At 45.2% G+C, this 57,671-nt stretch carries 50 protein-coding genes and 2 pseudogenes (1 of these 52 running past the window's edge); 36 read left to right on the top strand and 16 right to left on the bottom strand.

Annotated features, from left to right (window positions below; all coding sequences use genetic code 11):
• The 6 genes from KHN78_RS04140 to tadA all read left to right on the top strand — a co-directional run.
• A protein-coding gene (locus KHN78_RS04140; RefSeq protein WP_211919897.1) for a GspH/FimT family pseudopilin crosses the window boundary here: on the top strand, positions 1 to 375 show its 3' portion. 141 nt of this gene lie to the left of the window's left edge; the window shows 375 of its 516 coding nt (coding positions 142-516); its start codon lies beyond the left edge, outside the window; the stop codon is at positions 373 to 375.
• A gap of 9 nt (positions 376 to 384) precedes the next feature.
• The gene (locus KHN78_RS04135) at positions 385 to 1,014 is read left to right on the top strand and encodes a PilW family protein (RefSeq protein ID WP_211919896.1); all 630 of its coding nucleotides are present in this window, start codon (positions 385 to 387) and stop codon (positions 1,012 to 1,014) included.
• Positions 1,011 to 2,252, top strand: a complete 1,242-nt coding sequence (locus KHN78_RS04130; protein WP_211919895.1) for a hypothetical protein — start codon at positions 1,011 to 1,013, stop codon at positions 2,250 to 2,252. Before KHN78_RS04135 ends, KHN78_RS04130 begins: the two co-directional genes overlap by 4 nt.
• Positions 2,242 to 2,652: a prepilin-type N-terminal cleavage/methylation domain-containing protein gene (locus KHN78_RS04125; protein ID WP_211919894.1), complete on the top strand. Its 411-nt coding sequence runs from the start codon at positions 2,242 to 2,244 to the stop codon at positions 2,650 to 2,652. The genes KHN78_RS04130 and KHN78_RS04125 overlap by 11 nt, the downstream gene beginning before the upstream one ends.
• A 302-nt stretch (positions 2,653 to 2,954) precedes the next feature.
• Positions 2,955 to 4,514: an AbgT family transporter gene (locus KHN78_RS04120; protein WP_211919893.1), complete on the top strand. Its 1,560-nt coding sequence runs from the start codon at positions 2,955 to 2,957 to the stop codon at positions 4,512 to 4,514.
• A gap of 182 nt (positions 4,515 to 4,696) precedes the next feature.
• On the top strand, positions 4,697 to 5,263 hold the full coding sequence (tadA, locus tag KHN78_RS04115) for a tRNA adenosine(34) deaminase TadA (protein ID WP_211919892.1): 567 nt from the start codon (positions 4,697 to 4,699) through the stop codon (positions 5,261 to 5,263).
• A gap of 80 nt (positions 5,264 to 5,343) precedes the next feature.
• Here tadA and KHN78_RS21790 read toward each other — a convergent pair whose 3' ends face one another.
• Both KHN78_RS21790 and mltF read right to left on the bottom strand, forming a co-directional pair.
• Positions 5,344 to 5,478, bottom strand: coding sequence for a hypothetical protein (locus KHN78_RS21790; protein ID WP_128811490.1), 135 nt, complete (start codon positions 5,476 to 5,478; stop codon positions 5,344 to 5,346).
• A gap of 287 nt (positions 5,479 to 5,765) precedes the next feature.
• Positions 5,766 to 7,346: a membrane-bound lytic murein transglycosylase MltF gene (gene mltF, locus KHN78_RS04110; protein ID WP_211919891.1), complete on the bottom strand. Its 1,581-nt coding sequence runs from the start codon at positions 7,344 to 7,346 to the stop codon at positions 5,766 to 5,768.
• 323 nt (positions 7,347 to 7,669) lie between these two features.
• Between mltF and purL the strand changes: the two genes are divergently transcribed.
• Together purL and KHN78_RS04100 are read left to right on the top strand one after the other, a co-directional pair.
• Entirely contained in the window at positions 7,670 to 11,593 is a 3,924-nt protein-coding gene (gene purL / locus KHN78_RS04105) for a phosphoribosylformylglycinamidine synthase (RefSeq protein WP_211919890.1), read from the top strand.
• A 217-nt stretch (positions 11,594 to 11,810) separates the two neighbouring features.
• On the top strand, positions 11,811 to 12,116 hold the full coding sequence (locus KHN78_RS04100) for a DUF3622 domain-containing protein (RefSeq protein ID WP_211919889.1): 306 nt from the start codon (positions 11,811 to 11,813) through the stop codon (positions 12,114 to 12,116).
• 65 nt (positions 12,117 to 12,181) lie between these two features.
• Here KHN78_RS04100 and KHN78_RS04095 read toward each other — a convergent pair whose 3' ends face one another.
• Positions 12,182 to 13,255: a succinylglutamate desuccinylase/aspartoacylase family protein gene (locus KHN78_RS04095; protein WP_128811486.1), complete on the bottom strand. Its 1,074-nt coding sequence runs from the start codon at positions 13,253 to 13,255 to the stop codon at positions 12,182 to 12,184.
• A 334-nt stretch (positions 13,256 to 13,589) separates the two neighbouring features.
• On the opposite strand from KHN78_RS04095, the gene KHN78_RS04090 reads away from it, so the two are divergent.
• Positions 13,590 to 14,129, top strand: a complete 540-nt coding sequence (locus tag KHN78_RS04090; protein ID WP_128811485.1) for a DUF3332 domain-containing protein — start codon at positions 13,590 to 13,592, stop codon at positions 14,127 to 14,129.
• An 84-nt stretch (positions 14,130 to 14,213) separates the two neighbouring features.
• Here KHN78_RS04090 and KHN78_RS04085 read toward each other — a convergent pair whose 3' ends face one another.
• The gene (locus KHN78_RS04085) at positions 14,214 to 15,686 is read right to left on the bottom strand and encodes an aminoacyl-histidine dipeptidase (protein WP_211919888.1); all 1,473 of its coding nucleotides are present in this window, start codon (positions 15,684 to 15,686) and stop codon (positions 14,214 to 14,216) included.
• A 1,072-nt stretch (positions 15,687 to 16,758) separates the two neighbouring features.
• On the opposite strand from KHN78_RS04085, the gene KHN78_RS04080 reads away from it, so the two are divergent.
• From KHN78_RS04080 to pgpA, 14 genes and pseudogenes are all read left to right on the top strand, one after another.
• Positions 16,759 to 18,048 (top strand): NCS2 family permease, encoded by a 1,290-nt coding sequence (locus tag KHN78_RS04080; RefSeq protein ID WP_128811482.1) that lies wholly within the window; start codon positions 16,759 to 16,761, stop codon positions 18,046 to 18,048.
• Between the two features lie 296 nt (positions 18,049 to 18,344).
• A pseudogene (gene tet(34) / locus KHN78_RS04075) lies at positions 18,345 to 18,808 on the top strand (oxytetracycline resistance phosphoribosyltransferase domain-containing protein Tet(34)).
• A 90-nt stretch (positions 18,809 to 18,898) separates the two neighbouring features.
• Complete coding sequence (frsA, locus tag KHN78_RS04070) at positions 18,899 to 20,146, top strand: esterase FrsA (RefSeq protein WP_211919887.1); 1,248 nt, start codon at positions 18,899 to 18,901, stop codon at positions 20,144 to 20,146.
• Positions 20,147 to 20,260: 114 nt separating this feature from the next.
• Positions 20,261 to 20,650: a sigma factor-binding protein Crl gene (crl, locus tag KHN78_RS04065; protein WP_128811479.1), complete on the top strand. Its 390-nt coding sequence runs from the start codon at positions 20,261 to 20,263 to the stop codon at positions 20,648 to 20,650.
• A 122-nt stretch (positions 20,651 to 20,772) separates the two neighbouring features.
• A complete protein-coding gene (gene proB / locus KHN78_RS04060; protein WP_128811478.1) occupies positions 20,773 to 21,912 on the top strand; it encodes a glutamate 5-kinase in 1,140 nt (379 codons plus the stop codon).
• 17 nt (positions 21,913 to 21,929) lie between these two features.
• Complete coding sequence (locus KHN78_RS04055; RefSeq protein ID WP_211919886.1) at positions 21,930 to 23,180, top strand: glutamate-5-semialdehyde dehydrogenase; 1,251 nt, start codon at positions 21,930 to 21,932, stop codon at positions 23,178 to 23,180.
• A gap of 126 nt (positions 23,181 to 23,306) precedes the next feature.
• Positions 23,307 to 23,756 carry a transcriptional regulator NrdR gene (gene nrdR, locus KHN78_RS04050; RefSeq protein WP_128811476.1) on the top strand — a complete coding sequence of 150 codons (450 nt, stop codon included), beginning with the start codon at positions 23,307 to 23,309 and terminating at the stop codon, positions 23,754 to 23,756.
• Between the two features lie 4 nt (positions 23,757 to 23,760).
• A complete protein-coding gene (ribD, locus tag KHN78_RS04045) occupies positions 23,761 to 24,888 on the top strand; it encodes a bifunctional diaminohydroxyphosphoribosylaminopyrimidine deaminase/5-amino-6-(5-phosphoribosylamino)uracil reductase RibD (RefSeq protein WP_211919885.1) in 1,128 nt (375 codons plus the stop codon).
• An 11-nt stretch (positions 24,889 to 24,899) separates the two neighbouring features.
• Positions 24,900 to 25,553: a riboflavin synthase gene (locus KHN78_RS04040; RefSeq protein WP_211919884.1), complete on the top strand. Its 654-nt coding sequence runs from the start codon at positions 24,900 to 24,902 to the stop codon at positions 25,551 to 25,553.
• 158 nt (positions 25,554 to 25,711) lie between these two features.
• The gene (gene ribBA, locus KHN78_RS04035; RefSeq protein ID WP_211919883.1) at positions 25,712 to 26,821 is read left to right on the top strand and encodes a bifunctional 3,4-dihydroxy-2-butanone-4-phosphate synthase/GTP cyclohydrolase II; all 1,110 of its coding nucleotides are present in this window, start codon (positions 25,712 to 25,714) and stop codon (positions 26,819 to 26,821) included.
• A gap of 169 nt (positions 26,822 to 26,990) precedes the next feature.
• The gene (gene ribE, locus KHN78_RS04030; protein WP_099080888.1) at positions 26,991 to 27,461 is read left to right on the top strand and encodes a 6,7-dimethyl-8-ribityllumazine synthase; all 471 of its coding nucleotides are present in this window, start codon (positions 26,991 to 26,993) and stop codon (positions 27,459 to 27,461) included.
• Positions 27,461 to 27,928, top strand: coding sequence for a transcription antitermination factor NusB (gene nusB, locus KHN78_RS04025; protein WP_128811472.1), 468 nt, complete (start codon positions 27,461 to 27,463; stop codon positions 27,926 to 27,928). The genes ribE and nusB overlap by 1 nt, the downstream gene beginning before the upstream one ends.
• 62 nt (positions 27,929 to 27,990) lie before the next feature.
• The gene (thiL, locus tag KHN78_RS04020; protein WP_128811471.1) at positions 27,991 to 28,956 is read left to right on the top strand and encodes a thiamine-phosphate kinase; all 966 of its coding nucleotides are present in this window, start codon (positions 27,991 to 27,993) and stop codon (positions 28,954 to 28,956) included.
• Between the two features lie 77 nt (positions 28,957 to 29,033).
• Entirely contained in the window at positions 29,034 to 29,543 is a 510-nt protein-coding gene (pgpA, locus tag KHN78_RS04015) for a phosphatidylglycerophosphatase A (RefSeq protein ID WP_211919882.1), read from the top strand.
• A 116-nt stretch (positions 29,544 to 29,659) separates the two neighbouring features.
• On the opposite strand, the gene dxs is transcribed toward pgpA, so the two are convergent.
• Genes dxs through xseB form a run of 3 tightly spaced genes read right to left on the bottom strand, consistent with a single transcriptional unit; the run spans position 29,660 to position 32,694 of the window.
• On the bottom strand, positions 29,660 to 31,525 hold the full coding sequence (gene dxs, locus KHN78_RS04010; RefSeq protein ID WP_211919881.1) for a 1-deoxy-D-xylulose-5-phosphate synthase: 1,866 nt from the start codon (positions 31,523 to 31,525) through the stop codon (positions 29,660 to 29,662).
• A 20-nt stretch (positions 31,526 to 31,545) separates the two neighbouring features.
• Positions 31,546 to 32,430: a (2E,6E)-farnesyl diphosphate synthase gene (ispA, locus tag KHN78_RS04005; RefSeq protein WP_211919880.1), complete on the bottom strand. Its 885-nt coding sequence runs from the start codon at positions 32,428 to 32,430 to the stop codon at positions 31,546 to 31,548.
• A gap of 21 nt (positions 32,431 to 32,451) precedes the next feature.
• Positions 32,452 to 32,694, bottom strand: a complete 243-nt coding sequence (gene xseB, locus KHN78_RS04000) for an exodeoxyribonuclease VII small subunit (RefSeq protein WP_211919879.1) — start codon at positions 32,692 to 32,694, stop codon at positions 32,452 to 32,454.
• A gap of 265 nt (positions 32,695 to 32,959) precedes the next feature.
• Here xseB and pomA point away from each other — a divergent pair, with 265 nt between their 5' ends.
• From pomA to rlmM, 7 genes are all read left to right on the top strand, one after another.
• Positions 32,960 to 33,721 (top strand): flagellar motor protein PomA, encoded by a 762-nt coding sequence (gene pomA / locus KHN78_RS03995; protein ID WP_211919878.1) that lies wholly within the window; start codon positions 32,960 to 32,962, stop codon positions 33,719 to 33,721.
• Between the two features lie 14 nt (positions 33,722 to 33,735).
• On the top strand, positions 33,736 to 34,680 hold the full coding sequence (locus tag KHN78_RS03990; RefSeq protein WP_164837213.1) for a flagellar motor protein MotB: 945 nt from the start codon (positions 33,736 to 33,738) through the stop codon (positions 34,678 to 34,680).
• A gap of 294 nt (positions 34,681 to 34,974) precedes the next feature.
• The gene (gene thiI / locus KHN78_RS03985; protein WP_211919877.1) at positions 34,975 to 36,423 is read left to right on the top strand and encodes a tRNA uracil 4-sulfurtransferase ThiI; all 1,449 of its coding nucleotides are present in this window, start codon (positions 34,975 to 34,977) and stop codon (positions 36,421 to 36,423) included.
• 517 nt (positions 36,424 to 36,940) lie between these two features.
• The gene (locus KHN78_RS03980) at positions 36,941 to 37,861 is read left to right on the top strand and encodes a transcriptional regulator GcvA (protein WP_211919876.1); all 921 of its coding nucleotides are present in this window, start codon (positions 36,941 to 36,943) and stop codon (positions 37,859 to 37,861) included.
• Positions 37,842 to 38,465 carry an alpha/beta fold hydrolase gene (locus KHN78_RS03975; RefSeq protein WP_211919875.1) on the top strand — a complete coding sequence of 208 codons (624 nt, stop codon included), beginning with the start codon at positions 37,842 to 37,844 and terminating at the stop codon, positions 38,463 to 38,465. The genes KHN78_RS03980 and KHN78_RS03975 overlap by 20 nt, the downstream gene beginning before the upstream one ends.
• Positions 38,455 to 38,853, top strand: a complete 399-nt coding sequence (locus KHN78_RS03970) for a DUF423 domain-containing protein (protein WP_211919874.1) — start codon at positions 38,455 to 38,457, stop codon at positions 38,851 to 38,853. The genes KHN78_RS03975 and KHN78_RS03970 overlap by 11 nt, the downstream gene beginning before the upstream one ends.
• Positions 38,850 to 39,941: a 23S rRNA (cytidine(2498)-2'-O)-methyltransferase RlmM gene (rlmM, locus tag KHN78_RS03965; RefSeq protein WP_211919873.1), complete on the top strand. Its 1,092-nt coding sequence runs from the start codon at positions 38,850 to 38,852 to the stop codon at positions 39,939 to 39,941. Before KHN78_RS03970 ends, rlmM begins: the two co-directional genes overlap by 4 nt.
• Positions 39,942 to 40,057: 116 nt before the next feature.
• On the opposite strand, the gene xni is transcribed toward rlmM, so the two are convergent.
• The 5 genes and pseudogenes from xni to queF all read right to left on the bottom strand — a co-directional run bounded on the left by xni (position 40,058) and on the right by queF (position 47,417).
• On the bottom strand, positions 40,058 to 40,840 hold the full coding sequence (xni, locus tag KHN78_RS03960) for a flap endonuclease Xni (protein ID WP_211919872.1): 783 nt from the start codon (positions 40,838 to 40,840) through the stop codon (positions 40,058 to 40,060).
• A gap of 58 nt (positions 40,841 to 40,898) precedes the next feature.
• Positions 40,899 to 42,275, bottom strand: coding sequence for a nucleotide 5'-monophosphate nucleosidase PpnN (gene ppnN / locus KHN78_RS03955; protein ID WP_128811459.1), 1,377 nt, complete (start codon positions 42,273 to 42,275; stop codon positions 40,899 to 40,901).
• Positions 42,276 to 42,528: 253 nt separating this feature from the next.
• Positions 42,529 to 44,094, bottom strand: a complete 1,566-nt coding sequence (locus tag KHN78_RS03950; RefSeq protein WP_211919871.1) for a GGDEF domain-containing protein — start codon at positions 44,092 to 44,094, stop codon at positions 42,529 to 42,531.
• A gap of 99 nt (positions 44,095 to 44,193) precedes the next feature.
• Positions 44,194 to 46,478: pseudogene (locus tag KHN78_RS03945) on the bottom strand (tetratricopeptide repeat protein).
• A 93-nt stretch (positions 46,479 to 46,571) separates the two neighbouring features.
• Positions 46,572 to 47,417 (bottom strand): NADPH-dependent 7-cyano-7-deazaguanine reductase QueF, encoded by an 846-nt coding sequence (gene queF / locus KHN78_RS03940; RefSeq protein ID WP_211919870.1) that lies wholly within the window; start codon positions 47,415 to 47,417, stop codon positions 46,572 to 46,574.
• A 108-nt stretch (positions 47,418 to 47,525) separates the two neighbouring features.
• Here queF and syd point away from each other — a divergent pair, with 108 nt between their 5' ends.
• Together syd and KHN78_RS03930 are read left to right on the top strand one after the other, a co-directional pair.
• The gene (gene syd / locus KHN78_RS03935; RefSeq protein WP_211919869.1) at positions 47,526 to 48,071 is read left to right on the top strand and encodes a SecY-interacting protein; all 546 of its coding nucleotides are present in this window, start codon (positions 47,526 to 47,528) and stop codon (positions 48,069 to 48,071) included.
• A 2-nt stretch (positions 48,072 to 48,073) separates the two neighbouring features.
• Complete coding sequence (locus KHN78_RS03930; protein WP_128811454.1) at positions 48,074 to 48,850, top strand: Zn-ribbon-containing protein; 777 nt, start codon at positions 48,074 to 48,076, stop codon at positions 48,848 to 48,850.
• Positions 48,851 to 48,961: 111 nt separating this feature from the next.
• On the opposite strand, the gene KHN78_RS03925 is transcribed toward KHN78_RS03930, so the two are convergent.
• Genes KHN78_RS03925 through metN form a run of 3 tightly spaced genes read right to left on the bottom strand, consistent with a single transcriptional unit; the run spans position 48,962 to position 51,505 of the window.
• Positions 48,962 to 49,771 (bottom strand): MetQ/NlpA family lipoprotein, encoded by an 810-nt coding sequence (locus KHN78_RS03925; protein WP_211919868.1) that lies wholly within the window; start codon positions 49,769 to 49,771, stop codon positions 48,962 to 48,964.
• Between the two features lie 32 nt (positions 49,772 to 49,803).
• Positions 49,804 to 50,481, bottom strand: a complete 678-nt coding sequence (locus KHN78_RS03920) for a methionine ABC transporter permease (protein WP_128811452.1) — start codon at positions 50,479 to 50,481, stop codon at positions 49,804 to 49,806.
• The gene (gene metN, locus KHN78_RS03915; protein ID WP_211919867.1) at positions 50,471 to 51,505 is read right to left on the bottom strand and encodes a methionine ABC transporter ATP-binding protein MetN; all 1,035 of its coding nucleotides are present in this window, start codon (positions 51,503 to 51,505) and stop codon (positions 50,471 to 50,473) included. The genes KHN78_RS03920 and metN overlap by 11 nt, the downstream gene beginning before the upstream one ends.
• Before the next feature lie 334 nt (positions 51,506 to 51,839).
• Between metN and gmhB the strand changes: the two genes are divergently transcribed.
• From gmhB to treC, 4 genes are all read left to right on the top strand, one after another.
• Positions 51,840 to 52,397 carry a D-glycero-beta-D-manno-heptose 1,7-bisphosphate 7-phosphatase gene (gene gmhB / locus KHN78_RS03910; protein ID WP_211919978.1) on the top strand — a complete coding sequence of 186 codons (558 nt, stop codon included), beginning with the start codon at positions 51,840 to 51,842 and terminating at the stop codon, positions 52,395 to 52,397.
• A gap of 74 nt (positions 52,398 to 52,471) precedes the next feature.
• Positions 52,472 to 53,419, top strand: a complete 948-nt coding sequence (gene treR, locus KHN78_RS03905) for a trehalose operon repressor TreR (RefSeq protein WP_128811449.1) — start codon at positions 52,472 to 52,474, stop codon at positions 53,417 to 53,419.
• A 175-nt stretch (positions 53,420 to 53,594) separates the two neighbouring features.
• Positions 53,595 to 55,019: a PTS trehalose transporter subunit IIBC gene (treB, locus tag KHN78_RS03900; RefSeq protein WP_211919866.1), complete on the top strand. Its 1,425-nt coding sequence runs from the start codon at positions 53,595 to 53,597 to the stop codon at positions 55,017 to 55,019.
• A gap of 94 nt (positions 55,020 to 55,113) precedes the next feature.
• Positions 55,114 to 56,799, top strand: coding sequence for an alpha,alpha-phosphotrehalase (treC, locus tag KHN78_RS03895; RefSeq protein WP_211919865.1), 1,686 nt, complete (start codon positions 55,114 to 55,116; stop codon positions 56,797 to 56,799).
• Positions 56,800 to 56,878: 79 nt separating this feature from the next.
• On the opposite strand, the gene KHN78_RS03890 is transcribed toward treC, so the two are convergent.
• Positions 56,879 to 57,481: a YitT family protein gene (locus tag KHN78_RS03890; RefSeq protein WP_211919864.1), complete on the bottom strand. Its 603-nt coding sequence runs from the start codon at positions 57,479 to 57,481 to the stop codon at positions 56,879 to 56,881.
• Positions 57,482 to 57,671 lie beyond the last annotated feature (190 nt).

The following is a 57,671-nucleotide window of genomic DNA, read 5'->3' as shown; positions in this document are numbered from 1 at the left end:
GTTATCCAAAGTAAGTCGGAGGCGGTCTTGCGTCGTCAGCGACTATGGGCGCATATCATTATTGCTGAAAGTGATTCGAGTGATGGAAATTGGCGAATAGAACTTACCAATCGCTCAGCACCCGGTCTTGGGACGGTAATACACGCTTTTTCTGGTCAGCCATTTCAAGGCATTTCACTGACAGCAAGCTACGCCTCTGATCAGATCAGCTTTGATGGGGTACATGGCCGTCCATCTTCTGGCAACATCCGTTTTCATCCTAGTGGAGAATCATCGAAAGCACTTAAGTTGGTTTCGCATACATTGTCGGCTCGTGTTCGAATATGCAGTGATGATCGGCACAAAGAGCACTATGGTTATTCAACGTGTTCATAAAGGTGCAAGGTGATTAAGCAAGAAGGCACAAGTCTTATTGAATTTCTTTTGGCCTCTAGTCTTGGTGTGATTGCACTTGGCGCCGTCGGTTCTCTGTACATCAGTGGTCAAAAGTTGACGTTGGAGCGCACGCAAGAGTTGTTGTTATTGCAAAATACAGCCAGTGTTTTGCAAATGATGAAAAACGACATCCAGCGCGCGGGGTTTGATGGAGGTGGTGGCCGTTCAATAAAAATCTCGGGAGCAGAAAATACGGTATTTACCTTGAGCGGCCCTGACTTTGGATTGGTTGCTTACGCCTATCTTATTAGTGCGTCCGGCGCTTCTACGGTTTATAAAAATGTGGTGTATGAGCAAAGGGACGATTCACCTAATGCTCTGTTTATATGTGAAAAGAAACAACCTTCAGTCATGAGTACGCTCGAAGTGACCAATATGGCCGCAACACGGTCTTGTAATAGATTGTTTGATAACAAAGTGATTGGTGTCAGTAAGTTTGAACTGAGCGAAGAAACGGTTGCAAGTGAGCATGCCAAAAGTGCAGTGGTGGAAGTCGCCTTAGGTACCTATTTAATCGGCGCATTGAGCATCAATACTGAGCAGTCTTTTATTGTAAAACAAAGGAACTGGCAGGAGTGAAGACGCAGCAAGGAGCAGTGGTTTTATTGGTAGCTAGTGTGTTGTTAGTTGGGGCATTAATGATATCGATGGCGAGTTATAAACCGCTTTTTTATCAAATTAAAAGATCAAATAACGAGGTTGAGTCCCGACAGGAATATTGGCTAGCAGAGGGCGGTTTAGAGTGTGCGCTTGCCATTAATAAAGCCAATGCGTCACTCCTACCAACAGCACAAGATTATTCACGTTGTGAGCCGAGCCAAGTGGCTGCAACTCGGTCGCTTACCAATGCTTCTCATTTTGAAGTGACATCGAATGTGAATGGCCGAGTGGCATTAAAAAAACATATGAGAGTGATAGGGCGCCCTATTGGTGCTATTCAAGCTCGTTCAGATTTGATGTTGATTGGCTCATACCAAGTAGTGCCTGAATTTATCGCCCCTAATGTGTGTGTTTCTATCCGTTTTCAACGCTCGCTGATATTACGAGGTGGTTTTGTTACGTTAAATCCCACCGGGCATCGTTGTGCAAGCGATTCTATGACGAATACTCAAAAATATGGTCTTTGTCCTTTAGGCGCAGAACATTGTGATGATACGAGGGCACCTAATGACTATCGCGTAGCACTATCAAGTCATGATCCTAACTATATTGGCGATGGCAAAGTATTTGAGCATGATGTTGTTTACGACTCAGAGTTTGATCCATTTGAAGCCGTCTTTGGTGCGCCACGCAGCCAATTAACCGAAATAAAACGCGGATTTGAAGTGGTTTCTGGGACGGTATCCAGCAGTGGTGACGGGCATTTATCGTGCGCAGATAAGGTCGAGCGAGCTTTTACTTATAGTGACAAAGTTTGGGTTGATGGTGATTGTGATTTAGAAGCGGGCTTGGGCGTTGCTTTTAATGCGCAGCCTAAATTGCTAGTGATTGAAAATGGCCTTTTGTCTGTCGCAGGGGCAGATACGTTTCCCGGCACTATCTATCACTTATACACTTCAGCGGTGGGCAATATGACTGCGAAGTGGACGCCTGATGTGTCTAATGCATCCAATTTAGGTTCGCTTTCTGCCTCAGAAAAGGAAAAGCTGACATTTTTTGCTTCAGGCTCATTTCGAACATTGGGCGGTTATATTTTTGATACTGAAGGTGGGTTAAGTGTCTTTTCATCATCAATGGACCTAACGTTTGATTCTGCGGCAGTTCCCAATAGTTATGAGCGCATTGACTGGTTAAAAGGGTCATGGCATGACCTCTAAACAGCAAGGTATTAGTTTAATTGAAGTGCTCATGACCTTTCTGCTCATTGGGGTTGGGGCGTTAGGCCTCATTAAATGGCAGGCTTATATGGAGCGAGAAGCGGATTACGCCATAAATAGCATTAATGCGTTGCGAGCGGCAGAAAATCAACTGGAGTGGTTTCACACTCGCGGTGCATCTGGTGCGCTTTCCACGATTCCTGTTGTTCATTTTGATTCAATTGCGACAGGATCTAATTCTATTGGACCGTATCATGTGCAATGGAATGTTTCATCCCCAACGGGTTCTGCTTCACTAAAGACGATCGTGATTACGTCCAGTTGGCAAGATCGGATGGGTCGGACGAAATCCATAAAATTAGAGACAAAAATCACGCGATATAGCGAGTTTGATGAGTAGGGTGAAGCTTAGCCCATTTTAGCTGCATTCACTGATGTGTATTTGTCGAAAACATTCGTAAAATCTATAGCAAAAGGCACTGGTTAATAAACTGTTTTTTTACTGTTAGTGCAAATGATGTGCTACTGTGTTTTTTATGTTTCATTGGTATGGTGTTTTTGCAAAATATGTCTCCAATTATGGAAAAAATCGCAGAACCTTGTGCTTTCTTTATGACTATTGAATAAAATGCTTGGCTGAAAATAGGCCGTTATAATTATTCAAATAGGCCATGGCACCAACATCATTCATATGGAGTTACCATGAGTAACCAAGCTGTTAATAAAGCGCCATCACCGAAGCCGAGCGGGATGGACCGTTTTCTGAACTTTATCGAGCGAGTAGGTAACAAAATTCCTGATCCTGCGATCTTGTTCTTCTGGGCACTAATCATTACTTGGGCTGCGTCTGCACTTTTGTCGAATGTTTCTTTCGACCTTCTAAACCCTCGAACTGGCGAAGCTCTAACCATTACTAACCTTCTAACGGGTGAAGCACTAGCAAGTTTCCTTGCTAACATGGTGACAACGTTCACAGGCTTTGCTCCTCTTGGTATCGTACTTGTTGCGATGCTAGGTGTTGGTGTTGCTGATTCATCTGGCTTCATCACGACTGGTCTTAAGAAGATGCTGAACTTCACGCCAGCAAAACTTCTTACTCCAATGCTAATTCTTGTAGCAATCGTATCGCACACTGCGGCGGATGCGGGCTACGTTCTGGTTATTCCTCTTGGTGGTATCATCTTCCACGCAGCAGGTCGTCACCCTCTAGCGGGTATCGCGGCAGCGTTCGCAGGTGTATCAGGTGGTTTCTCTGCAAACTTCATCCCATCAGGTATTGACCCGCTACTTGCTGGCTTTACACAAACAGCGGCACAGGTTCTAGACCCTGAGTACATTGTTAACCCACTAGCAAACATCTTCTTTACTGGTCTATCTTCAGTAATCATTGTTGCTATCGGTTGGTACGTAACAGAAAAAATCATCGAACCTCGTCTAGCGAATACACCAATTGACGAAGACGCAGAGAAAGCACCAGATCTAGGTACTTTCACTGAGCTTGAGTCTAAAGCGTTCCGTTACGCTGGTTGGGCTATGATGGCAGGTATCGCACTTCTTGTTGTCGCGCTTATCCCAGAAAACTCAGCGCTTCGTTCGCCTGAAGGTGAAATTACTGCGTTCTCTGCGCCAATCATGAAGTCTATCGTTCCACTGATCTTCATTTTGTTCATCATTCCAGGCTACGTTTATGGCCGAGTTTCTGGCACGTTCAAGACAAGTAACGACATCATCAAAGCGATGGCAGACACGATGTCTACAATGGGCGCGTACATCGTAATGTCGTTCTTCTGTGCACAGTTCCTATCTGCGTTTGCTCAATCAAACATTGGTACGATGCTGGCGCTATACGGTGCGGAAGGCCTGAAAGCGATGAACCTACCAGGTGAAGCAACGATCATCGGTATGATTCTTCTAACGGCTTCTGTAAACCTTCTAATCGGTTCTGCATCTGCGAAATGGGCACTAATCGGTCCAATCCTTGTGCCAATGCTAATGGCAGTAGGTATCTCTCCAGAGCTATCTCAAGCGGCTTACCGTGTAGGTGATTCTGTATCGAACATCATCTCACCTCTGATGGTATTCTTCCCTCTAGTGGTGGTTTACTGTCAACGTTACGTGAAGTCGACAGGTATCGGTACGCTAGCATCACTAATGATGCCATTCTCGATCGCAATGCTGATCGGCTGGTCTCTATTCCTAGTGGTTTACTGGATGCTAGGCATTCCTCTAGGTATCCAAGCACCTTACACTTACACGATGTAATTACTGTTGATTACTATCCAAAGATAGAAAAGACTATCCAAAAATTGAAAAGCGCAGGTCGAGAGGCCTGCGTTTTTTTTGTTTTCATCTTTCAAAAAATGGCGATGGCTTCTTCTGTAGCGATACAAAAGTTAGTGATACTATTCATTGTTTAATGAATCGCTATTTTCTCTGGAGTTCCTTTGTCTGACCTTTCTTTTACCTCTCAAGACGAATTGTTTATGCGCCGAGCGATGGAGCTTGCTGAGCAAGCTGAAGCGGAGGGTGAAGTTCCTGTTGGGGCTGTTTTAGTTAAGGATGGTGAGATCATAGCGGAGGGGTGGAATCGCTCTATTTGTGCCCACGATGCAACCGCTCATGCAGAAATTCAAACCTTACGTAAAGCAGGGGAAGCGCTACAAAATTACCGCTTACTGGATACCACGTTGTACGTAACGTTAGAGCCATGTCCAATGTGCGCAGGCGCGTTACTTCATAGCCGAGTAAAACGTGTCGTGTATGGTGCTCCCGACTTAAAAGCTGGTGCCGCAGGAACGGTATTAAACTTGTTTGAAAGCCAAGCAGCGTATCATTACGCAACCGTAGAAAGGGGTCTATTAGAAGCGGAGTGTCGCACTCAGTTACAGGCGTTTTTTAAGCGTCGTCGTAAAGAAATAAAAGCTCAGAAACAAGCGCAGAAAGCATTGGAAGAGGGGCAAGGAGTAAAAGAAAAAGAACAAAATGAAAAAAAAGAAGATAAAGGCGAGTAGGCCGTGCGTTTATTCTTGGATAATACAGGGATTGGTTTTTAGCAAACACCTACTTTGCAGTAGATGTTTGCTTCAAGTTATCAGTGGTTCACTAGGTGAACAAAAACACGGTTACGTGCACTGACTTTCTTTTTAATGCCGGTAAGCGTGCGCTTACGGCGGTTAGCAGCCACTGTCTTATTCAAACGTTTTGACTGCACTCTGCGTTTTCTCATAACCAGAACCTCTTGCAGACAACGAACACGCTCTCCGACACTTATACGAGTAAGCGCCTGATACATTATCAATAGTTGGCATTCTTGAGATGCATACTTATGGATGATGGTGACATCAGATCGAGGAGAGGTGACACAAAGGACTCATTGTTTCTGTTTCTTTGACTTTGGCTAGAAAGCGAAGTGTTGGGAGTTAGAAACAAGTCCGAAAGACGCGATTCTAGTTAACTTTTTCTGTTGACTCAATAAAAAAATAGCGAGCAATTTGCTCGCTATTTTCGAAAGGTTTATTCCACCGTTGTTGGCGTTTGTTGCTCGGTTCCCGGAACGCTTTCTACCGCTCCCGAAATTTGGTCTGTCAACGTTTCAACGGCGCCAGAAACCAAGATATTCGGGTCTAATGGCGGGATGACTTGAAGCTCACTGGTGTCTTCTTCAACCGCAGGTTTCTGACTCACGTGTCCAATGATGGATTGGTAATAACGACGAATATTTTCTACGTAGTTACGGGCCTCATCACCACGCGCATAACCATAACGTGTTTGGCTATAAAAGCGCTTCTGGCGTAGTAGTGGTAGTCGTTCTTTTACATCGGACCAAGCATCAGGATCGCCGCCTTGTGCTTTGGTGAGACGTCGCGCATCCATCATGTGGCCGTAGCCAACGTTGTAAGATGCAAGAGCAAACCAAATTTTTTCATGATCGTTGATGGAATCCGGAACACGGGCAACGATACGACGTAGATACTCCACACCACCACGAACCGATTGTTCTGGATCTAGACGATCAGTCACACCCACGCTCTTCGCCGTTGGTAGGGTTAACATCATCATGCCGCGTACCCCTGTTGGTGATTTCGCTTTTGGTTTCCAGTGAGATTCTTGGTAAGCCAGTGCAGCAATCAATCGCCAATCGAATTCCTCACTGTATTTTTGGAACAATGGTGCCCACTTCGGCAGTGTGTTGTCTAAGGCTCGGATAAAGGCGCGAGTATCCACATAGTCGAATGCTTCGATATGGCCAATGTATTTTTCTTCTAATGTCGCTAATTCACCGGACTGTTTGATGTTGCCAAAAAACTCAATCAGCATTGCGTATAAGCTTTCATCTTCCGATCGGCGGGTAAACCATGATACTGGTTGATCTTCGGTTAGCTCGAATGCCAAGGTTAAGTCTGGATATAAGCGTTGTGCCAATGAGAGCTCAACAGAGTCGGTGACGGTAAAGCGTAACTCACCAGTAGATACCTGTCTTAGGAGATCGCGAGTGTCGGCGTTTCCAACAATCTCAAACTGAAGCTCTGGGTGCGCTTTTTGTAAATCCGTTAACGTAGGCACAAATTGTGACTGTTCGACGATCTGTAGCGTTTCGGCTCCCGCACTCAACTCACCATCTTCGGCATTTTTGTCTTTTGCTTTTTGGTAGCCAATGAGCTGCTTGAGATCGCGTGGACGAAGTTGGCCTTTCTTATAAACCACTTGTTGGCTTACATAGTAATAGGCAGGAGCTGGACGAAAACGTTGTACGGCTTGAGAAGTTTGAGTCAAGCCCGTAGCAATGATGTCGATGTCACCTTTTTTAAGGGCTGGGAACAGTTCTGCTTGGCGAAAAGCTGGTTTGATCTCCAGCTTTACGCCCAGTTGTTCGGCAAATTTACGCGCCAGTTCATAATCCAGACCTGCCGGGCCATCGGGACCAATGTAATAAGAGAGTTGGTTATTTAGCGTGCCAACACGTAGAACCCCACGTTCTTGGATTTGCTCGAATTCACTTTTAGGTTCTGACTCAATCTGACAGGCAGAAAGTAAAAGCACAGTCGCGAAAAGTAAGGCGCTGCGCTTGAGTCTATTGAACTGACTTATTTGCATTAATTGGGTACGTCTCAATAAATTTCTAGTTGCCTTTATATCAAAGCGTGTCGATGGGGCAAAGTGAATCAAGCAGATAGAGTGCGACATTGTGTGATTTATCGACATTTAAGTCGTAAATCAAATTTGACGAAAAAAATGACGCAAACGGTTGCTTTTGATGTTACATCACAAAAACAATTGCTATATAATGCGCTCGCAACGAAGAGGTGGAATCGGCATAGGTTTGAAAAACCTTCGGGAATAGCTTCGAAGAAAACAGTATAACCCACTGAATTTATTCCAATATCACCTTAATCACTTGCAACAAGAGACCTAAGCACATGAGAATTTTGCGTGGCTCCCCAGCTCTTTCTGAGTTTCGTGTTAATAAACTACTGGAACTTTGTCGTGAACAAGATCTGCCTGTCACTGGCATTTACGCAGAGTTCATGCACTTTGCGGATCTAAAGTCTGACCTTGATGATCAAGAGTTGGAAAAACTGGAAAAATTGCTGACTTACGGTCCAACGATCGAAGAGCATGATCCAGAAGGTCTTTTACTTCTTGTTACCCCTCGTCCGGGCACCATTTCGCCTTGGTCTTCTAAATCTACTGATATCGCCATCAATTGCGGCCTAGACAAAGTAAAACGTCTTGAGCGCGGCACGGCATACTACGTAGAAACATCGACGCCTCTTAACGACGCACAAATTGCAGACGTAAAAGCGCTTATCCATGATCGTATGATGGAAGTGACGTTTACTGATTTCGATGCGGCAAATGCGTTATTCCAAGCGGCAGAGCCAGCACCTGTGGCAGACGTAGATCTATTAAACGGTGGTCGTACTGCGCTTGAAAACGCAAACGTTACCCTAGGTCTTGCACTTGCAGATGATGAGATCGAATACCTTTACGATGCATTCGTAAATAAACTAGAACGTAACCCGACTGACATTGAACTTATGATGTTTGCACAGGCGAACTCAGAGCACTGTCGCCACAAGATCTTCAACGCAGACTGGACTATCGACGGCGTTAAGCAAGAGAAGTCTCTGTTCAAGATGATCAAGAACACATTCGAAACCACGCCTGATAATGTACTGTCTGCATACAAAGATAACGCAGCAGTAATGGTAGGTTCGGATGTTGGTCGTTTCTTCCCGAACCCAGAAACTCGCCAGTACGGTTACAACCAAGAGAAAGCGCACATCCTAATGAAGGTGGAAACGCACAACCACCCAACGGCTATCTCTCCTTGGCCGGGCGCTTCTACAGGTTCTGGTGGTGAAATCCGTGACGAAGGTGCTACCGGTATCGGTGGTAAGCCAAAAGCGGGTCTAGTTGGTTTCACAACCTCTAACCTACGTATTCCTGGTTTTGAACAGCCATGGGAAACAGATTTCGGTAAGCCGGGTCGTATCGTTAACGCCCTAGACATCATGCTAGAAGGCCCACTTGGTGGCGCGGCGTTCAACAACGAATTTGGTCGTCCAAACCTACTTGGTTACTTCCGTACTTACGAAGAGAAAGTTAACTCTCACGCAGGTGAAGAGGTTCGTGGTTACCACAAGCCAATCATGATTGCTGGTGGTATGGGTAACATCCGTGACGAGCACGTGCAGAAGAAAGAGATCCCAGTCGGTGCAAGCCTAATCGTACTGGGTGGTCCTGCAATGAACATCGGTCTTGGCGGTGGTGCTGCTTCTTCAATGGCATCTGGTCAGTCAGCAGAAGATCTAGATTTCGCATCAGTACAGCGTGAAAACCCAGAGATGGAGCGTCGTTGTCAGGAAGTGATCGACCGTTGTTGGCAACTTGGTGATGCTAACCCAATCGCGTTCATCCACGATGTTGGCGCGGGTGGTATCTCTAACGCACTACCAGAGCTTGTTGATGATGGTGAGCGCGGCGGTATCTTCCAACTGCGTGACGTACCAAACGATGAGCCTGGCATGAGCCCACTTGAGATCTGGTGTAACGAGTCTCAAGAGCGTTACGTAATGGCAGTTGCGCCAGAGAACATGGCAGTATTTGATGCTATCTGTAAGCGTGAGCGAGCACCATACGCAGTAGTAGGTATCGCAACAGAAGAGCGTGAGCTGAAACTTGAAGATTCACACTTCGACAATACGCCAATCGACATGCCAATGGATGTGCTTCTAGGTAAGACGCCTAAGATGCACCGTGATGCGAAAACGCTAAAAGCGAACAACCCAGCGGTTAACCGTGACGGTATCGAGCTAAACGAAGCGGTAGATCGCGTTCTACGTCTTCCAACGGTTGCAGAAAAAACATTCTTAATCACTATCGGTGACCGCACGGTGACAGGTCTAGTTGCTCGTGACCAAATGGTTGGTCCGTGGCAAGTTCCAGTTGCCAACTGTGCGGTAACAGCAGCAAGCTACGACACGTACCACGGTGAAGCAATGTCGATGGGTGAGCGTACACCAGTTGCTCTATTAGACTTCGGAGCATCGGCTCGTCTAGCGGTTGGTGAAGCAATCACAAACATCGCAGCGACAAACATCGGTGATATCAAACACATTAAACTGTCTGCAAACTGGATGTCGCCAGCAGGTCACCCAGGTGAAGATGCAGGTCTTTACGAAGCGGTGAAAGCGGTGGGTGAAGAGCTATGTCCAGCACTTGGTTTGACTATCCCTGTGGGTAAAGACTCCATGTCGATGAAGACCAAGTGGGAAGAGAACGGTGAGCAGAAAGAAGTAACTTCTCCGCTATCTCTAATTATCACTGCGTTTGCTCGTGTTGAAGATGTTCGTAAGACAATCACGCCTCAGCTTCGCACTGACAAAGGTGATACCTCGCTAGTTCTTATCGACTTAGGTAACGGTCAAAACCGTCTAGGTGCAACAGCACTAGCACAGGTTTACAAGCAGCTTGGTGATAAGCCAGCAGACGTAGACAACGCAGCACAGCTAAAAGGTTTCTACGAGGGTGTTCAAACTCTTGTAGCGAACGGCCAAGTAGTGGCTTACCACGATAAAGGCGATGGCGGTCTGTTTGTAACGCTTGCTGAGATGGCATTTGCTGGTCACTGTGGTGTGAAAGCAGACATCGCAGACCTTGGCGAAGACACGTTAGCAGCATTATTCAACGAAGAGTTGGGTGCGGTGCTACAAGTTAAAAACGATGACCTAGACGCGGTACTTTCAACGCTAGCAGCGAATGGCCTAGAAGCATGTTCACACGTTATCGGCTCTGTAGTTGGTGGTGGGGCAGCATCTGATGAGCTAGTGATTACTTCTGGTGACAAGGTAGTCCTTGAGCGCAACCGCACTGAACTACGCACTATCTGGGCAGAGACCACGCACAAGATGCAAGGTCTACGTGATAACCCAGCATGTGCTGACCAAGAGCATGAGGCGAAGAAAGACAACTCTGACCCAGGTTTGAACGTTAAGCTAAGCTTCGATGTAAATGAAGACATCGCAGCACCGTACATCGCGGGTTCTATGGTAAATACTGGCGCTAAGCCTAAGATGGCAATCTTGCGTGAGCAAGGCGTTAACTCTCACGTTGAGATGGCAGCAGCCTTTGACCGTGCTGGCTTTGAAGCAACGGATATCCACATGAGCGACATCCTAACAGGTCAAGCTGTGCTAGAAGAGTACCAAGGCCTAGTCGCTTGTGGTGGCTTCTCTTACGGTGACGTACTTGGTGCGGGTGAAGGTTGGGCGAAGTCTATCTTGTTCAATGAGCAAGCTCGCAACCAGTTCGAGGGCTTCTTCCAGCGTGAAGATACGTTCTCTCTAGGTGTGTGTAATGGCTGTCAGATGCTATCGAACCTGAAAGAGCTAATCCCAGGTGCAGACCTATGGCCACGCTTTGTTCGTAATGAATCTGAGCGTTTCGAAGCGCGTTTCAGCCTAGTTGAAGTACAGAAGTCTGACTCTGTATTCTTCGACGGCATGGCTGGTTCTCGTATGCCGATCGCAGTGTCTCACGGGGAAGGGCGCGTAGAAGTACGTGATGCTGACCACCTAGCGGCGATTGAAGCATCAGGTACGGTTGCAGTTCGTTACGTGGACAACCACGGTAACCCAACGCAGCAATACCCGAACAACCCGAATGGTTCACCAAACGCAATCACAGGTCTAACGACTCAAGATGGTCGTGTAACTATTATGATGCCGCACCCAGAGCGTGTATTCCGCACAGTAGCGAACTCATGGTCTCCAGAAGGTTGGGGCGAGAACGGTGCTTGGATGCGCATGTTCCAGAACGCACGTAAGAACATCGGTTAATACTGTTTATCTTTGTAAAATGAAAAGCGCAGATCAAAAGGTCTGCGCTTTTGTTTTTCACAATGAAAAATTCTTAGATAGACTTAAAAAAATCGCGCAAAGCAGAATCAATTATGCTCTAATACCGCGCTTACCAAGGGATGGTGTTAAACAGCTCAGCTTAGATGGAGTTATCAAGTTGACCGAATCCCTGATTAATCCCTTAGGAATTGAAAAAATGTCTAAAAATCCAAAATTTGCTATTCGCGTAACTGAAAAACGTAACGGTTGGAGCGCGGAAATCACTCGCCAAGTTACTTCTCGCAAAGTGGTTGTATCAAAACGTGAAACTGGTTTTGACAGCGAAGAGAAAGCACAAGCTTGGGCTGAGCAAGAACTAGCAGGTTTTATCCAAAACCAAGTTGTTCGTAACGAGCGCAAAGCGGTACAACGTCAAGAGCGTGAAGCAGAGCAACTAGCGGCAAAAGTTCGCAAAGAAGAAGCTCGCAAGGCGCGCGCAGCAGACTCTGACGACGAAGAGTAATTGCAACAAAAAGCCCTGAAGATTCAGGGCTTTGTTTTATCCATCATTTACACAATTGTTGTTATTTACACATTATTTGTGTCTAACGGGATTTGACCTGTCGTAACTTGGTCTACATCAAATTCTGTTAACTCTTCAATGTAGCTTTCTACGGCTTGCTCAACGATTTCATCGTCTTGCTTAAAGTAAGCGATATGGAAAATCGCATCCCCTTCGTTAACCAAAGGCAGCGTCTGCTGACCAATCACGATACCGCCTTTAGGTGCTAGTAGCTCAAGTTCATCATGGCCAAGCGGTGAGCTGATGTAAGCGAGTGTTTCACCCTCTTCAACCTTATCACCCAAGTTCACCACGGTACGTAAAATACCATTACCTGAAGCACGAACCCAACTGGTTGATTTCGCGATGATCGGCTCTGGAAGCTTTTTACGGCTCGCACGTAGCATACCAATCGCCTGCATTACGCGCTGAACACCTAGTACGCCAGCTGTGATCGACAGTGGATCGAAACGCAACGCTTCACCCGCTTCGTACGTCAGTACAGGGATATCACATTTTTCTGCTTCACTACGTAAGGAGCCATCACGCAGCGCTGAATCCACGATCACTGGCGTTGCAAATGCTTTAGCAATGCGCAATGTTTCAGGGTTGCTTAGGTTTGCACGGATCTGCGGTAAGTTGGTACGGTGAATTGCGCCAGTGTGCAAGTCGAGAATGTAATCACAACGCTTGGCAATGTTGTTAAAGAAACCATGTGCCATGCGAGATGCAAGTGCACCTTTCTCACTACCAGGGAAACAACGGTTTAAATCACGACGGTCTGGCAAGTATCGAGACTTATGGATAAAGCCAAACACGTTGACGATAGGCACAGCGATCACTGTTCCTTTTAGTTTCTGTGGGTCGAGTTGGTTGATCATCTGACGAACAATTTCTACGCCATTAAGCTCATCACCATGGATTGCCGCGTTCACCATTAAAACGGGACCGGCTTGTTTGCCGTGAATGATTTCCACAGGAATAGACAGCGGAGAGTGAGTGTAAAGCTGTGCTGCTTCAAATTCTGTCTCTAGTCGTTGTCCTGGTTGTACTTGATGCCCGAGTAGCTCAAATACTTTGCTTTTTTTACTTCTGGCCATAAACCATCTCTGTCAAATACGTTATCAACAATGTAACAACTGGTTCAAAATCACACTAATCATTCTACTTAAGGTTACGACAAATATATTTGTTCGATAAGATTAAATATTCATCAGATGTAGCCTATCTATTAGTTATTATGCGTAACTATCTAATTTTTAATATATAAAAAACTATAATCCATTCGCGATGAATGCGTTTGATGAATGTTTTGGTGTCAAAAATAATACGGCTCGTTTTTTACTAAAAATGTGTCTTTTCTCCCCGAGTTATATCGGCTAATATCCGCGCCGAATTTTTGACCTAGTATTTTATATAGAAACAGAGGCTTTGATGAAAAAGGCGATCGCTAAAATTGGTGCGATGACTGCAGTAGCAGTGTCACTTTCAGGCTGTGTAGGCAGCAACGCAGTAACGGGTTACGTTATGGGCTTTAACCTAAAAGCTGTAGACAACCGTTACGCTCGTGGTGGCCTAAACATGCTAATGGCTCCAATTTACGGTGTTTCGGTTGCGGCTGACTACATTGTGTTTAACTCGCTAGAGTTTTGGACAGGTAAGAACCCACTGAACGGTAAGCCACACATTTTTGATACAAAGATGGATACATACATCGATGTAAACCACCAGTTAGATAAGTCTCTAACGACAGCGCCTATTGGTCCACTAACCAATAACCGTGTTATCGAGCAAGGCCAAATGCAGCAGCTTGATGAAAATACAGTTCAGATGGACATCACTTACAACAACGGTGAGAAAGCGACGCTAATGGGTGTTCGTGATGGTGAGTTTGTAACTTACTACATCGATGGTGAAGTCGTTGCTAAGACTTCTATGGATGAGCTAGCGGCATACGCGCAAACTCGTGCATAATTTGTGAAGTGCTTTTAATAGCAAGCTCGCAATAAAAAAGGGTGCCTCGGCACCCTTTTTCGTATTTGTCGTATCTGATCAGGATTACGCTTTTTCAGGAATGGCAGCGAGTAGTGCAACCATTTGGTCCCAGAATAGTTGAACGGTATCAATTTTCACTTTCTCATCTGGAGAGTGAGGGAATTTGATGGTTGGACCGAAAGAAACCATGTCCATGTTCGGGTAAGGTTCTTTGAATAGACCACACTCAAGGCCTGCGTGGATAACCATGATGTTTGGCTTGTGACCGTAGATACCTTCGTACATATCACGGAAGATCGCCATGATTTCTGAATCTGCATCAGGTTTCCAACCTGGGTAAGCGCCAGAGAACGCGATTTGAGCGCCAGCTAGTTCAGCCACTGATTGAAGCATCCCCTCAACTTGGCTACGACCAGAATCGATAAGTGAACGGATCAGGCACAATACTGTTACTTTGTTCTCTTCTGTCGTGATAACACCAACGTTTAGAGAAGTTTCAACCACACCTTCAATTTCGTCACTCATACGCATTACGCCATTTGGACATGCGTTTAATGCTGCGATGAAACGTTGTTGATCGGCAATAGCAAACACTTGTGCATCAGTAACGATGTCTTCATTGAAGGTGACGATATCCGTTTCAACTTTCCCAAGTTCTGCTTTTAGTAGCTCAGAGTAGTAGTTAAAGAGCTCAGCCAGTTTTTCTTGGTTTTCTGCTGGAAGCGCAACAGTGATGAATGCTTCACGTGGAATAGCATTACGTAGACTACCGCCACGGAATTCAATCAAGCGAAGATCAAGTTCTTGAGCATGGCCAGCTAGGAAGCGGCCGATCAGTTTGTTTGCGTTGCCACGACCGGTGTGAATATCACAACCTGAGTGACCACCTTTCAAACCTTTTAGTGTCAGTTGGCGAGTAACAAAGCCTGCAGGAATTGCATCACGAGTGATATCGAATGTCATTGCGCCATCGATACCGCCAGCACAACCCATATACACCTCGCCTTCTTGTTCAGAGTCGGTGTTTAGTAGAATATCACCCTCTAACCAACCAGCTTCTAGGCCAAACGCACCTGTCATACCAGCTTCTTCATCGATGGTTAGCAGCACTTCGATAGGGCCGTGTTTGATGTCTGTTGATGCAAGAACGGCAAGACATGATGCCATACCGATACCGTTGTCGGCGCCTAGCGTCGTGCCTTTTGCTGTTACCCATTCACCATCAATGTAAGGTTGGATTGGATCTTGAGTGAAGTCATGAGCAGTGTCTTCGTTCTTTTGTGGCACCATATCAATGTGCGCTTGAAGAACCACACCTTTTCTGTTTTCCATACCTGGCGTGGCTGGTTTTTTAATAAATACGTTGCCAGTTGGATCGCGGCGTACATCAAAACCTTGCGCTGTTGCCCAGTCAACGATGTATTGAGCTAGTGCTTCTTCATGTTTTGACGGATGAGGAATGGAACAAATCTTATCAAAAAACTGCCAAAGTGGAGTAGGTGATAAGGTACTGATCTCAGAATGGAATTCAGACACGGAAGACTCCTTTTAAGGTACTTAGCCACATATAAACCGTAGATTTAATGTGCGTTTAGCAGTAAATGCCGAACGGTTGTGGCTTTAGAATTGCCTGCAAGCATACCACTAGAAAGGTAAAGCGAGTAGTCGTGGAGTACATGAAATCGCTATATGGTTCGTTGGTAAAGCCAAACGACTGATCGTGGCTTCGCGTAAATGACTTGTGATGTCTGCATTTTTTGTCACTTAACATGGTTAAAGTTATGCATTAACTGAAACTAGGTCTCAACTGAATTAACAAAACTGTAATTTAGTTACAGTTGTGATTTGATCTTGGTCATGTTTTTGCTTTTATGTGATCTTTCTCACTAAAATGGTTGTAATTAAATTTCTAAGTGGTATATTTATAACCAGCTTCCAAAAAGAAGAATGAAATGCTCAAAGGATGAGTCCGTTTATCGCCTCCATGGAACCGAGAAAATCAACGAAAGTGTTAATTGATTTAGAAGGTGATATTTATGAAAGGTTTACCAAGTGCAATGTTCTGGACAAACAAATCTGTTTACACCGGTAACTTTGTATACCCAACAAGCTTTGGTTACTAATTGCAACCAACGCATGTGACTTGAACAGTTTGTTCACCCCTATAAATTGGAATTTTTTTTCAGTAATAGTGCTGACATGATTCGCCGCCACTCAATTTGAGTGGCGTTTTTTTTATCTGTCGGTTTTTCTTGTCGATTATTTTCTCACCACCAAGCCTATCTTCTGCGACCATGACACTGACACTCTTCGGTGTGACGCAAATTCTGGAGTATTTAAGACATAAACTCGCCGTATTCGGCTTGAAAGTTTATTACATTGTTCAGTTTGCACTCATCCTAATGAGCCGAATACGATTCTGTTACTCGTTGTTTATCAAGCTTTATAACCATCATGGGTGTCAATTACTAGCAGATGAGTTTCATATCTAAATAAAAAAATCGTATTAGAGTGAAAATTCTATCTGGAATTTGTTATTTGATAACTTTATAATTCCGGCCAATCGATTACGCAACCGTTTACTTTTCACCTTTTACAGGATTAACTCATGCTCGAAAGGCTTTTTAAACTTAGTGAAAACGGCACCAATGTGCGCACTGAGATCATCGCTGGTGTTACCACCTTCCTTACCATGGCTTACATTATCTTTGTAAACCCAGCTATCCTAGCGGATGCAGGTATGGATCGTGGCGCTGTGTTCGTTGCGACGTGTCTTGCAGCGGCAATTGGCTGTTTTATCATGGGTTTAGTGGCTAACTATCCAATTGCCCAAGCACCTGGTATGGGACTCAATGCTTTCTTCACTTACTCTGTTGTGTTGGGCATGGGTTACACGTGGCAAGTGGCACTCGCTGCAGTATTTGTTTCGGGCTTGCTTTTCGTTGCTCTAAGCGTATTTAAGATCCGAGAGCTGATCATTAATTCTATCCCGCTGTCACTTCGCACAGGTATTTCAGCAGGTATCGGTCTTTTCCTTGCTTTTATCGCACTTAAAAATGCCGGCATAGTGGTCGATAACCCAGCGACGTTGGTTTCTATGGGCAACATCACATCACATCAAGCCGTGTTTGCTGCTATTGGTTTCTTCTTGACGATTGCGCTTGTTCACCGAGGTGTAAAAGGCGCGGTGATGATCGCAATCCTTGGGGTGACAGTATTAGGTTTAATCTTTGGTGATGTGCAATGGGGCGGCATCATGTCGACGCCACCAAGCTTGGCTCCAACGTTTATGCAATTAGATTTTTCTGGTCTATTTGAAGTTGGCATGATCTCGGTTGTGTTCGCATTCCTATTCGTTGACCTTTTCGATACTGCTGGCACTTTGGTTGGTGTTTCTCAAAAAGCAGGTCTAACTGATGAAAAAGGAAACATTCCTCGTCTAAGCAAAGCACTACTTGCTGACTCAACGGCGACATCAGTTGGTGCTCTGTTAGGTACATCAAACACGACGTCTTACATTGAAAGTGTGTCTGGTGTGGCAGCGGGTGGTCGTACCGGTCTAACCGCGGTTGTTGTTGGCGTATTATTTATTCTAGCTCTGCTGTTTTCTCCACTTGCAGGTATGATTCCAGCTTACGCAACATCGGGTGCGCTATTCTATGTCGCTATTTTGATGCTTTCTGGTCTTGTTGGCATTGATTGGCGTGACTTAACAGAAGCGGCTCCAGTTGTTGTGACCTGTTTGGTTATGCCACTGACTTTCTCTATCGCAGAGGGCATTACTTTAGGCTTTATCGCTTACGCTGCTATTAAATTGTTTAGTGGTAAAGGTCGTGAGGTGTCGATGAGTGTTTGGATTATGTCTGCTATCTTCATTGTGAAGTACATCGTAGGTTAATCCGGTTTGTGATGAAGCCAGTATGAGGATCTCATACTGGCTTTTTGCATTTTCGTGTTTTCTTTAAAATTCATTCGCTTTCTTTTTGTATTGTTCATCAAACTCGATTTTTCTCTGCGATATGCAGAGAATTTTGATATCAGCGTTGGTATTAATGGAGTGTTTCGGTAGAATAATCGTTTGCGCAGCTTGAAACCCCGATTTCCTTTGGTGTGGAAAGTTTAGCTTGATGTGTTTATTCAGCATGCCAAGCTAAATTACGGGTATGCATATTTTGAAATTATTAGGTTATTACAATGAGTAAAAAATTCATTATCACTTGGGATGCGATGCAGTCTTACTGCCGTGAACTGGCTGAAAACAAATGCCAGCTGAGCAATGGAAAGGTATTTGGGCGGTGAGCCGTGGTGGTTTGGTTCCTGGTGCTATTTTGGCTCGTGAGCTAGGTATTCGTTATGTTGATACGATTTGTATCTCAAGCTACGATCACGATCATCAACGTGATATGACCGTACTGAAAGCACCTGAGGGTGATGGTGAAGGTTACCTAATCATTGAAGACCTAGTAGACAGTGGTGATACTGCACGTAAATTGCGTGAAATGTACCCGAAAGCGAAACTTATCGCGGTATGTGCAAAACCATCGGGTAAAGAGTTGCTGGATGACTACGTTGTAGACATCGCTCAAGATACTTGGATTGAGCAACCATGGGATATGTCTATCCAATATGCTGAGCCAGTAAACCGCAAGCAAAAGTAATCCGAAACTAAGATTCTTGAGAAATGCCCCTTTATAGGGGCATTTTTTTTATTATGATTACAGTTATTGCTCATATTTAGAGATCTTTCTATGTCCGAAGACGTCAGTAAAAATCTTTCCGAAGCGCTGTTTGTCAATCACAAGCAGGCCAAAGAAACGTCCGCACTTACTCAGTACATGCCTAGCAGTCAAAAACTTCTTGATGAACGAGAAGAGCATAAAGAGCACGCTTGGTATCGACACTTAAGACGCTTACAGTGGGCATGGCAGGGCTTGTCTCCTATAGAAATGGAGGGCGTACTGTCGAAGATTGCCTCCTCAACGCATTCACGTACCCATGACCAATGGCTAGACACGGTGATGGGATATCACAGTGGCAACTGGACATTTGAGTGGATAAAACTAGGAATGGAGCATCAGCGTCGAGCGGAAGAGTTAGGTGGTGAAGATGCCGCTGATGAACTGTTCTCTGCTTCGTTGTGTTTTAGTATTGCGGGTTACCCACATCTGAAAAACGATAACTTAGCTTTGCAGGCGCAAGTGTTGGCGAATAAGGCTTATTCAGAGGGGGCAGAGAAAACAAAATACACCATCAAACGGATTGAGGTTCCATATCAAGGGCGGAAGATCATTGCAAATTTGCACCTGCCACGCACAGATAAACAACTACCGGTTGTGATGGTTAGTGCTGGTTTAGATAGCTTGCAAACTGACATGTGGCGTTTATTCCGCAACCATCTCGCACCAAAAGATATTGCGATGTTAACGGTGGACATGCCCTCAATTGGTCATAGTTCTCACTGGCCACTGACTGAAAACTCCAGTTGTTTACACCAAGCCGTGTTGAATGAACTGTACTCGCTGCCTTGGGTCGATCATCACAAAGTGGGGTTGATCGGTTTTCGTTTTGGTGGCAACGCTATGATTCGCCTGTCTTTTGTTGAACAAGAGAAAATTAAAGCCTGTGTGGCATTGGGCGCACCCGTGCACGATATTTTTACGTCGCCTAAAAAACTGCAAATGATGCCAAAGATGTATCTCGATTTATTGGCGTCTCGTATCGGTAAAAATGCGGTCGACATAAATAGTATGGCAGGGCAAATGATGGCTTGGTCATTGAAAGTACAGGGTTTTTTAAGTAGTCGTAAAACGAAAGTACCCGTCCTTGCTTTGAGCCTTGAGGGTGATCCAGTTTCGCCTCACAGTGATAATCAGCTCGTCGCCCTGTTTAGTCAGTATGGACAAGCAAAGAAAATCAGCTCAAAGACAATTACAAAAGGGTATGAGCAATCCCTCGATTTAGCCATAAAGTGGTTAGAAGACGAATTATTGAGATGACAAACCGTTTAAATTAGTGAAGAGTGGTAATAGTGAGCAAAAATTAAGCTCATGATAACTAGAAATAATCATTCTTGGGTAGAAGCTATCCTTACAATAGAAACGGAGATTCTTATGTCAGAGACAAGTCAGGGCCCAACTCACTTTCGCTTAATGTCTAAGTTAAAGGCGGTGGGGCCATACCTTCGGGAGCCTCAATCACAAGAGGGGCGCTATTATTTCGATTGTTTGTCTGTTTGCGTAGACGACAAAAAGTCGCCTGAAAAACGTGAGTTTTGGGGCTGGTGGATGGATTTGGAGTCCACCGATGGCGGCTTTACGGCGAAATACCACATAGGTAAATACAATAAAGAGGGAGAGTGGGTATCCGAGGCATTGCCGAAAAAGGTGGTGGAAGAAGTGTACCTTACTCAGAATACGTTCCACCAAAAGTTGGTGGATACATTGGAAGAGCATTTTAAACTGGACGTGGAATATCACACGGAATCGTTTGATTTCGCCTAATTTGACGCTTTTCTCCTCCCGTAATACAAAAAGGTGCGTTTTCGCACCTTTTCTGCTTGTTAAATCCCCATTTGATTGCTAAAACATCCACTCTTTATTTGTTTTTCATATCAGAAGACATCATGACAACGAATCAACAGAATGCAGTTGTTTCACAACCTCAAACCGTCGTTGTGAAACTAGGTACAAGTGTGCTGACCGGCGGCACTTTGGCGTTAAACCGTGCTCACATGGTAGAGCTGGCTCGTCAATGTGCGGAGCTTAAAAAACAAGGCCATTCAGTAGTAATGGTTTCGTCTGGTGCAATTGCAGCAGGCCGTGAGCATCTTGGATACCCCGCACTGCCCAATGCGATGTCAAGTAAGCAGTTACTTGCCGCGGTCGGTCAGAGCCGTTTGATTCAGACATGGGAGTCTCTGTTTGGTATTTATGGCATCAAAATTGGTCAAATGCTGCTGACACGCGCCGATTTGGATGATCGTGAGCGTTTCCTTAATGCTCGTGACACCATTAATGCGTTGGTCGCGAACGATATCATTCCGATCGTGAATGAAAATGATGCCGTGGCAACCAATGAAATTAAAGTGGGTGACAACGACAATTTATCTGCGTTAGTGGGTATTCTATGTGGTGCAGACAAATTGTTGCTTCTAACGGACCAAAAAGGTTTGTTTACCGCTGACCCGCGTAAAGACCCAAATGCTGAACTTATCAAAGAAGTAAAAACCATCGATGATACGTTGCGTAAAATTGCAGGTGGTAGCGGGACAACGCTAGGCACTGGCGGTATGGCAACTAAACTCCAAGCGGCTGATATTGCACGTCGCGCGGGGATTGAAGTGATCATCGCAGCAGGTAGCGCACCGAATGTTATCTTTGATTCATTAAGTTCAGAGCCGCAAGGCACGCGTTTCCTACCTTGCTCTGAAGCACTAGAAAACCGTAAGCGTTGGATCCTTGCTGGTCCAGCTGCAACGGGGGATATCATCATTGATGACGGTGCGGTTAACGCGGTCGTTGGCAAAGGCAGTAGTTTGCTTGCGAAAGGCGTCGTGGCGGTTAGTGGTGATTTTGCCCGAGGCGAAGTGGTACGTGTGACTAACGCTCACGGAAAATTGGTTGCTCGTGGCATTAGCGCTTACTCAAATGAAGACCTAGCAAAAATTGCAGGCAAACACAGTAAAGATATCATCTCTATTTTGGGTCACGATTACGGCTCAGAAGTCATTCATCGTGATGATCTTGTTGTCATTCAAGAATAAGAATTGAGGGTAACAAAGTGGGTTTAACGAATATGGGTAAAGCTGCAAAAGATGCAGCTTTTGAATTGGCGACAGCGTCAACCGCACAGAAAAACCAAGCGCTAGCGATCATCGCTGATGAGCTAGAAGCAAACGCAGCAACCATTTTGGCTGCAAATGCAAAAGACATTGAACTGGGCCGTGAAGCAGGTCTAACCGATGCACTACTGGACCGTCTCCTATTGAATGAAGAGCGTCTAACTGGTATCGCGAATGATGTTCGCAATGTGATTAGCCTAAACGACCCTGTGGGCAGTGAAATTGACAGTAAAGTGCTAGAAAACGGCATGTCTCTGTCTCGTCGCCGTGTACCACTTGGTGTCGTCGGTGTGATTTACGAAGCGCGCCCGAACGTGACGATTGATATCGCTGCGTTGTGTTTGAAAACGGGTAACGCAAGCATCCTACGTGGTGGTAAAGAGACCTTCTTCTCTAACATGGAATTGGTGAAAGTGATCCAATCTGCGTTAGCAAAAGCGAACTTGCCAGCGGCATCAGTCCAGTACATTGAGAAGCCAGACCGCGAGTTGGTTTCTCAACTGCTTAAGCTAGACGACTACGTCGATATGATCATTCCACGTGGTGGTGCTGGACTACACAAAATGTGTAAAGAGAACAGCACCATTCCAGTCATCATTGGCGGCTTTGGTATTAGCCATATTTTCGTGGATGAATCTGCCGATCTAGAGAAGTCTCTTAACGTGGTTGAGAACTCAAAGGTTCAGCGCCCATCTGCGTGTAACTCTCTAGACACTTTGCTTGTACACGAACAAGTCGCTGCACAGTTCCTACCAATGATCGTCGAACGCATGAACGATACGGTGACCTTTGTTGCTGAGCCAAAAGCGAAAGCGCTGATGGCACAAGCAAAACAAATTCGTGATGCGGTAGAGGGCGACTTTGATACGGAATGGTTAAGCTACACCTTGGGCGTTAAAGTGGTTGCTGACGTAAAAGAAGCCATTGACCATATGCGAGTGCACAATGCGAGCCATTCTGATGCGATCATGACAAATAGTTTGGTGAACTCAGAGTTATTCATCAATTCAGTGGGCTCTGCTGCGGTTTACGTGAATGCGGCAACACGCTTTACTGATGGTGCTCAATTCGGCTTAGGTGCTGAAGTTGCTGTATCAACTCAGAAACTGCATGCACGCGGCCCAATGGGCTTAGAAGAGTTAACCAGCTACAAATGGGTTGGTAAGGCAAACTACCTAGCACGCAGTTAACAGAAACTGTCTGATATTGATTGAAAAAGGGGCAGAGATGCCCCTTTTTGTTTTCTCTAAGATGGCATTCCGCTACACTAGTCTTGCTTTTTGGACGACCCTAAAGCCACGATATTTGGAGGTGACATGCATTGTCCTTTTTGTTCTGAGAACGATACAAAAGTAATAGATTCCCGCTTAGTTGCAGACGGCCATCAGGTTCGTCGTCGTCGCCAATGTCTGGCTTGTAGCGAACGCTTTACGACGTTTGAAACGGCAGAATTGGTGATGCCGAGAGTAATTAAGTCTAATGGTAATCGTGAACCCTTTGATGAAGATAAAATGGTCGGCGGTATTCAACGAGCACTCGAAAAACGCCCAGTGAGTGCGGATTCTATTGAGCTGGCGATCAGCATGATTAAATCTCAGTTGCGTGCTACAGGTGAGCGTGAAGTACCAAGTGAGATGATTGGTAACTTGGTGATGGATCAACTTAAAGAGTTGGACAAAGTTGCCTATATCCGTTTTGCATCGGTTTACCGTAGTTTTGAAGATATCCGCGAATTCGGTGAAGAAATCGCTCGCCTTGAAGATTAATTGAATGACGGTTCAATTCACAAAGACTTCAGAATTTACCTCTCAAGATTTCGATATGATGTCGCGCGCGCTTAAGTTGGCCCAGCGCGGCATTTATACCACCGCTCCAAACCCGAATGTCGGCTGTGTCATTGTTCGCAATGGCGAAATTGTCGGTGAGGGTTATCATTATCGCGCTGGTGAGCCTCATGCAGAAGTGTTTGCTTTGCGTATGGCAGGGGAAAAGGCCGAAGGCTCGACCGCTTATGTGACACTTGAACCTTGTTCTCACTATGGTCGCACTCCGCCTTGTGCTGAAGGACTAATCAAAGCCAAAGTCGCTCGCGTTGTCTGTGCGATGAAAGATCCGAACCCGAAAGTCGCAGGGCGCGGTTTTCAAATGCTGCGTGATGCAGGGGTAGAAGTTCAGGTCGGTTTGTTAGAAAGTGAAGCCAAAGTACTGAATCGATCTTTCATCAAGTTTATGCAGACGGGCATGCCATTCGTACAATTGAAAATGGCGGCCAGTCTCGATGGGCAAACTGCCTTGAATAATGGTCAGAGCCAGTGGATCACTTCCCCGAAAGCTCGACAAGATGTTCAGCGTTACCGTGCCATAAGTGGTGGTGTACTCTCAACCAGTAAAACGGTAATGGATGACAACGCCTCACTGAATGTACGCTGGGATGACCTCCCCTTAAGCGTGCAAGTGCAATACCCTCAACAACATGTGCGTCAGCCTTCTCGGGTGATTTTAGACCGTCAATCTCAACTCAGTGATGATCTAAAGTTATTCAATACCGATGGTGAGCGTATCATTGTCAGCCCAAAGGGTGATATTGCTCCTAAGCTGGATAAAGTTGGTCAAATTGATTTGGCAGCGACATTAAAAGTGATTGCCGCTGAGCATCACATCAATCACTTATGGGTAGAAGCCGGGGCAACGCTCGCGAGTTCGCTTATCAAAGCCAATCTAGTCGATGAATTGATCGTTTACCTTGCACCTAAGTTGATGGGCAGTGATGGCCGAGGTTTGATAGGGACGCTTGGTTTGAGCAACATGGCTGATGTCATCGATTTAGACATTACAGACGTTCGAATGGTTGGTGTGGATATCCGTATCACCGCCACCGTCACAACTAACCCGAGTTAGAAAGAAGCATTATGTTTACAGGAATTGTAGAAGCAGTTGGCAAGCTAGCTGCGATTACGCCAAAAGGCGAAGATATCACCGTTACGGTGGAAGTCGGCAAATTAGATATGTCTGACGTTAAGTTAGGCGATAGTATTGCGACCAATGGTGTGTGCTTGACGGTCGTCGACTTCGGTAGCAACTATTACAGTGCCGACTTATCGCTGGAAACGCTGAATAAAACCGGTTTTGCCGCTTACCAAGTTGGCGATAAAGTGAACCTAGAAAAGGCCATGTTACCAACGACACGTTTTGGTGGGCACATTGTGTCAGGTCACGTCGATGGCGTGGGCGTGATTGTTGAGCGCAACCAAGTTGGTCGAGCGATTGAATTCTGGGTAGAAATGCCTGCTGAAATCAGTAAGTACGTCGCAGAAAAAGGCTCGATCACAGTGGATGGCATTAGTCTGACCGTCAACGACCTACGTAAAAATGGTTTTAAATTGACGATTGTTCCTCACACCAGTGAAGAGACCACGATTGATCAATTTCATGTAGGTCGCAAAGTGAATCTAGAAGTCGATGTGCTTGCTCGTTATATGGAGCGCTTGTTGCAAGGCCAGCAAGAGCAAAAGCAAGAATCGCGCATCACAATGGAGTTTTTGCAGCAAAACGGTTTTGCATAAGCTAAGCAGACCACAGTCACAGAACATCATAAGGTCAATTGACTTACATGTTGGTCCGTTCAAACTCGAATGAAATGGTGTTTCAAGACTTGGCAAGGAAAACCAAGTTCGAAGCGCATTGCTGCCAACAATAAATTAAGAATAACGGGGAGTAGGTTATGCCAATCAGCACGCCACAAGAAATTATTGATGATATTCGCGCGGGTAAAATGGTCATCTTGATGGATGACGAAGATCGTGAGAACGAGGGCGACCTGATCATGGCAGCCGAACATATCACACCTGAAGCCATTAACTTTATGGCGACATATGGTCGTGGATTGATCTGTCTGACCATGACAAAAACTCGCTGTGAAAGCCTAGGCTTACCACCGATGGTACAAGACAATAATGCACAGTACACCACTAACTTCACGGTTTCTATTGAAGCGGCTGAGGGGGTGACAACGGGTATATCCGCGGCTGATCGTGCGCGCACGGTACAAGCTGCTGTTGCATCAAATGCAAAAGCATCGGATTTGGTTCAACCGGGGCACATCTTCCCACTTGCAGCACAAGACGGTGGTGTGTTGACTCGCGCAGGTCATACTGAAGCGGGCTGTGATTTGGCTCGTTTAGCGGGGCTGGAACCTGCATCGGTCATTGTTGAAATCTTAAATGACGATGGCACGATGGCGCGCCGTCCTGATCTTGAAGTCTTTGCCGAAAAACACGGTTTGAAGTTAGGTACAATCGCGGATCTTATCGAATATCGTAATAACACCGAAACCACGATTGAGCGTGTGGCTGAATGTAGACTGCCGACGGAATATGGTGAGTTCAAGTTAGTGACCTATAAAGATACCATCGACAATCAAGTTCACTATGCCATGCAAAATGGCGATTTAACCGAGGATGCCCCATTAGTTCGAGTGCATCTTCAAGATGTCTTTACTGATGTTCTTCGCAGTGATCGTAATGCTGAGCGCAGTTGGACGCTAGATAAAGCGATGAAGCGTATTGGTGAAGAGGGGGGGGTTCTCGTGGTTCTTGGGCATGAAGACTCAACAGATTTGCTGATTCACCGCGTAAAAATGTTTGAAGCGCAAGATAAGGGTGAAGCACCGACTCTTGCAAAGAAACAAGGCACATCGCGCCGTGTAGGTGTGGGGTCTCAAATCCTAGCAGATTTGGGGGTTCATGATATGCGTTTGCTGTCATCAACGAATAAAAAATATCACGCATTGGGCGGTTTTGGCTTAAACGTGGTTGAATACGTCTGCGAGTAATACTAGAACGATTTAAACCTAGCCATAAGCACACTGATTTTGTTTGTGGCTTGGCGTTCGTGACTCGCCCCTAATTTCCATTAGATATTGCTCACAAATTTGTGCTAGAATCCGGCGATTCTCACTTGATGAACAATTTTCACTTATAAATACAGTTAAAGGAAAGCTTATGAAAGTGATCGAGGGTGGCTTCCCAGCGCCAAATGCAAAAATTGCTATCGTTATTTCTCGTTTTAACAGTTTTATTAACGAAAGCCTACTTTCTGGTGCGATCGATACACTAAAGCGTCACGGACAAGTAAGCGAAGACAACATCACTGTTGTTCGTTGCCCTGGTGCCGTAGAACTACCATTGGTAGCTCAGCGCGTTGCTAAAACTGGTAAGTACGATGCAATCGTATCTCTAGGTACAGTAATCCGTGGCGGTACACCTCACTTTGACTATGTTTGTAGTGAATGTAACAAGGGTCTAGCACAAGTGTCTATGGAGTATAGTCTTCCAGTAGCATTTGGTGTATTGACTGTTGACACTATTGATCAAGCGATTGAACGCGCAGGAACCAAGGCTGGTAATAAAGGTGCAGAGGCTGCACTAAGCGCACTTGAAATGATTAATGTACTATCTGAAATTGATTCCTAATGGGGGCCAGTGTGAAACCAGCCGCACGTCGTAACGCACGTCAATTCGCTCTACAGGCGATCTATTCATGGCAAATTACTAAAGAGAATGTTGCCAAGATTGAAGAACAGTTTTTGTCTGGCGACAAATACGATGAAGAAGAACTTCATGCATCAGAGCCAGCACTCGCTGCTCCTGAAACTGACGTAGCTTACTTCCGTGAACTACTAAGCGGTGTTGTACTTAGCCACCTAGAGCTAGATAGCAAAATCCGTCCATACGTGTCTCGCCCAATGCAAGACTTGGATATGATGGAACTTGCTCTTCTTCGCCTAGCTATGTACGAGATGACTCGTCGCGAAGATGTTCCTTACAAAGTGGTGATCAACGAAGCGATTGAACTTGCAAAAGTATTCGCAGCAGAAGACAGCCACAAGTTTGTGAATGGTGTGCTAGATAAAGCAGCGCCACACGTACGTAAGAAATAATGATTTCTTGAATAAAAAGGTCAGCATCTGCTGACCTTTTTTGTATCGAAGATAAAAGATCTATGTCTGGTGAATTCAACCTTATCGATAAATACTTTGTTGGTCGTCAAAACCAACGTAAAGATGTTTACCTTGCGGCTGGTGATGACTGTGCATTAGTGAAAGCTCCTGCGAACGTTCAAATCGCCATTAGTACCGATACTCTAGTGGCTGGTACTCACTTTCTCACGGATGCAAACCCTGCTTGGGTCGCGCATAAAGCTTTGGCTTCAAATATTAGCGATTTAGCGGCGATGGGTGCAACGCCAGCATGGGTCAGTTTTGCATTAACCATGCCTGAGCCTGACGAAGCGTGGCTAGCCCCTTTTTGTGATGCGTTTTTCGAACTGGCGAATTATTTTGGCATTCAACTTATTGGTGGCGATACCACCAAAGGCCCATTAAGTCTCACGTTGACCGTCCAAGGATTTGTTCCTGAGGGTAAAGCGCTGACACGCTGCGGAGCAAAGGTTGGAGACTGGGTCTATGTCACGGGCAACTTGGGCGATGCAAAAGCAGGGCTGGATGTCATCCTTGATGATGCGCTTCGTACGAGAGTTGCAGCAGAGTCGCTTGAGAAAGCTCACTATCTAAGTACGCCACGAGTATTAGTTGGTCAGGCGCTTATTGGGCTGGCTTCTTCAGCGATTGATATATCGGATGGCCTCATTTCTGATGTTAAGCATATCCTTAAGCGCTCAGAGGTCGGGATCAGCTTAGATGTCTCTCAATTACCAATATCTTCTGAATTAGTGCAATTTTTAGATGATAAGGTCAGCGCGCAGCAGTATGCTTTGTCTAGTGGCGAAGAATACGAATTATGTTTTACCGTACCAGAGCACAATCGAGGTTCTTTACAAAGTGCGCTCTCCCATGTTGGCTGTAAATTTACCTGTATTGGTCAAATCCGACCCCAAGGGACGTTTGAACTGCATGATAATGGCCAAAAATTAGATTGGGAGCTCAGTGGCTTTGACCACTTTAATTGATTTTAATGCATCTTAAGTGATTTTCGTGAATCGCTAGCCTAAGATTGAAACCAAATTTGTTGTATAGGTTTAAGGATATGACCAACCCTTTATCTCTGATTTCATTAAAGAATCCATGGCATCTTTTAGCCACAGGGTTTGGTAGTGGGCTATCACCTGTGGTTCCCGGTACGATGGGGACACTTGCTGCAGTGCCGTTGTTCTTGCTTCTTGCACAGCTCCCTTTTCCTATCTACGTGGTTGTTGTGCTTATCTCCTGTATTATTGGCGTTAAGATTTGTCAGGTGACGTCCGATGATATGGGCGTTCACGACCATGGCTCCATCGTGTGGGATGAATTTGCTGGCTTTTGGATCACCATGAGCCTAGTACCTGCATTGAACATTCCCCTTACTGAGTGGAAGTGGCTGCTGACAGGCTTTATCCTATTCCGATTCTTCGATATGGTAAAACCATGGCCAATCGGTTGGTTAGACAAACGTGTCCATGGCGGTTTGGGGATCATGATTGATGATATCGTGGCCGGTAGCATGGCAGGTATTGCGCTGTTTTTAGTGGCTAAATACGCGGGTTGGATGCAGTTTTAACGGTCTAACAATGAATAGATAAACAAAAGGGATGCCGTGAGGCATCCCTTTTTGTTTTAAGTGTCTTTTTTGACGTTTGCTTTGCGCTAGCTTACTTGATTTATGTAGCGAGTCGCTTACTTAGCGACGTAAGCGTTGATCGATTTCTCGATGCCTTTTGCGTCTAAGCCAAGGTCTTCGTGTAACTCGCCTTGTGTTCCTTGAGGAATGAAGCGATCTGGTAAGCCAAGGTTTAGTACAGGCTTGATGATCTTATCTTGCATCATAAACTCAATAACGCCTGCGCCCGCACCACCGGCAATCGCATTCTCTTCTAGTGTGACAAGTACATCGTGTTCGGCTGCGAGCTGACGAATGAGTTCTTCATCCAATGGTTTAACAAAGCGCATATCAGCAACGGTTGCGTTTAGGTTTTCAGCCGCCTCTAGCGCGTTACCTAAGAAGGTACCAAAACTCAGAATCGCGACTTTTTCACCTTTACGAACGATACGGCCTTTACCGATTTCAAGTGCAGTGAAGTCTTTTTCAATTTCCGTGCCCATACCACTACCACGAGGGTAACGTACGGCACTTGGACCTGTGTGCTTATGGCCAGTGTAAAGCATTTGACGGCATTCGTTTTCATCACTTGGTGCCATGATCACCATGTTCGGAATACAGCGCATAAAGCTCAGATCGAACGCACCTTGGTGAGTTTGACCATCTGCGCCAACCAGACCTGCACGGTCGATAGCGAACATGACAGGTAAATCCATGATCGCAACATCGTGGATTAACTGATCATAACCACGCTGCAGGAAAGTCGAGTAGATGGCTACGATAGGGTGATCGCCAGCAATCGCCATACCTGTAGCGAGCGTCACAGCATGCTGCTCAGCGATTGCGACATCGAAGTATTGGCTTGGGAACTCTTTCGAGAAACGTACCATGCCAGAGCCTTCGCGCATTGCTGGTGTAATCGCCATTAGCTTAGGATCTTGCGCTGCCATGTCACACAGGAAGTCACCGAAGATCTTTGAGAAACTTGGCTTACCACCACTGCTTTTCGGCAAGCTATTATGTGATGGATCGAACTTTGGTACGCCGTGGTAGCCGATGGGATCTTTCTCTGCAGGTTCGTAACCTTTGCCTTTCTTGGTCATGATGTGCAGGAATTGCGGACCTTTCAGCTCACGCATGTTTTTCAGTGTTTTCACAAGCTCATTGACATCGTGACCGTCGATAGGGCCGATGTAATTGAAGCCTAACTCTTCAAACAGTGTACCAGGAACGACCATGCCTTTTAGGTGCTCTTCAGTACGACGAACCAACTCTTTGATTGGTGGTACACCAGACAGTACTTTTTTACCGCCCTCACGGATAGAAGTGTACAAGCTGCCAGATAGCACTTTTGCCAGATGGTTGTTCAGTGCGCCAACGTTTTCTGAAATCGACATTTCGTTGTCGTTCAGGATGACCAGCATGTCTGAATGTACATCACCTGCATGGTTCATGGCTTCAAATGCCATGCCTGCAGTAATGGCACCATCACCAATCACACTCACGACCTTGCGGCCCTTTCCTTCTTTTTGAGCGCTGATGGCCATACCAAGACCAGCACTGATAGAAGTCGATGAGTGACCGACAGAAAGGGTGTCGTATTCGCTCTCTTCACGCCAAGGGAAAGGATGAAGTCCATCTTTCTGGCGGATAGTTGGCATCTGGTCACGACGACCTGTTAGGATCTTATGTGGGTATGCTTGATGACCAACATCCCAAATTAATTGGTCGATAGGCGTGTTGTACACATAGTGTAGAGCAACAGTTAGCTCTACCGTTCCTAAACCAGAAGCAAGGTGGCCACTGGATTGGCTCACTGAGTTTAGCAGATACGTTCGTAGTTCATTGCACAATGTTGGCAATGTTTCTTTTGGAAGAAGACGCAACTCTTCCGGTGTATTTGCTAACGCCAGTGTCGGGTATTTTGAAATATCAAGAGTCATATAAATGCGCGCTTATAGTGTTAGTTCTTGCGCTCGATGACATATCGGGCGAACTCTTCTAGTAACTGAGTATTGTATGGAATCGCTTCTAATGCTTGAAGTGCTTCCTGTAAAAGAGTGTGAGCTTTCTCCATTGCTCCCTCTAATCCTAATAAAGATGGGTAAGTGCTCTTATTCAGCTCTTGGTCTGAACCTTGAGGTTTTCCCAGCGTTTCAGTATCACTGATGATATCAAGAATATCGTCTTGAACCTGAAACGCCAAACCGATTGCATTTGAATAGCGTTCAAGGTGTGGTAACACTTCCAATCCTTTCTCGCCAGCTGACAACGCGCCGAGTTTTACCGCACAGTTAATCAGAGCTCCGGTTTTGTTGCGATGAATTTCTTCCAATTCTGCGAGAGAGACCTGACGGTTTTCCGCACCTAGGTCAAGCGCTTGGCCTAAACACATCCCGCGAGCACCTGATGCTTGAGCAAGGGCTTGCACCATTTTTATACGGTATTGCTCGGCATTTGAGTTCAGATTACCCTCAGCTAGGATCGTAAAAGCAAGAGTTTGCAACGCATCACCGGTTAGTATTGCCGTCGCTTCATCAAATTTGATGTGGCATGTAGGCTGACCGCGGCGTAACTCATCATCATCCATAGCAGGCAGATCATCATGAATGAGAGAGTAGGCATGAATGCACTCGATCGCAGAGGCAGAGGTATCCAGATCCTCTGGCTTGCAGCCAAGCATTTGGCCTGTAATGTACACAAGAAATGGACGAACGCGTTTACCACCAAGTAAAAGGCCGTATTTCATTGCTTGGATCAGTGGCTGTTGTTGGTGAGGCAAGTGCTCTAGCCATAGATTCAGTTGTTGATTATTTCGTTGTTGATAAGACGTCAATGTCTCTTGCATCACATTGCTCACTACTGATAATTAATCCGACTCAGGGGTGAAGTCACTCAGTGGTGCTTCGTCATCTTCACTAAGAAGAATGCTGACGCGCTGTTCTGCATCGCTCAGCTTCGTTTGGCCTGCACGAGCCAATGCAATACCACGTTCAAATTTGCGTAGAGCATCGTCTAAGGCAAGATCGCCACTTTCTAGTTGATCAACCAAGCTGTCTAGCTCTTCAATGGTTGCTTCAAAGGTCATGTTTTCTGGTTTTTTGACCGCCATCTTTTATCTGCCTTAATCAAGCCTCTAATCGAATGCACGCAAGTTACCTTAGCCTAGTAACTTGGTCAAATTTAACCTCGTATAATTGTCACAAATTTAGCGCTAGATAAGGCTTGGTGACCATCGGATTACAATAGAAAACAACCCAAATGATCTTTTTGTGACCTGTTAACCAAGATTTTTCTAAAAATTCTGTTTTATCTGTCGATACAAGTAATAATTCGCCCGTGTAGGCAACTTTTGAATATTGCGTGAGGAGTGCTTTGTGGATTTAGCAACCTTAATAGGTCTGATTGGTGGTTTTGCGTTTGTCATTATGGCGATGGTACTTGGTGGTAGCATCGGTATGTTTGTCGATGTGACCTCAATCCTTATTGTTGTTGGCGGCTCTGCATTTGTGGTGTTGATGAAGTTCACCGTTGGGCAATTCTTTGGAGCGACAAAAATTGCTGGCAAGGCGTTTATATTCAAAGCCGATGATCCAGAAGACTTGATTGCTAAGATCGTTGAGATGGCAGATGCGGCCCGTAAAGGCGGATTCCTTGCGCTGGAAGAGATGGAAATCAACAATAGCTTTATGCAAAAGGGCATTGACCTATTGGTCGACGGTCATGACGCTGATGTTGTTCGTGCCGCTTTGCAAAAAGACATTGCATTGACGGACGAGCGTCATACACAAGGGACGGGGGTATTTCGGGCATTTGGTGACGTTGCTCCTGCGATGGGGATGATCGGTACGCTGGTCGGCTTGGTGGCGATGCTTTCAAACATGGACGATCCAAAATCGATCGGGCCGGCAATGGCCGTTGCGCTTTTGACGACGCTATACGGTGCGGTACTCTCTAATATGTTGTTTTTCCCGATAGCGGACAAACTGTCACTTCGTCGAGATCAAGAAACGTTAAATCGTCGTCTTATTATGGATGGCGTGTTGGCGATACAAGATGGCCAGAATCCAAGAGTTATCGATAACTACTTAAAGAATTACCTCAATGAGGGTAAACGTGCTCTTGAAATTGATGATTAGTCAGGGGCCTGATAATGGATGAAGATAATAAATGTAAGTGTCCCCCACCTGGCTCACCGGCATGGATGGGGACGTTTGCTGACTTGATGTCTCTTTTGATGTGTTTCTTCGTGTTGCTACTTTCATTCTCAGAAATGGATGTACTGAAGTTCAAACAGATCGCGGGTTCGATGAAGTTTGCGTTTGGTGTGCAAAATCAACTGGAAGTGAAAGACATTCCCAAGGGAACCAGCATCATTGCTCAAGAGTTTCGTCCGGGCCGTCCGGAGCCAACTCCGATTGATGTCATCATGCAACAAACGATGGACGTAACGCAGCAAACCCTTGAGTTCCATGAGGGAGAATCCGATCGCGCGGGTGGTACAAAGCGTGATCAAGGTAAGCTGACTGGGGGACAATCGCCAGAAACGTCAACACAGAATAATCAATCAGCAGAAACAGACATGCAACAGCAGCAGTCTGAATCCACCTCGCAAGAGATGGAAACCTTGATGGAAAGCATCAAGAAAGCGTTAGAGCGTGAAATCGAGCAAGGGGCGATCGACGTTGAAAACCTTGGTCAGCAGATCGTTATTCGGATGCGAGAAAAAGGAGCATTTCCTGAAGGTTCTGCATTCTTACAACCTAAGTTCCGTCCTTTAGTGCGTCAAATCGCGGAATTGGTGAAAGACGTGCCGGGCATAGTGCGTATTTCGGGTCACACGGATAACCAGAAGATTGACTCGGAGTTGTATCGTTCAAACTGGGACTTATCTTCCCAACGTGCGGTGTCTGTTGCGCAAGAGATGGAGAAAGTCAGAGGTTTCTCCCATCAACGTTTGCGTGTTCGTGGCATGGCGGATACTGAACCATTGGTCCCGAATGATTCTGATGCCAACCGTGCGCTCAATCGCCGTGTTGAAATTAGCATCATGCAAGGAGAACCACTCTATAGTGAAGAAGTGCCCGTCATTCAATAGTCGAACATTGGTTACTGCGCGGAACTGACCTAACGATGCGGATTTAGAGTGTAATGACGGATCGCCGTTTGTGGAATACCACAGAGTAGAGTCGTCAGTTGCTTCCAACGTATATACTAAAAGCGAGCGTGAGCTCGCTTTTTTTGTCATTCCATTTCGCTTAGGTGTATAATCTTGCGCCTTTAAAGTGAGCACATGAAAGTACGTGTGAACAACACGCGCTTTGCTGCGTATAAATGCTTTATGCAGAGTGTCACTCATTGTTGATTGCGAAACTAACCTGCGAACAAAACTATGAAATTTATTGTAAAGCCCCATCCAGAAATTTTTGTTAAAAGTGAATCGGTGCGCAAGCGCTTCACAAAGATTTTAGAGTGTAACATTCGTAACATCGTGAAGAACCGTACCGAATCTGTTGCGGTATTCAACCGTCGTGATCACATTGAAGTGACGTCAGAGAAAGATGATTTCCACGCGGAAGTCTTGGAAATCCTGACACACACGCCAGGCATTCACCATGTTCTAGAAGTAAAGCAGTCTGATTTTACCGACCTGCACAACATCTATGAGCAAGTGTTAGAGCTAAGCCGTGAAACGATTGAAAACAAAACGTTTGTGGTACGTGCGAAACGTCGTGGTAAGCATGACTTCACGTCTATCGAGCTAGAACGTTATGTTGGCGGCGGTCTTAACCAAGCGGTTGAAAGTGCACGTGTGAAACTGCATAAACCAGACGTAACGATCAACGTTGAAGTGAATAATGACAAACTAAATCAAGTATTGGCGCGTCATAAAGGTCTAGGTGGCTTCCCTCTAGGAACGCAAGAAGATGTATTAAGCCTGATTTCTGGCGGTTTCGACTCTGGTGTATCAAGCTACCTTCACATCAAACGTGGTTCTAAAGTTCACTACTGTTTCTTTAACTTAGGTGGTCCTGCTCACGAAATCGGCGTTAAGCAGGTTTCTCATTACCTATGGAACAAATACGGTTCTTCAGCAAAAGTACGTTTTATCTCAGTAGATTTTGAGCCTGTCGTGGCTGAGATCCTTGAGAAAGTTGATGATGGCCAAATGGGCGTTATCTTAAAGCGTATGTTCATGCGTGCGGCTGGTAAGGTTGCAGAGAAGTTTAAGATTGAAGCATTGGTGACGGGTGAGGCGCTAGGCCAAGTTTCAAGCCAAACGCTAACTAACCTTCGCCACATCGATAACGTCACTGATACGCTGATTCTGCGTCCGCTTATTAACTGGGATAAAGAAGACATCATTAACCTAGCGCGTGATATCGGTACAGAAGACTTCGCGAAGACAATGCCAGAATACTGTGGCGTTATTTCTAAGAAGCCTACGGTAAAAGCGATCAAAGGAAAACTGCTCGCAGAAGAAGAGAAATTCGACTTCAGCATTCTTGATCAAGTGGTACAAGAAGCGCGTGTTATGGACATTCGTGATATCGCGAAAGAGTCTGAGCAAGCAGCACCTGAAGTAGAACAAGTTCAAGCGGTAGAAGATCACGCTATTGTGTTGGATATCCGTAGTCCTGAAGAGGAAGACGATAACCCACTGGAAATTGATGGTGTTGATGTTAAGCACATCCCATTCTATAAGCTAAGTACTCAATTTGGTGATTTAGATCAGTCTAAGACTTACCTATTGTACTGTGAGCGTGGGGTGATGAGCCGTCTGCAAGCTCTATACCTGCAAGAGCAAGGGTTTAACAACGTAAAAGTTTACCGCCCGTAAGCTTGTTGAAAAACAAATAGCTAAAAAGCGCAAACTGAGAAATCAGTTTGCGCTTTTTTCGTTTCATAATCTGAAAAACGGGTCGCAATGAGATGGTAATATTGAACGCAATCGTATCTTTTGGAATTAGTATTGATATAACGATAATTAATCCGAAATCGAGATGGAAAAGTGATCTTAGTGCCAATATTTTGTTGCGGGCGGGGAGAATTGTGCAGATAAAAAAACACCGCCAAAAAAAGGCGGTGTAACAAATTTGACAGACAGGTCAAAATAAATACAGGAAGTATATGTTTTGTCACAAGAGTCATGCACAAAACATCATGGTAGAAATCTACCTAACTCGAAATACGAGTTTGCAAACACAACATCGCAACAACGAACCAATTGATTCACAAATAGAATCAAGCCGTTCAGGCTCGTTTTGCGGGGTGAAATATAGAATTTATCTGGCTGTTCGACAACGGACATTTTATAATGTTTCAGATAAAAAAAACTAATCCTACTGAGGTCCTATATGTCTCGCAGATTGCCTCCACTAAATTCACTTCGAGTGTTTGAAGCGGCTGCCCGCCATCTTAGCTTTACTCGAGCTGCCGAGGAGTTGTTTGTGACTCAAGCGGCCGTGAGTCACCAAATTAAAGCTTTGGAAGAGTTCTTGTCTTTGAAACTTTTTCGTCGTCGTAACCGTTCGTTATTGTTGACGGAAGAGGGACAAAGTTACTTCTTAGACATAAAAGATATCTTTACTTCGATTGCTGAAGCAACTGATAAGGTGTTGGAACGCAGCGAAAAAGGTGCATTGACGATCAGTTTACCACCAAGCTTTGCCATTCAGTGGCTTGTTCCTCGGTTAGCGCATTTCAATGCTCAAGAGCCAGATATTGATGTTCGTATCAAAGCGGTAGATATGGATGAGGGCTCACTGACAGACGATGTCGATGTCGCTATCTATTATGGTCGAGGTAATTGGCCAGGTCTGCGTGCGGATAAGCTCTATCAAGAGTTTTTGATCCCACTTTGTTCACCTTCGTTACTTTTAGGTAACAAACCATTAGAATCTTTAAGTGATCTCAAGTTACATACTTTGTTGCACGATACCTCACGTAAAGATTGGAAACAGTTCGCACGCCAGCACAATGTGGATGGTGTCAATGTGAACCATGGTCCTATCTTTAGTCACTCGACGATGGTGCTACAAGCTGCTGCTCACGGACAAGGGGTCGCACTGGGTAACAACGTGCTTGCTAAGCCAGAAATGGAAGCGGGCCGTTTGATTGCACCATTTGATGAAGTGTTGCTATCGAAAAACTCTTTCTACGTTGTCTGCCATGAGCAGCAAGCTGATATGGGGCGTATCGCCACCTTTAGAGACTGGATGCTTGCAACGGCGAGAAAAGAACAAGAGGAAGTACTGGATGAGCCATTGGATAGTTGAGGGACCTAAAAACGGACCACTGTTTATTTTTGCTCATGGCGCAGGTGCAGACATGGATCATGATTTCATGAGTGCCGTTGCCAAAGGGTTAGTTGAGCAAGGGGTACGAGTGGTGCGTTTTAATTTCCCTTATATGGTTAAGCGCACTGAAGATGGTAAAAAGCGCCCGCCAGATCGAGCCCCCAAACTGTTAGAGGCTTATGAAGAAGTGATCACTCACTTTACTTCCCAGCCTATCGTTATTGGCGGTAAATCGATGGGCGGTAGAATGTCGAGTTTGCTCGCTGACAATGCGTTGGTGGCTGGTGTTGCATGCTTGGGGTTTCCATTCCATCCGCCAGGTAAGCCTGAAAAATACAAAGGTGAGCACCTAGCGACAATCAACAAACCGACCCTTATTTTACAAGGTGAGCGAGATACCTTTGGTAAGCGAGAAGAATTCGAAAGCTTTACGTTTTCTGAGAAAGTTGCGGTGAGTTTTATGCCTGATGGTGACCATAGCTTTAAGCCTCGTAAGCGTTCAGGCTATACAGAGGCGGGTAATATTGCACTCGCTGTTGAGCAGCTAGCCGCCTTTATTAAAGAGGTGTACAGTGAAAAGTAAGTGGTTACTCTCATTTACAGGCATTTCAGGTCTAATATCTGTGGCATTAGGTGCTTTTGCTGCGCATGGTTTGAAAGCGAAATTGTCGCCTTATTTGCTTGGTGTTTTTGAAACCGGCGTTTTATACCAATTCATCCACACCTTGGCGATCGCGTTTTGTGCGGTTTTGGTGTTGGTCAATTTGGGACAAAAAGCACAAAAATATTTTTTCATTGCCGCGATTTGCTTTATCATCGGCATCTTTTGTTTTAGCGGCAGTCTTTACGCGCTGGCGCTGACGGGCATTAAGTGGTTCGGACCAATCACTCCAATGGGGGGATTCATGTTCATGATCGGCTGGTGTCTGTTCTTTATTGCTGCGTTTAATATCAAAGAGGTCTCCAAGTGAAACAACTAATGCTCTATTGCCGTGCTGGCTTTGAGAAAGAGTGTGCTGGTGAAATTCAGGACAAAGCAACACAGTTGGAAGTGTATGGCTTCTCTCGTGTGAAGAAAAACTCAGGTTATGTTGTCTTTGAGTGTTACCAGGATGGAGACGCCGATAAACTAGCAAAAAGCTTAGATTTCAGTGCGCTGATTTTTGCTCGTCAAATGTTTGCCGTTGCTGCTGAGTTTGAATCGTTACCAAGTGAAGACCGCATTAGCCCAATTCTTGCGGAGTTGTCTGAAGTGGCATCATTTCCTCGTTGTGGTGATTTACGTATTGAAACGCCAGATACGAATGAAGCGAAAGAGCTGTTGAAGTTCTGCCGTAAGTTTACCGTACCGATGCGCCAAGCAATGCGCGGTAAAGGTCTGATGTGGAACAAAGATAACGCGAAAAAACCAGTGCTGCACATCTGTTTTGTGGCACCAGGTCACTGTTACGTGGGTTACTCATACCCGGGTAACAACTCGCCGTTCTTTATGGGTATTCCTCGCCTTAAGTTTCCAGCAGACGCGCCAAGCCGTTCAACACTGAAACTGGAAGAAGCTTTTCATGTATTTATTCCTCGTGAAGAGTGGGATGAGCGTCTAGCACCGGGTATGTGGGGCGTTGACCTAGGTGCGTGTCCAGGTGGTTGGACTTACCAATTGGTGAAGCGTTCGATGTTCGTTCACTGTGTTGATAACGGTATGATGGCTGACAGCCTAATGGAAACGGGTCAAATCAAGCACCACATGGTGGACGGCTTTAAGTTTGAACCTGACCGTAAGAACGTAACCTGGATTGTGTGTGATATGGTTGAGAAACCAGCACGCGTGGCGCACTTGATGGGACAATGGCTGCTGAAAGGCTGGGCTAAAGAAGCGATCTTTAACTTGAAGTTACCAATGAAAGGTCGTTACGATGAGGTGCTTCAAGATCTTGAGAACTTAAAAATGTTCCTGATCGAGAATAAAGTGAAGTTTAAGCTGCAAGCTAAGCACCTGTACCATGACCGTGAGGAAATCACGATTCACATCCAGTGCCTATCGAACATTTCTCCGCATTAATTTTAACGAAATGATGCTGTAGAGATTTCAGATTCAAAAAAGCGCCCATTTTTGTCGGCGCTTTTTATTTATCTGACGTCAGGGATTGGTCAAAGAGCCTGATGGTTAATCCGAGTTTATTCCGTTTTATTTGGGCCAGTGAAACGAATATCTTGCAGGTTGAAGCCAAGCTCAATATCGCATTTAAGTGCCGCAACGCGTTTACATAAACGTGCTGACTCAATATGTTCATCAAACTTCTTACGATACTTAGGCGCAAGATCGTCACTGGCATAAGCCACTTCAATATCTTCATATTGCGTCAAGATGTCTTTCGCTGCTTTTGGTCCAACTCCAGGAATGCCAGGCACTTGGCTTGAGCTGATCCCCGTTAATCCCCAGTAATCAGTCAGTTGGCTTGGTTTCACACCAAATTCTTTTTCAATAAAAGGCTCATCCAACCAACGATGCTGAAAGTAATCACGAATTTGAAGTGTTGGGGAGAGCAGTTGGCAATAGCCTTTGTCTGTTGAGACAATCGTGACCTTTTCACCATGGCTTGCTACCTTGGTTGCCAGTGTCGCCACTAAATCATCGGCTTCGTCTCCCTCGGACAGCAAAGAGTCGATACCTTGTTCCCACCATGCCTGTTGGATGGCATCTAAACCTTGCATTAACGGTTCGGGCATTGGTTTACGGTTTTGCTTATATTCAGGAAGAATGGTTGCGCGCCAACCACGGTCTTGCTCATGGTGATCAAACACCGCAATGATATGAGTCGGTTGAGCCTCAGAAAGGATGCGTGATAGTGTTCGGCCCGTTGTTGTTATCGTTCTTGCTATGTCGGTCGGATCGGCCTGTGCAGAGTGCACGCGACGGATCAAATTTAGGGCATCGATGATAACAAGATGAATAGACATAATGACTTAGCAATAAAAAAGGGGCGTAATGCCCCTAGTGTAACGAAACTACGCTGTTCTATCGAGTCGCTTTTTCTGGATGAGCGATTCGGTAGCAAGGTTCGTAAGCGGTACCGCCTGGAAGTTTCATTCGATGTTGTTCGACGAAATCTTGGAGCAAGATATCCAGCTTGTGCATCAATGAAGATTCACCATTGATAACAAATGGGCCTTTTTGCTCGATCTCACGTATTCCCTCTGCTTTTACGTTACCCGCTACGATACCAGAGAAAGCTTGACGCAATGTGGCCGCCAATACTTGAGGTTTCTGGTTTAAGTTTAGGTTTAAGCTTTCCATCGATTCATGGTTTGGTTCAAACGGCAGTTGGAACTCAGGTTCTATTTTTAGTGACCAGTTAAAGCTGTACGCGTCACCTTTCTCTTTTCGGTGCAGTCGAACGTCTTCCATTGAACGCTTCATAATGCGAGCAACTTCCGCTGGATCATCAATAACGATCTGGTAGTGTTTCTGTCCCTCTTCACCCAGTGTATCGGCAATAAAGGCGTCAATGGAGCGGAAGTAGGCCTCACTCTCTTTTGGACCTGTCAGTACGATTGGCATTGGCTGATCAGCGTTTTCTGGATGCATCATGATGCCCAAAATGTACAGCAGTTCTTCTGCTGTTCCTGGGCCACCAGGGAAAATGACAATGCCATGTGCCATACGAACAAAAGCTTCGAGACGCTTCTCGATGTCTGGCATGATCACCAGCTCATTCACGATTGGGTTTGGTGGCTCAGCGGCAATGATTGAAGGTTCGGTTAAACCTAGGTAGCGTTGCTCGGTGTAACGCTGTTTAGCATGACCAATTGCGGCTCCTTTCATTGGGCCTTCCATTGCCCCCGGCCCACAACCTGTACAGATATTAAGTTCACGCAAGCCTAGCTCGTTACCTACTTCGCGAGTGTATTGGTATTCGGTCGCATTGATCGAGTGACCACCCCAACAAACCACAAGGTTAGGTTCAATACCGGGGGTTAGCGCACCAGCATTACGCAAAATACCAAATACAAGGTTCGTAATGTGGGTGGCGTTGGTGAGATTCAGTCGCTGGTTGTCTGCGAGGTGCATGTTGACGTAAACAATGTCACGCAACACAGAGAAAAGATGCTCTTGAATACCTTTGATTATTTCACCATCGACAAACGCGTGCTCTGGGGGATTCGCCAGCTCCAGCTTGATGCCGCGTTCGCGGCGCACAACGTTGACATCAAAAGATTGGTGTTTATCAAGCAGCTCTTTTGAGTTATCGGTATGGCTGCCAGAGTTGAGTACCGCGAGTGTACAGTTGCGGTACAGTTGATAAAGATCACTCGATGCCGTTTTCTTTAGGCGTTCTACTTCGAGTTGAGATAGCAAATCCATGCTACCAGCAGGGCTGATATGAGTAATCATAAGGCCTCCTTGCTATTGCAATATGTAGAGGAAAAACACCAGTGCTCTGACTAATTTATTCGTATGGTTAGAGTGTGTCGACTGGTGGACATTATTTTATGGTAGACAGCGATCTATAGTAGACATTGTCTTATGGCGTTTAATTAGCTTAGCAGACTTAGAGAAGAGAAATGTGATAACTCATTGAAAATTTGAGGCTATTGTAGAGTAAATGCTAAGAATATGGCTTGTTTGTTGTTTTTTTTGAGCAACCTTAGTTCCAGTCAACTTGGTTTGGACCACGCTGCTTTGCATTTCTTTGCATAACGCCTAAGCGATTTAATACATATTCTGGCGTGTCAGATTCTTTAAATGACGTAGAAACGGCAGTGAGCGTGATCATGATGTTTTGCTCACGGAACTTAAATGGCAATTTGCTGATATCCTTTTGGATATTCTTCATTAACTCAAGGGTATATTCTTCAGGTTGTTCTGGGATAAGCAGAATAAACTCTTCACCACCAAAGCGAGCCACAGTATCTGTTTTCTCTGTTCGTTTTAAAATGGTTCGCGCAATGATTTTTAATGCTTTGTCACCAGCGGTATAGCCGTAACTGTCGTTGATGGCTTTGAAGTTGTCGATATCAAACAATACGGTGCGCAAATTTTTCTGTGAGCGAATCCAACGGCGATATTCCAATTCCATACGATCGGCAAAAGCGGCTCGGTTGTATACTTTCGTCAGTGGATCTTGCAACATACGCTGCGCTTGGTCTTCTAACCGGCGGCGGTAGTCTTGCGTTGTTTCAAATACGGATTCGAGTTGGTTCTTATTGTAATTCAAACGATCTTGAAGCGCTTGTTCTCGCGCTTCCGCCATTTTAAGGCGTTCCGTTAACGAGGCCATTTGAGCGAGCAGTGGCGTCATTTCTTGCTTGAGCTCTGCGATGTCATTCGCTTGTGTTAATGACTTTTGGCTAAGGTTGACCAAATTTGTCATCTCTGCATTCAGTTCTTGTCGGTGCTCAAAATAGTTTTCATGCTGATCGACATTTTGGTGCGCGGTTTTTAGATGGTTAGCAAGAGAAGTATTGAGCTGCTCTAAAAATTGTTCTGATGCTTTTCGTTCTGCTTTGGTTGCATCGATGACGAGCTTAAGCGTATTTAAGGTTAAATCGATTAATGATTCTGCATTGGTGCCTAAAAGTAACTTTGAGCGAATCTCTAGAAGTTGATCTCCGGCATCGCCATCAAAATCCAGCTCAGTAATGGCGTGTTGTAAGTCGCTTGCCAAACACTCAAGTTGAGGTTTATCTGGACCATTTTCTAGATCGGATAGATTCAGACGAGAGTTGGTTGTGATGATCTTTAGCGCGCGTTCATAGATGCTGAGTAGCTTGATGGCTTGATCAACATTTTTATCGCTATTTACATCGGAGAAACTCATCAAGTTACGCAGTTCTCGCTTGAGTTGCGCAGGCAAACCTGTGATGCGTTGTAGGGTCGCACCGCTGTGTTTGACTTGATCGGTCAGGTATTGGTTTTGCTTGCTAACAGTTTGTGAATTCTGCTTAAGCATCCTTTCTAGGACCGCGAGGCGGGGGATAAGTGAACTGATGTCTTTTGGATGCTCGAGTTCTTGCTGAATCTCGAGCAAATAATCAGTGACGTGCGAATTTGAACCATGGCACGCAGAAGCCAAGGACGCCACAACGCGTTTGAGAACTTGTTGCTCACGTTTAAATTTGAGCGAACTATCACGATGAGTCAGGCGGAGTTGGTCAAGTTGACAACTCAGCTGATGAAGCTGTGATTGAATATCGGATTCCAAGATTCCCATGAAACGAATGCAGTTAAGTCCATGTACTACTGACAATTAAGTGATGATAACAAAAAACGTAATAGCGTCATCATTTGTTTATGCTTAACGGGCGGGTAATTATCCATTTTTTAATATTTTTTTGATATCGTCCTCATTCTTGTACGAAGAATGAACCTTTATTAGACCTTGATTAATCGCATGTTTACACGCCGTTCTAATATCATCGGTTGCAAAACTTGCTGCAGGTGCGTTATCGATCGCTTTTAAGAAGACCCAATGGCTCTGTTTATCTTTCAAGCTCACCTCACGGGCTACGTGGGTAGCAAGTAACAAGAGATCCAACAGTTCTTCATCGTTAATTGCTGTGTAAGCTCGAGGTAAGAATGGGTAGTCACTGATACCCATACGAATGGTTCTATTGACATTATGTCGCTGTGCAAATTCATCAACCCAACTTTGGAATTTCTCAAACGTTGCTTCACCAGACGTATTTCGATCGGCATTGGGTTCAATATAAAGTAAGTTCGCATCCGAGAAATGGTATAAGCGAGTCGGTTTTGTCACTCTTTCTGCTAAAAATTCACCAAAGGCTCGCTCTAGCTCTAGGCCCGCTTTGTATCCGTGTTGTACGTACATACTGCGTAAAAATGGCAAATCAATCATCACAAAACGAAGACGGTCGTTCAGTGGCTCGTGAATTAATTCCCCCATTTGCCATTGTTCGAACGTGTCGCTGGATTTCTTTAATGAATGAGACAGTTTTACATTGAGCATGCGGAGATTACGCAGACGAGAGCGTGAATGCGTAAAAAGGTCATTACGTAATTTGTCTATTTCCGCCATTTGCTTTTGCATTATCACACCACGGCGCATGATAAATAGGAACATCACCAATACGGTAATAAATAACGCAAACGAGATCTTTTGGAACTTGCGATGTTCCATTTCGACCAAAGACAGTTTATCGGTTTGACTAACATAGTGAATACTTTGCTCCGCAAACTCCTTTTGCTGACGAAACGCATCCTCACTAATTTGGTTAAGCTGCTTTTGCTCCAGGCGAACAAGATTGATGTATTTCTTAAATGCTTGTAAAGAGGTGCGGTATTCTCCGACTTGTTCGTAACCTAACCCGAGTAAACGGTAAGATTGTTGTTTAATGAAACCATCTGCGTTGGGCAGTTTTTCTAAAATATCGAGTGCTTTATTCGCATTTTCAATCACCAACCTACCATCATTTTGATGGTAGGCGAGTCCTGAATGCAATAATGCTGCCTTGGCTTTTAAGTCAGGGAAGTCAGTGTACTCTAACAATTCTGTCGCGCGATCAAGATACTGGTCTGCCAAAGGATAGTTATATAGCTGTAAGTATGTTGCCGCGAGGCTTAAGCGGAGATTGATACTGCGACCGATGTCTTTATCGGTGCTTGGGTGGTCCATGACGTTGAAATAGTGGACAAGTGCTAAGTTATATTTACCTTGGTAGAAGTAAACGTCGCCCATTTTTTCTAGCACGTGAGCCAATATTGGCGAATTTGGGTAAGTGTCATAAAAATCTGCCGCTTGAGATAAGTATTCAATAGCTTTGTCGTACACTCGGCGTTCTTTAAATAGTCGCGCCAACAATCGGTTTACTTTTGCTAACTTACCGCCGTTGTCACTTTCAATGGATTGCCAATAGGCGTATAGCAATTCTGAGAGTGCAAGGTTGTACTTTTTGCAGTTGAGATAAAATTCACCGACCGCAGTGTGATAGTCAATGAGCGTTAGCTCAGAACGAGTACTACTGAGTATTTTTTTGCTTCAGAGTAGTAACGCTCCGCACTGAACATATCTCCGCTGTGTGAAGCAAGAAGTGCACGTTGCATGATTAATCGATAGCGTATGCTGTCAGTGCGCAAAAGAGTGACATTATTGCTTTCGATTTGCTGTTCAATGTGATTAAGATTTTGTTCGCCTGTCGCATAGTCTTTATTGCTTAACCATAACATTTGATTTCGCATTAGCTGTACGTCTAGGCGCATATACGGAAGTTGATACTCCGTTGCCAACCTTTCTGCTTCATTGAGGTTTTCAATCGCACCTCGAATATCACCCATTGTAAAGTCAGCTTGAGCGATGATCTTATGTGCTTCAATCGTACTGTTGGGTGTGCGAATACTGCGGTCGGTCTCTTCGCGGGACATCGCAGATGGACTTCCATTCTCTTGACGTTCCGTTAATTCGCGTTGCAATAAGTAGTTTTTGGCGACTTGCTTGGCTTGTGACGGATCAATCTCTGCCAGCTGTTGAGCTTCATTGAGTAAAGCGGAAGATAAAATGGTCGCGTGAAGTGGCTGTGCTAATAATAAGCAAAGAAAGCCAATCAGCCTGATGAAAAGACGCGAACTGTCCCCAAACATCCTTTTCGTTCCCTCGAACTGTGTCGTTTTTGAATGTGCAATATTAGAGAAAAACACCCAGCAATCCAACTCATTGCAGGGTGTTTTAGAGCATTATTGACGAGCCATACGATTATTGTGTGTGGGCTTATCCTGTTCAGTTGAGCGGTAAGGGTTGATATCCAAGCCACCACGGCGAGTGTAACGTGCGAAAACCGTCAGTTTACTTGGTTGGCAGTATTTCATTAGGTCAGTGAAAATACGTTCAACACACTGCTCGTGGAATTCGTTATGCTCGCGGAAAGACACGAGGTAACGAAGCAGTTTTTCACGGTTTAATTTTGCCCCTTGGTAACGAATTTCGACGCTACCCCAGTCCGGTTGGTTGGTGATCAGACAGTTTGATTTTAATAGGTGGCTGTGAAGAATTTCTTCGACCTGCTCTTCACCTGCAGCCCCCTCAAGTAATGTGGCATCAAATTCGTAGTCAGTGATTTCGATGTCTTGATCGTCAATACATTCCCCTTCCATCGTGACGATAGGTTGGTTGGTGTAGTGGTTCACCGGGTTTACTTCCACAAGCACTCGCTCGCCTGCGCATGCTGACAAATCTTGAATGAGACGCTCAGTGACTTCTTCCCAGCTTGTGAAACGCGTTTGGTTGTAGCTGTTTAGATACAGTTTGAACGACTTTGATTCAATCAAGTTTGCGCTGGTTGCAGGAATGTACACTTCACCTACCGCAACTTGAGGTAAGCCTTTATCGTTTAACCAAGAAAGTTCGTAGAGTGTCCAGATGTCATGGCCCAAAAACGGTAGGCTATCGCCTAGCTCTAAGTCATCACGGTTTAGACTGCGAGGAACGGGTTGCAGCAAGCTCGCATCGTATTGGTTTGCGTACTCGGTCTTTTTACCCAGAGTCAGGCCAGCAAGCTCTTTAGCGTCAGAATATTTGCTCATACTTTGTGGTCATTTTCGATTAGAATGACGAGAATTTTACTTAATCCGCTGAACAATTGCCATCTGGCAGACACCGCTATCTGATAAATAAGGAATGAGGAGACTTTCATGACCCAGACCGTTACTCAGGCTCTACTGGAGTTTAGCCTGCGCTATCAACAAGCTTGGCAAGACGAGCACAATGAACTGCCACGCAGTGAAGAGCTTGCTGATCTTGTTTCTCCATGTGTAGAAGAGAAACGTGATGAGGCTGTATTATGGAAAGTGTGTCCTCGTGGAGACGTGGCGGATTTTACTAACGTTGAGAATGGTATTGAGCTCACGCTACATGAAGACATCAAGCTTTTTTATGGCTCTCAATACAGTGCAGATATGGACGCTACTTGGCAAGGCAATGGTCTAACACTATTGCAAGTATGGAGTGATGATGATTTTACTCGCTTGCAAGAGAACATACTTGGTCACCTAGTGACTCAGCGTCGCCTAAAACTGAAGCCAACAGTATTTATTGCAGTGACAGATGCAGAGTTGGATGTCATTTCTATCTGTAACTTGACGGGTAATGTGATTCTTGAGCGTCTAGGCACCAGTAATCGTGATGTGCTTGCAGACAATGTGATTGAGTTTCTAAACAAACTCGAGGCTGCGGTGTAAATATGTACGTTGTTGAGTTGCAGTTTGAATGTTTTGATAACACCACAGTAAGCGCAGTTGATAAAGCGATTAATGGTTTGATGGATGCTCTGCGTTACAACGGGCAGGTCCTTGGTCGTGAGTTTCCTATCGTAATGGGAGATGGCGAGTTTTATGTGCGCGTAGTGTGCCCAGAGCAAGACAGCTTGCACCCTCGTTACCATTCTGATTTCGTCAAAGTCTGCTTAAATCGTTTGTCAGAAGCGTCTTTGCTTGCGCCGAAAATGCGCATGTTAGGTCGTGACTTGAACTCAGAAGAAGCTGCAGAAGATGAAACGCCGAGCTGGCAAGTGCTTTACACTACTTACGTTCATACGTGTTCCCCGCTGCGCAGTGGTGAGACGTTGTTGCCAATTCCGCTATACCGTAATGGGGCGACACTCAACGGTGACCATAAAGCGGTGGTGAAGTGGCAAACCGAGTGGCAAGCGTGTGATGAAATTCAAATGGCGGGTGGATGCCGAGCTGAACACGCTGCGCTGCATGAAATTTGTGATGCTGACAGTGTGTTGTTCCGCCGAGGTTGGGATTTACGTGGTCGTATTGAATACCTCACGAAGATCCCGACCTATTATTACCAATATCGAGTCGGTGGTGAGTCGCTTGAAACAGAAAAGGCGCGCAAGTGTCCAAAATGTGGTGGTGAGTGGTTACTTGATGAGCCTTTGCATGACATTTTTTACTTCAAGTGTGATGACTGCCGAATTGTTTCTAACATCTCTTGGGACCACATTAAGTAGCTTAAAATAGCGCAGATCCTAACATTAATAAGAAAAGTAAAAGGGCTGATGTTTCCACATCAGCCCTTTTGTTTTATTTGCTATCGTTCTGAAAGGTGTTTTCGAGTTGGATTACCAACCTTTAACGACACCACCTTTGAAGATGTCTTTCGCTGCTTCGTAAACTTCATCTGTTTGGTACGATTTCACGAAGTTTTGTACGTTAGCGGCTTGAACGTTATCTTCACGAGCTACGATTAGGTTTACGTATGGAGACTCTTTGTCTTCAACGAAGATGCCATCACGCTCAGGCGTTAGATCGATAGAACTGGCGTAAGTTGTGTTGATGATAGAAATTGCAACATCATCAAGAGAGCGAGGAAGTTGTGCAGCATCTAGTTCTACGATAGTGATGTTTTTCGGGTTGCCTACGATGTCGCGTACTGTCGCTAGTAGGTCGACGCCATCACGCAGCTCAATCAAACCTTGTTGCTCTAGAAGTAGTAGAGAGCGGCCTAGGTTAGTTGGATCATTTGGTACCGCGATTCTTGCCCCTTCTTGAACTTCGTCAACCGACTTCACTTGTTTCGAATAACCTGCAATAGGGTAAACAAAAGAGTTGCCGGCGGTCACGAGCTTGTAGCCACGGTCTTCGACTTGTTGATCAAGGTATGGCTTATGTTGGAAAGCGTTAATATCAATGGAGCCATCATCCAATGCGGCGTTTGGTGTCACGTAATCCGTGAAAGTGACAAGTTGGACATCCAGGTTGTATCTTTCTTTAGCAACTTTTGCAGCAACTTCTGCAACCTGAGCTTCTGCGCCAGCCATTACGCCAACTTTTACGCTGTTGTCATCAGATTGCTTTTCACCACAACCAGCAAGAACCAGTGCAGAAGCGGCAGTTGCAACAGTCAAAAGACTCTTAAGGCTAAATTTCATGTTTATCTCCTTATAATTGGTATTTTCAATTCTTATCTATGGTCTACGCGGCGTACGATTGCATCACCAATAGACTGAATAATTTGCACGAGTACGATAAGCATTACTACGGTTACGGCCATGATCACTATGTCGTAGCGGTGGAATCCATAACGGATCGCAACGTCACCTAAACCACCGCCGCCAACGGTTCCTGCCATTGCGGAGTAGCTTACTAAAGTGACTAGGGTAATCGTTACTGAGTTAACAATAGTCGGCATCGCTTCGGGAAGCAGAACTTTTGTGATGATTTGTACAGGTGTCGCGCCCATCGATTGCGCCGCTTCGACTAAGCCTGACGGTACTTCTAATAAGGCACCTTCAATCAGTCGCGCCACAAATGGAATGGCGCCAATAGTCAATGGAACAATGGCTGCGGTTGTACCGATAAACGTTCCCACTAACAACTTGGTGACCGGGATAATTGCCACCATTAATACGAGGAAAGGCACCGAACGACCGATGTTAACGATCGCGCCAAGTACGCGGTTCAGTTTGGTGTTTTCGAGTAAGCCACCTTTTTTAGTGGTGTGCAGAATGACACCGAGTGGAATCCCCACTGCAAAACCGACGATACCCGCGACGGCAACCATGTAGATGGTTTCCCAAGTTGCGCCCAGAAGTAGGTTGCTGTTTAGGCTCAGCCATTCAGAAATCGTATTAAAGGACATAGCCAAGTACCTCTACTTTCACGTTGTGTTCACGTAGGAATTCAATCGCTGCGTTATCGTCTTGTTCATTACCGAACAGCTCCGCGACCATCATGCCGAATTTCACACCACCGGCGTAATCGAGGTCAGAGCTTAGAATGCTGACATCAATATTAAATTTACGAGCAATTTGCGTCATGAGAGGTGCATCCACTGTAGCGCCTGTAAATTCAAGACGAACGAGAGGGTAGCTGTTTTCTACGCGTGTCGCCTGTAAGCGAACTTGATAGTCTTCTGGAATTGAAAGATCCAACGTTGAGCGGATGAACTGATGTGCGAGTTCCGTTTTAGGATGTGCAAAGATATCGCCGACTGTACCTTTTTCAACTAATTCGCCATCACCGATGATCGCCACTTCATGACAGATGCTTTTCACCACTTCCATTTCGTGGGTGATCAAAAGAATGGTGATCTCAAGTTTGCGGTTGATTTCTTTTAGTAGTTCTAGAATGGATTGCGTTGTCGCTGGGTCCAGTGCGCTGGTCGCTTCGTCACACAACAAAACACTTGGATCAGAAGACAGAGCACGTGCAATTGCCACACGCTGTTTTTGACCGCCACTTAGGTTTGCAGGGTAGCTCTCGTGCTTGTCCGAAAGGCCAACCAGTTTAAGTAGCTCCGTCACTTTTGTTGTGATTTGCGATTTCTCTTTGCCTGCTAGCTCAAGAGGGAGAGCCACATTGTCGAAAACGGTACGAGATGACAGCAGGTTAAAGTGTTGGAAGATCATCCCAATGTTGCGGCGGGTTGCACTCAGTTGCTTTTTACCGAGTTTAGTTAGGTCAACGCCATCAACGATAATGGAGCCTGAGGTCGGGGCTTCCAGCATATTGACACAGCGGATCAAGGTACTTTTACCCGCGCCCGATGCGCCGATAACACCAAAGATAGTCCCTTTAGCGATATCTAAATTTATGTCCTTAAGGGCAAGAATTTCCTTACTGCCTTGGAAGAACACTTTATTGACGTTTTTTATTTCTATCATGTTTCAACCTGCACAGAGATACTGGGAACTTCACTGTTAAAAACGGCTTTTAACAGGAGTAAATTTTGAACTTTATCTCAATTCTCAGTTGATGCTATGGGGTAAGCGAAATGAAGTCAATAGATATTTTTACGTCTAGACGTCTAAAACTTCTGGTTACTATTTTGTAAGGGATGTTACTAAGGGGGAGGAGATGTAAGAGAGAAGTGTTGCTTTTCAGATTTACAGATTCTCAAGCAATAAATCAATAGTTTTGTCCTGCTTTAACATGAATTAGATAGTGTTGAAGCGTATAAGGTATGTAATAATCTAATCAAACCGAGTAAATAGAGAAATACGTTTTGGCAAAACAGCTGTTTTTATCGATCGTGATGGCGTAATTAACGTTGATCATGGCTACGTTCATGATGAGCATGATTTTGAGTACATTGACGGTGTGTTTGAGGCGACAAAAGCGCTAAAAGATCAAGGCTACCTACTAGTACTAGTGACGAACCAATCAGGTATCGGACGCGGTAAATACAGTGAAGATCGTTTCTTATCATTAACTCAATGGATGGACTGGAACTTCGTTGACAATGGCGTCGAGTTCGATGGTTTTTATTATTGTCCACATCATCCAGAACATGGCGTTGGTGAATACAAACAAGATTGTGATTGTCGCAAGCCAAAACCAGGGATGTTTATTTCTGCACGCGATTTCTTGAAAATCGATATGGCGAAATCAGTGATGATTGGTGATAAAGCTGAAGATATGATGGCAGCTGAAGCGGCAGGCGTTGGCACCAAGATTTTGGTACGTACAGGAAAGCCTGTTACAGAACAAGGTGAAGCGTTAGCTACGGTTGTACTTGATAGCATTGCAGATGTTCCTGCGTACCTAAACAAGTAATTTTTACTATTCATTGAGATAAGGGAGGCCAGTGCTTCCCTTTTGTTTGACTCCCTCTTTTAGTTTGATCACTTATGAGCAAAAAACTCACTATTCTTGATATCGCGAAATTGGCTGGCGTAGGAAAATCGACGGTCAGCCGTGTGCTTACCAATGATCCCAAGGTAAAACCACAAACGCGTGAGAAAGTGGAACGAATCATTCATGAGTCCGGTTATATGCCATCAAAATCGGCACAGTCAATGCGTGGCGGTAGTCAAAAGGTGGTCGGTGTGATCATCTCTCGTTTGGACTCTCCATCAGAAAACCGCGCGGTCGGTACCATGTTGAATGCCTTGTACTCGGCAGGGTATGACGTGGTGATCATGGAAAGCCAATTCGATCGTGATAAAACCAATGAACACTTAAATGTGCTTAAACGTCGCAATGTTGACGGGGTGATTGTTTTTGGTTTTACCGGATGTGACGAAAAAGCCTTGGCAGAGTGGGGCAATCGCATTGTCGTGATCGCGATGGACACGCAAATGGTTTCCTCGATCAACTACGATAACCAAGGCGTTATCGACATGGCGCTTTCCCATCTGGAACAACAGTCTATTTCTCGCATTGCTTATATTGGTGTTGATCCAGAAGACCGCACCACGGGTCTTGCTCGCCTTAATGCTTACCAATCTTGGTGTGAGCAAAAGCGCATCGAACCTTGTTTTCAAACCGGCAAGCTCAACCATGAAAGTGCTTATCAGCTGGTGGATCAAGTCCTTCAATCCGATACGCAAGCCATCGCTTGTGCCAGTGACACCATCGCTCTCGGTGTGATTAAACGTCTGCAAGAAATGGGGCGTGAAGATGTGGTGGTCACTGGTGTGGGTGGCAATGAATTACTTTCTTTTCTCTTCCCGAATGTCTTTAGTGTGGATCCTGGCTACTCTCATGCCGGTGAAAAAGCCGCTAACATGCTGATTAATCAACTAAATGGCGATGATTCTGTGGTGCACTTCACCCAGCAGCCTATCTGTCGTTAATCCTCCTTTCGATGATCTGCTCTAAAATTATACTGTGATCATTCTCAATTAATGGGACTGTTCCCATTTTATTTTTGAATGCGAAATGGCACTATTAAAATCATCAAGTGGGAATGTTCCCATTATAAAAATAAAACGATGAATTGAATGTATCCAATACAGGGTGGACAAAGTTATGAGTAAGATTGCGCGTCAAGATGTACAGCGTCTTATTGAGTTGGTCGGGGGATCGGACAATATTGCCAGTGTAAGCCACTGTTTAACTCGCTTGCGTTTCGTGTTGAATGACACTGACAAAGCCGATACCAAACAGTTAGATGCACTACCTATGGTTAAAGGCTGCTTTACCAACGCAGGTCAGTTCCAAGTGGTGATCGGCACGGAAGTCGATGAGGTATACAAGGTACTGATCGAGCTAAGCGGTAAAAGTGAAGCGAGCAAAGATGAATCTAAGAACGCCGCTCGTCAAAACATGAACATCGTTGAGCGTGGTATTTCCCACCTTGCTGAAATCTTTGTACCACTGCTACCAGCGATCATCACCGGTGGTCTAATTCTTGGCTTCCGTAACGTGATTGGCGACATCAAGATGTTTGATGGCCAAACGCTCACGGAAATCAGCCAGTTTTGGGCAACGGTACACTCTTTCTTATGGCTCATTGGGGAGGCAATCTTCTTCTTCCTACCGGTTGGTGTGTGTTGGTCGACAGTGAAAAAACTCGGTGGTACTCCGATTCTGGGTATCACATTGGGTGTCACACTGGTTTCGCCACAGTTAATGAACGCCTACCTAATTGGTAAGCAAGTGCCTGAAGTATGGGACTTTGGCTTATTCGCCATCGAGAAAGTGGGCTACCAAGCGCAAGTGATTCCTGCGATGTTAGCGGGCGTTGCCTTGGCGTTCATCGAAACCAATTTAAAGCGCATTATTCCGTCTTACCTTTACCTAGTGGTCGTGCCGTTTGTTTCTATCATCGTGTCTGTGATTCTTGCGCACTCTATCATTGGTCCATTCGGTCGTATGTTGGGTGACGGCGTTGCTTTCGCAGCAAAAGCAGCCATGACGGGTGACTTCGCAATGATTGGCTCAACCATCTTTGGCTTCCTATACGCGCCATTGGTGATTACCGGTATTCACCACACCACCAACGCGGTTGATCTTCAACTGATGCAAGAGCTAGGCGGAACGCCAATTTGGCCTTTGATTGCACTTTCAAATATTGCTCAAGCTTCAGCGGTAGTCGGCATCATTATTATCAGTAAAAAACATGGCGAGCGCGATATCTCAGTGCCTGCGGCTATCTCTGCTTACCTTGGTGTGACGGAGCCAGCGATGTACGGCATCAACTTGAAATACAAATTCCCAATGCTGAGTGCAATGATCGGCAGTGCGATTGCCGCTGCTATCTGTGGCAGCGCAGGTGTGATGGCGAACGGTATCGGTGTGGGCGGTTTGCCGGGCATCTTGTCTATCCAACCACAGTTCTGGGGTGTCTTTGCTCTAGCGATGTTGGTGGCGATTGTGGTCCCAGTGGCACTGACGCTTGTGCTGTATAAGCGTGCGCAAATGAAAGGTGAGTTAGAAATTGCTAACGCGTAATTCAAACCGAGGCAGCGATTTGGCTGCCTCGTTTATCTCCTCAATTTTTTTTAAGATTTTTAAGTTTCCGTTTAATGGTAAGTGAGCGTTAGAAATGGCAATGACCAAGCATGATGAGAGCTGGTGGAAAACCGCAACCATCTACCAAATTTACCCAAAAAGCTTTTGTGACAGTGGAAGTAAAGGCACGGGCGATATTAAAGGGATCATTTCTAAACTGTATTATCTAAAACACCTTGGTGTGGATGCGATTTGGCTGACGCCGGTTTATCAATCGCCAATGATCGACAACGGTTATGACATTTCCGATTACTATACGATCAACCCAGATTTCGGCACTATGCAAGATTTCGATACCCTGTTGGCAGAGGCTCACCAACTGGGTATTCGAATCATCATGGATATCGTGGTCAACCATACTTCGACGGAACACAAGTGGTTCCAAGCGGCATTGGGTGACAAAAACAGCCCTTACCGTGATTACTACATCTGGAAAGATCCGGTTGATGGCGCAGAGCCAAACAACTGGCAATCTAAGTTCGGTGGTAATGCTTGGGCGTTGGATGAAAAAACAGGTCAGTACTATTTGCACCTTTTTGCTAAAGAACAAGCGGACTTAAACTGGGAAAATCCAGTGGTACGTGAGGAAGTAAAAGAAGTCATCGGCTTCTGGGCAGAGAAAGGTGTCGATGGTTTCCGTCTTGACGTTATCAACCTGATTTCTAAGCAGCAAGATTTCCCAAGTGACGATATTGGTGATGGTCGCCGTTTCTACACTGACGGTCCTCGCGTGCACGAATACCTTCAAGAGATCAGCGAAGCTGTGTTCCAAAAGTACGGCAGCGTGACGGTGGGTGAAATGTCTTCCACTACACTAGAGCATTGTCAGCAATACTCAGCGCAAGATGGCAAAGAGCTGTCGATGGTGTTCAATTTCCACCACCTGAAAGTCGATTACCCGAATGGTGATAAGTGGACAAAAGCGCCGTTTGATTTCATCCAACTGAAACAGATCTTCAACCATTGGCAAACCGGCTTAAATGGAAAAGGGTGGGGCGCACTATTTTGGTGTAACCACGACCAACCACGCGTTGTGAGCCGATTAGGTAACGACGAACAATACCGTGTTGAATCTGCCAAAATGCTTGCGGCATCGGTACACATGATGCAAGGGACGCCTTATGTTTATCAAGGTGAAGAGATCGGCATGACCAACCCGGGTTACACCGAAATCAGCCAATATCGTGATGTTGAAAGCACGAACATGTACGACATTATGGTCAATCGCGATGGCGTATCTCACGACGATATGATGGCGATTTTGGCGCAGAAATCGCGTGATAATTCACGTACGCCAATGCAATGGAACAGCGCGAAACATGCGGGCTTTACTGAAGGCACGCCGTGGTTAGAAGTGGCTCAGAACTATTCTGAGATCAACGCGGAAGCCGTGATTGCCGATTTGAACTCGGTGTTCTACTTCTACAAGCGCTTGATTGAACTGCGTAAACAGGTTCCGGTGATCACTGATGGTCGTTATGAGGACTTGCTGCCAGAGCACAAACGTATTTTTGCTTACGCTCGTCAGAACGATAAACAAACGCTGCTATGTATCAACAACTACTACGGTGAAGAAGTGGAGTGCGTATTACCAGATCGTTTTGATATGAGAAAAGCAAAGAACCTGCTTTCCAACTATCAAAATGCGACCAGCGCGATTGCTTCTAATCACCAAGTATTGCGTCCTTACGAAACTCGCATCTTGCTGATTGAAGAGTAAAAATTAAGCTTCCCCTAAAGATTCCGGTCCTAAACAAAAGGCTTTGGAGTGCTCCCCAAAGCCTTTTTGTCTTTAAGTCTTATGAACCGTAGCTTACAGAATAACGATGCGGTTTGTGGTTCATCGCAAGGACAAGGTTTAGCGCAAAGGCACCAAGAACCGACAAGCCGATAACCCACGGAGTGACGAAGAAGAAAGACGCAAACAAGATACAAGCATCTATCGCCATCTGAGATTTGCCTACCGAGATACCAAACTTGTCCTGAATGAATAAGCACAGTACGTTGAAGCCACCTAAACTAGAGCGGTGGCGGAATAGGATCAGCATTCCCAAGCCCATCAAGAGCCCACCAGATACGGCGCAGTAAATCTCATTGATAGATTCCAGTGAAATCAGTAAATACAGATTATCGGCAAAGATAGAAACCAAAGCACCAGAAATGGCACTGTTAATCGCAAAATGACGGCCAAAACGTTTCCAAGCCAATAAGTAAAAAGGGCTGTTGGCTAAAAAGTACAGCACGCCAAAGGTAAAAGGTGTAAATTGGCTAATAAGCAGAGCCAATCCAGTTGTGCCCCCAGTTAAGAGGTTGGCGGATTGGAGAAAAAAAACGCCTTGAGCAACCAAAAAGGTCCCCGTAAGAATTGCTATCCAGTCTTCTTTTCTTGAGTGTTTTTCCATCTAATGTGCAGTCATTGGAGATAAATTGGGCATGCATAGTAGTAAAAAGGTGACCTTTTCGGTAGCTAGAGGGTAAAATTTGCGGTAAACCTATGTAATTGTTGTTTTACAGGGTGTAAAGCGCAAAATTGACACTTAATCAAACATGGCGAAGTGCTTGCCATATCGGCATGATATTTTTTACTTGTCA

It is taken from the genome of Vibrio sp. B1REV9 (assembly GCF_905175395.2).
In the GTDB taxonomy this organism is placed as follows: Bacteria; Pseudomonadota; Gammaproteobacteria; order Enterobacterales; family Vibrionaceae; genus Vibrio; species Vibrio alfacsensis.
This window is presented reverse-complemented; position numbering and strand designations above follow the sequence as displayed.

What these genes read in the sequence shown, in the direction of transcription:
- pgpA (WP_211919882.1), top strand. Translation starts at nt 29,034, where the DNA reads ATGACCAACCCTTTATCTCTGATTTCATTAAAGAATCCATGGCATCTT.
- KHN78_RS03925 (WP_211919868.1), bottom strand. Translation starts at nt 49,771, where the DNA reads ATGAAATTTAGCCTTAAGAGTCTTTTGACTGTTGCAACTGCCGCTTCT.
- KHN78_RS03950 (WP_211919871.1), bottom strand. Translation starts at nt 44,094, where the DNA reads ATGGGAATCTTGGAATCCGATATTCAATCACAGCTTCATCAGCTGAGT.
- thiL (WP_128811471.1), top strand. Translation starts at nt 27,991, where the DNA reads ATGTCTGGTGAATTCAACCTTATCGATAAATACTTTGTTGGTCGTCAA.
- KHN78_RS04125 (WP_211919894.1), top strand. Translation starts at nt 2,242, where the DNA reads ATGACCTCTAAACAGCAAGGTATTAGTTTAATTGAAGTGCTCATGACC.
- KHN78_RS04100 (WP_211919889.1), top strand. Translation starts at nt 11,811, where the DNA reads ATGTCTAAAAATCCAAAATTTGCTATTCGCGTAACTGAAAAACGTAAC.
- KHN78_RS03920 (WP_128811452.1), bottom strand. Translation starts at nt 50,481, where the DNA reads ATGTCCTTTAATACGATTTCTGAATGGCTGAGCCTAAACAGCAACCTA.
- treC (WP_211919865.1), top strand. Translation starts at nt 55,114, where the DNA reads ATGGCAATGACCAAGCATGATGAGAGCTGGTGGAAAACCGCAACCATC.
- nrdR (WP_128811476.1), top strand. Translation starts at nt 23,307, where the DNA reads ATGCATTGTCCTTTTTGTTCTGAGAACGATACAAAAGTAATAGATTCC.
- metN (WP_211919867.1), bottom strand. Translation starts at nt 51,505, where the DNA reads ATGATAGAAATAAAAAACGTCAATAAAGTGTTCTTCCAAGGCAGTAAG.
- ppnN (WP_128811459.1), bottom strand. Translation starts at nt 42,275, where the DNA reads ATGATTACTCATATCAGCCCTGCTGGTAGCATGGATTTGCTATCTCAA.
- KHN78_RS04095 (WP_128811486.1), bottom strand. Translation starts at nt 13,255, where the DNA reads ATGGCCAGAAGTAAAAAAAGCAAAGTATTTGAGCTACTCGGGCATCAA.
- thiI (WP_211919877.1), top strand. Translation starts at nt 34,975, where the DNA reads ATGAAATTTATTGTAAAGCCCCATCCAGAAATTTTTGTTAAAAGTGAA.
- ribBA (WP_211919883.1), top strand. Translation starts at nt 25,712, where the DNA reads ATGCCAATCAGCACGCCACAAGAAATTATTGATGATATTCGCGCGGGT.
- KHN78_RS03930 (WP_128811454.1), top strand. Translation starts at nt 48,074, where the DNA reads ATGTACGTTGTTGAGTTGCAGTTTGAATGTTTTGATAACACCACAGTA.
- KHN78_RS04090 (WP_128811485.1), top strand. Translation starts at nt 13,590, where the DNA reads ATGAAAAAGGCGATCGCTAAAATTGGTGCGATGACTGCAGTAGCAGTG.
- KHN78_RS03890 (WP_211919864.1), bottom strand. Translation starts at nt 57,481, where the DNA reads ATGGAAAAACACTCAAGAAAAGAAGACTGGATAGCAATTCTTACGGGG.
- KHN78_RS03990 (WP_164837213.1), top strand. Translation starts at nt 33,736, where the DNA reads ATGGATGAAGATAATAAATGTAAGTGTCCCCCACCTGGCTCACCGGCA.
- proB (WP_128811478.1), top strand. Translation starts at nt 20,773, where the DNA reads ATGACAACGAATCAACAGAATGCAGTTGTTTCACAACCTCAAACCGTC.
- dxs (WP_211919881.1), bottom strand. Translation starts at nt 31,525, where the DNA reads ATGACTCTTGATATTTCAAAATACCCGACACTGGCGTTAGCAAATACA.
- mltF (WP_211919891.1), bottom strand. Translation starts at nt 7,346, where the DNA reads ATGCAAATAAGTCAGTTCAATAGACTCAAGCGCAGCGCCTTACTTTTC.
- KHN78_RS03980 (WP_211919876.1), top strand. Translation starts at nt 36,941, where the DNA reads ATGTCTCGCAGATTGCCTCCACTAAATTCACTTCGAGTGTTTGAAGCG.
- xni (WP_211919872.1), bottom strand. Translation starts at nt 40,840, where the DNA reads ATGTCTATTCATCTTGTTATCATCGATGCCCTAAATTTGATCCGTCGC.
- xseB (WP_211919879.1), bottom strand. Translation starts at nt 32,694, where the DNA reads ATGGCGGTCAAAAAACCAGAAAACATGACCTTTGAAGCAACCATTGAA.
- syd (WP_211919869.1), top strand. Translation starts at nt 47,526, where the DNA reads ATGACCCAGACCGTTACTCAGGCTCTACTGGAGTTTAGCCTGCGCTAT.
- ribE (WP_099080888.1), top strand. Translation starts at nt 26,991, where the DNA reads ATGAAAGTGATCGAGGGTGGCTTCCCAGCGCCAAATGCAAAAATTGCT.
- queF (WP_211919870.1), bottom strand. Translation starts at nt 47,417, where the DNA reads ATGAGCAAATATTCTGACGCTAAAGAGCTTGCTGGCCTGACTCTGGGT.
- KHN78_RS03975 (WP_211919875.1), top strand. Translation starts at nt 37,842, where the DNA reads ATGAGCCATTGGATAGTTGAGGGACCTAAAAACGGACCACTGTTTATT.
- treB (WP_211919866.1), top strand. Translation starts at nt 53,595, where the DNA reads ATGAGTAAGATTGCGCGTCAAGATGTACAGCGTCTTATTGAGTTGGTC.
- KHN78_RS04040 (WP_211919884.1), top strand. Translation starts at nt 24,900, where the DNA reads ATGTTTACAGGAATTGTAGAAGCAGTTGGCAAGCTAGCTGCGATTACG.
- nusB (WP_128811472.1), top strand. Translation starts at nt 27,461, where the DNA reads ATGGGGGCCAGTGTGAAACCAGCCGCACGTCGTAACGCACGTCAATTC.
- treR (WP_128811449.1), top strand. Translation starts at nt 52,472, where the DNA reads ATGAGCAAAAAACTCACTATTCTTGATATCGCGAAATTGGCTGGCGTA.
- KHN78_RS21790 (WP_128811490.1), bottom strand. Translation starts at nt 5,478, where the DNA reads ATGAGAAAACGCAGAGTGCAGTCAAAACGTTTGAATAAGACAGTGGCT.
- frsA (WP_211919887.1), top strand. Translation starts at nt 18,899, where the DNA reads ATGTCCGAAGACGTCAGTAAAAATCTTTCCGAAGCGCTGTTTGTCAAT.
- ribD (WP_211919885.1), top strand. Translation starts at nt 23,761, where the DNA reads ATGACGGTTCAATTCACAAAGACTTCAGAATTTACCTCTCAAGATTTC.
- ispA (WP_211919880.1), bottom strand. Translation starts at nt 32,430, where the DNA reads ATGCAAGAGACATTGACGTCTTATCAACAACGAAATAATCAACAACTG.
- KHN78_RS04120 (WP_211919893.1), top strand. Translation starts at nt 2,955, where the DNA reads ATGAGTAACCAAGCTGTTAATAAAGCGCCATCACCGAAGCCGAGCGGG.
- crl (WP_128811479.1), top strand. Translation starts at nt 20,261, where the DNA reads ATGTCAGAGACAAGTCAGGGCCCAACTCACTTTCGCTTAATGTCTAAG.
- KHN78_RS04080 (WP_128811482.1), top strand. Translation starts at nt 16,759, where the DNA reads ATGCTCGAAAGGCTTTTTAAACTTAGTGAAAACGGCACCAATGTGCGC.
- purL (WP_211919890.1), top strand. Translation starts at nt 7,670, where the DNA reads ATGAGAATTTTGCGTGGCTCCCCAGCTCTTTCTGAGTTTCGTGTTAAT.